At 71.4% G+C, this 54,555-nt stretch carries 57 protein-coding genes; 22 read left to right on the top strand and 35 right to left on the bottom strand.

Annotated features, from left to right (window positions below; all coding sequences use genetic code 11):
* Positions 1-237 precede the first annotated feature (237 nt).
* From WFI16_RS09085 to WFI16_RS09075, 3 genes are all read left to right on the top strand, one after another.
* A complete protein-coding gene (locus WFI16_RS09085; protein ID WP_419897504.1) occupies positions 238-444 on the top strand; it encodes a cold-shock protein in 207 nt (68 codons plus the stop codon).
* Positions 445-530: 86 nt separating this feature from the next.
* Entirely contained in the window at positions 531-743 is a 213-nt protein-coding gene (locus WFI16_RS09080; RefSeq protein WP_419897503.1) for a hypothetical protein, read from the top strand.
* Between the two features lie 90 nt (positions 744-833).
* The gene (locus WFI16_RS09075) at positions 834-1,025 is read left to right on the top strand and encodes a hypothetical protein (protein WP_419897502.1); all 192 of its coding nucleotides are present in this window, start codon (positions 834-836) and stop codon (positions 1,023-1,025) included.
* An 8-nt stretch (positions 1,026-1,033) separates the two neighbouring features.
* Here WFI16_RS09075 and WFI16_RS09070 read toward each other — a convergent pair whose 3' ends face one another.
* The 4 genes from WFI16_RS09070 to WFI16_RS09055 all read right to left on the bottom strand — a co-directional run bounded on the left by WFI16_RS09070 (position 1,034) and on the right by WFI16_RS09055 (position 5,303).
* Complete coding sequence (locus tag WFI16_RS09070; RefSeq protein ID WP_419897501.1) at positions 1,034-2,311, bottom strand: aminotransferase class III-fold pyridoxal phosphate-dependent enzyme; 1,278 nt, start codon at positions 2,309-2,311, stop codon at positions 1,034-1,036.
* A gap of 65 nt (positions 2,312-2,376) precedes the next feature.
* Positions 2,377-3,648: an ATP-binding protein gene (locus WFI16_RS09065; protein ID WP_442970664.1), complete on the bottom strand. Its 1,272-nt coding sequence runs from the start codon at positions 3,646-3,648 to the stop codon at positions 2,377-2,379.
* 49 nt (positions 3,649-3,697) lie between these two features.
* Positions 3,698-4,408: a response regulator gene (locus tag WFI16_RS09060; RefSeq protein ID WP_419897499.1), complete on the bottom strand. Its 711-nt coding sequence runs from the start codon at positions 4,406-4,408 to the stop codon at positions 3,698-3,700.
* A gap of 94 nt (positions 4,409-4,502) precedes the next feature.
* Entirely contained in the window at positions 4,503-5,303 is an 801-nt protein-coding gene (locus WFI16_RS09055; protein ID WP_419897498.1) for an SDR family NAD(P)-dependent oxidoreductase, read from the bottom strand.
* A 97-nt stretch (positions 5,304-5,400) separates the two neighbouring features.
* Between WFI16_RS09055 and WFI16_RS09050 the strand changes: the two genes are divergently transcribed.
* Genes WFI16_RS09050 through WFI16_RS09030 form a run of 5 tightly spaced genes read left to right on the top strand, consistent with a single transcriptional unit; the run spans position 5,401 to position 9,197 of the window.
* Positions 5,401-6,213, top strand: a complete 813-nt coding sequence (locus tag WFI16_RS09050) for an IclR family transcriptional regulator (protein WP_419897497.1) — start codon at positions 5,401-5,403, stop codon at positions 6,211-6,213.
* Complete coding sequence (locus WFI16_RS09045) at positions 6,213-6,770, top strand: carboxymuconolactone decarboxylase family protein (RefSeq protein ID WP_419897496.1); 558 nt, start codon at positions 6,213-6,215, stop codon at positions 6,768-6,770. Before WFI16_RS09050 ends, WFI16_RS09045 begins: the two co-directional genes overlap by 1 nt.
* The gene (locus WFI16_RS09040) at positions 6,770-7,717 is read left to right on the top strand and encodes an SMP-30/gluconolactonase/LRE family protein (protein WP_419897495.1); all 948 of its coding nucleotides are present in this window, start codon (positions 6,770-6,772) and stop codon (positions 7,715-7,717) included. The genes WFI16_RS09045 and WFI16_RS09040 overlap by 1 nt, the downstream gene beginning before the upstream one ends.
* A gap of 50 nt (positions 7,718-7,767) precedes the next feature.
* Complete coding sequence (locus WFI16_RS09035) at positions 7,768-8,751, top strand: Bug family tripartite tricarboxylate transporter substrate binding protein (RefSeq protein ID WP_419897494.1); 984 nt, start codon at positions 7,768-7,770, stop codon at positions 8,749-8,751.
* Positions 8,751-9,197, top strand: coding sequence for a hypothetical protein (locus WFI16_RS09030; protein WP_419897493.1), 447 nt, complete (start codon positions 8,751-8,753; stop codon positions 9,195-9,197). Before WFI16_RS09035 ends, WFI16_RS09030 begins: the two co-directional genes overlap by 1 nt.
* A gap of 168 nt (positions 9,198-9,365) precedes the next feature.
* Here the strand turns inward: WFI16_RS09030 and modD are convergent, their stop codons facing one another.
* Complete coding sequence (modD, locus tag WFI16_RS09025) at positions 9,366-10,214, bottom strand: ModD protein (RefSeq protein ID WP_419897492.1); 849 nt, start codon at positions 10,212-10,214, stop codon at positions 9,366-9,368.
* Between the two features lie 184 nt (positions 10,215-10,398).
* On the opposite strand from modD, the gene WFI16_RS09020 reads away from it, so the two are divergent.
* A complete protein-coding gene (locus tag WFI16_RS09020; protein WP_419897491.1) occupies positions 10,399-10,980 on the top strand; it encodes a sigma-70 family RNA polymerase sigma factor in 582 nt (193 codons plus the stop codon).
* Positions 10,964-11,743 (top strand): hypothetical protein, encoded by a 780-nt coding sequence (locus WFI16_RS09015; RefSeq protein ID WP_419897490.1) that lies wholly within the window; start codon positions 10,964-10,966, stop codon positions 11,741-11,743. The genes WFI16_RS09020 and WFI16_RS09015 overlap by 17 nt, the downstream gene beginning before the upstream one ends.
* Positions 11,744-11,873: 130 nt before the next feature.
* Here WFI16_RS09015 and WFI16_RS09010 read toward each other — a convergent pair whose 3' ends face one another.
* The 16 genes from WFI16_RS09010 to WFI16_RS08935 all read right to left on the bottom strand — a co-directional run bounded on the left by WFI16_RS09010 (position 11,874) and on the right by WFI16_RS08935 (position 30,914).
* Positions 11,874-13,376: a tripartite tricarboxylate transporter permease gene (locus WFI16_RS09010; protein WP_419897489.1), complete on the bottom strand. Its 1,503-nt coding sequence runs from the start codon at positions 13,374-13,376 to the stop codon at positions 11,874-11,876.
* A 16-nt stretch (positions 13,377-13,392) separates the two neighbouring features.
* On the bottom strand, positions 13,393-13,986 hold the full coding sequence (locus WFI16_RS09005; protein ID WP_419897488.1) for a hypothetical protein: 594 nt from the start codon (positions 13,984-13,986) through the stop codon (positions 13,393-13,395).
* Positions 13,987-14,150: 164 nt separating this feature from the next.
* Entirely contained in the window at positions 14,151-14,522 is a 372-nt protein-coding gene (locus tag WFI16_RS09000) for a nuclear transport factor 2 family protein (protein WP_419897487.1), read from the bottom strand.
* Entirely contained in the window at positions 14,519-15,826 is a 1,308-nt protein-coding gene (locus WFI16_RS08995; protein WP_419897486.1) for an aminotransferase class III-fold pyridoxal phosphate-dependent enzyme, read from the bottom strand. Before WFI16_RS08995 ends, WFI16_RS09000 begins: the two co-directional genes overlap by 4 nt.
* A 20-nt stretch (positions 15,827-15,846) precedes the next feature.
* The gene (gene pdxR, locus WFI16_RS08990; protein ID WP_419897485.1) at positions 15,847-17,298 is read right to left on the bottom strand and encodes a MocR-like pyridoxine biosynthesis transcription factor PdxR; all 1,452 of its coding nucleotides are present in this window, start codon (positions 17,296-17,298) and stop codon (positions 15,847-15,849) included.
* A gap of 4 nt (positions 17,299-17,302) precedes the next feature.
* Positions 17,303-18,880: a hydantoinase B/oxoprolinase family protein gene (locus tag WFI16_RS08985; protein ID WP_419897484.1), complete on the bottom strand. Its 1,578-nt coding sequence runs from the start codon at positions 18,878-18,880 to the stop codon at positions 17,303-17,305.
* The gene (locus WFI16_RS08980) at positions 18,877-20,883 is read right to left on the bottom strand and encodes a hydantoinase/oxoprolinase family protein (RefSeq protein ID WP_419897483.1); all 2,007 of its coding nucleotides are present in this window, start codon (positions 20,881-20,883) and stop codon (positions 18,877-18,879) included. Before WFI16_RS08980 ends, WFI16_RS08985 begins: the two co-directional genes overlap by 4 nt.
* Before the next feature lie 100 nt (positions 20,884-20,983).
* Entirely contained in the window at positions 20,984-22,423 is a 1,440-nt protein-coding gene (locus WFI16_RS08975; RefSeq protein ID WP_419897482.1) for an FAD-binding oxidoreductase, read from the bottom strand.
* A complete protein-coding gene (locus tag WFI16_RS08970; RefSeq protein ID WP_419897481.1) occupies positions 22,416-23,321 on the bottom strand; it encodes a dihydrodipicolinate synthase family protein in 906 nt (301 codons plus the stop codon). Before WFI16_RS08970 ends, WFI16_RS08975 begins: the two co-directional genes overlap by 8 nt.
* The gene (locus WFI16_RS08965; protein ID WP_419897480.1) at positions 23,311-24,078 is read right to left on the bottom strand and encodes a FadR/GntR family transcriptional regulator; all 768 of its coding nucleotides are present in this window, start codon (positions 24,076-24,078) and stop codon (positions 23,311-23,313) included. Before WFI16_RS08965 ends, WFI16_RS08970 begins: the two co-directional genes overlap by 11 nt.
* Positions 24,079-24,248: 170 nt before the next feature.
* A complete protein-coding gene (locus WFI16_RS08960) occupies positions 24,249-25,631 on the bottom strand; it encodes an FAD-binding oxidoreductase (protein WP_419897479.1) in 1,383 nt (460 codons plus the stop codon).
* A complete protein-coding gene (locus WFI16_RS08955; protein WP_419897478.1) occupies positions 25,631-26,407 on the bottom strand; it encodes an HpcH/HpaI aldolase family protein in 777 nt (258 codons plus the stop codon). Before WFI16_RS08955 ends, WFI16_RS08960 begins: the two co-directional genes overlap by 1 nt.
* A gap of 58 nt (positions 26,408-26,465) precedes the next feature.
* The gene (locus tag WFI16_RS08950; RefSeq protein WP_419897477.1) at positions 26,466-27,347 is read right to left on the bottom strand and encodes a carbohydrate ABC transporter permease; all 882 of its coding nucleotides are present in this window, start codon (positions 27,345-27,347) and stop codon (positions 26,466-26,468) included.
* Complete coding sequence (locus tag WFI16_RS08945; protein ID WP_419897476.1) at positions 27,340-28,329, bottom strand: carbohydrate ABC transporter permease; 990 nt, start codon at positions 28,327-28,329, stop codon at positions 27,340-27,342. Before WFI16_RS08945 ends, WFI16_RS08950 begins: the two co-directional genes overlap by 8 nt.
* Before the next feature lie 83 nt (positions 28,330-28,412).
* Positions 28,413-29,741, bottom strand: coding sequence for an ABC transporter substrate-binding protein (locus tag WFI16_RS08940; RefSeq protein ID WP_419897475.1), 1,329 nt, complete (start codon positions 29,739-29,741; stop codon positions 28,413-28,415).
* Positions 29,742-29,849: 108 nt separating this feature from the next.
* A complete protein-coding gene (locus tag WFI16_RS08935; protein WP_419897474.1) occupies positions 29,850-30,914 on the bottom strand; it encodes an ABC transporter ATP-binding protein in 1,065 nt (354 codons plus the stop codon).
* 282 nt (positions 30,915-31,196) lie between these two features.
* Between WFI16_RS08935 and WFI16_RS08930 the strand changes: the two genes are divergently transcribed.
* Positions 31,197-32,093, top strand: coding sequence for a hypothetical protein (locus WFI16_RS08930; protein ID WP_419897473.1), 897 nt, complete (start codon positions 31,197-31,199; stop codon positions 32,091-32,093).
* A 112-nt stretch (positions 32,094-32,205) separates the two neighbouring features.
* A complete protein-coding gene (locus tag WFI16_RS08925) occupies positions 32,206-33,099 on the top strand; it encodes a hypothetical protein (protein WP_419897472.1) in 894 nt (297 codons plus the stop codon).
* Positions 33,100-33,129: 30 nt separating this feature from the next.
* On the opposite strand, the gene WFI16_RS08920 is transcribed toward WFI16_RS08925, so the two are convergent.
* The 5 genes from WFI16_RS08920 to WFI16_RS08900 form a co-directional block, all read right to left on the bottom strand.
* Positions 33,130-33,369 carry a zinc-ribbon domain-containing protein gene (locus tag WFI16_RS08920; protein ID WP_419897471.1) on the bottom strand — a complete coding sequence of 80 codons (240 nt, stop codon included), beginning with the start codon at positions 33,367-33,369 and terminating at the stop codon, positions 33,130-33,132.
* A gap of 19 nt (positions 33,370-33,388) precedes the next feature.
* Positions 33,389-34,042: an OmpA family protein gene (locus WFI16_RS08915; protein ID WP_419897470.1), complete on the bottom strand. Its 654-nt coding sequence runs from the start codon at positions 34,040-34,042 to the stop codon at positions 33,389-33,391.
* Positions 34,039-34,581, bottom strand: coding sequence for a hypothetical protein (locus WFI16_RS08910; RefSeq protein WP_419897469.1), 543 nt, complete (start codon positions 34,579-34,581; stop codon positions 34,039-34,041). The genes WFI16_RS08915 and WFI16_RS08910 overlap by 4 nt, the downstream gene beginning before the upstream one ends.
* A gap of 144 nt (positions 34,582-34,725) precedes the next feature.
* Complete coding sequence (locus WFI16_RS08905; protein ID WP_419897468.1) at positions 34,726-36,306, bottom strand: methyl-accepting chemotaxis protein; 1,581 nt, start codon at positions 36,304-36,306, stop codon at positions 34,726-34,728.
* A 237-nt stretch (positions 36,307-36,543) separates the two neighbouring features.
* Positions 36,544-37,509, bottom strand: coding sequence for a 2-hydroxyacid dehydrogenase (locus tag WFI16_RS08900; RefSeq protein WP_419897467.1), 966 nt, complete (start codon positions 37,507-37,509; stop codon positions 36,544-36,546).
* A 187-nt stretch (positions 37,510-37,696) separates the two neighbouring features.
* Here WFI16_RS08900 and WFI16_RS08895 point away from each other — a divergent pair, with 187 nt between their 5' ends.
* The 7 genes from WFI16_RS08895 to WFI16_RS08865 all read left to right on the top strand — a co-directional run bounded on the left by WFI16_RS08895 (position 37,697) and on the right by WFI16_RS08865 (position 44,091).
* A complete protein-coding gene (locus tag WFI16_RS08895; RefSeq protein WP_419897466.1) occupies positions 37,697-38,746 on the top strand; it encodes an extracellular solute-binding protein in 1,050 nt (349 codons plus the stop codon).
* A complete protein-coding gene (locus WFI16_RS08890; RefSeq protein WP_419897465.1) occupies positions 38,743-39,840 on the top strand; it encodes an ABC transporter ATP-binding protein in 1,098 nt (365 codons plus the stop codon). The genes WFI16_RS08895 and WFI16_RS08890 overlap by 4 nt, the downstream gene beginning before the upstream one ends.
* Positions 39,837-40,688: an ABC transporter permease gene (locus WFI16_RS08885; RefSeq protein ID WP_419897464.1), complete on the top strand. Its 852-nt coding sequence runs from the start codon at positions 39,837-39,839 to the stop codon at positions 40,686-40,688. Before WFI16_RS08890 ends, WFI16_RS08885 begins: the two co-directional genes overlap by 4 nt.
* On the top strand, positions 40,685-41,473 hold the full coding sequence (locus WFI16_RS08880; protein WP_419897463.1) for an ABC transporter permease: 789 nt from the start codon (positions 40,685-40,687) through the stop codon (positions 41,471-41,473). Before WFI16_RS08885 ends, WFI16_RS08880 begins: the two co-directional genes overlap by 4 nt.
* Positions 41,473-42,138 carry an RraA family protein gene (locus WFI16_RS08875; RefSeq protein WP_419897462.1) on the top strand — a complete coding sequence of 222 codons (666 nt, stop codon included), beginning with the start codon at positions 41,473-41,475 and terminating at the stop codon, positions 42,136-42,138. The genes WFI16_RS08880 and WFI16_RS08875 overlap by 1 nt, the downstream gene beginning before the upstream one ends.
* Positions 42,139-42,277: 139 nt before the next feature.
* The gene (locus WFI16_RS08870) at positions 42,278-43,183 is read left to right on the top strand and encodes a transglutaminase family protein (RefSeq protein ID WP_419897461.1); all 906 of its coding nucleotides are present in this window, start codon (positions 42,278-42,280) and stop codon (positions 43,181-43,183) included.
* Between the two features lie 95 nt (positions 43,184-43,278).
* Complete coding sequence (locus WFI16_RS08865; RefSeq protein ID WP_419897460.1) at positions 43,279-44,091, top strand: transglutaminase-like domain-containing protein; 813 nt, start codon at positions 43,279-43,281, stop codon at positions 44,089-44,091.
* Positions 44,092-44,137: 46 nt separating this feature from the next.
* On the opposite strand, the gene WFI16_RS08860 is transcribed toward WFI16_RS08865, so the two are convergent.
* Positions 44,138-44,824 (bottom strand): fumarylacetoacetate hydrolase family protein, encoded by a 687-nt coding sequence (locus WFI16_RS08860; RefSeq protein ID WP_419897459.1) that lies wholly within the window; start codon positions 44,822-44,824, stop codon positions 44,138-44,140.
* 120 nt (positions 44,825-44,944) lie between these two features.
* Here WFI16_RS08860 and WFI16_RS08855 point away from each other — a divergent pair, with 120 nt between their 5' ends.
* Complete coding sequence (locus WFI16_RS08855; protein WP_419897458.1) at positions 44,945-45,616, top strand: FadR/GntR family transcriptional regulator; 672 nt, start codon at positions 44,945-44,947, stop codon at positions 45,614-45,616.
* A gap of 63 nt (positions 45,617-45,679) precedes the next feature.
* On the opposite strand, the gene WFI16_RS08850 is transcribed toward WFI16_RS08855, so the two are convergent.
* The 3 genes from WFI16_RS08850 to WFI16_RS08840 all read right to left on the bottom strand — a co-directional run bounded on the left by WFI16_RS08850 (position 45,680) and on the right by WFI16_RS08840 (position 48,744).
* Positions 45,680-46,399, bottom strand: a complete 720-nt coding sequence (locus WFI16_RS08850) for a haloacid dehalogenase type II (RefSeq protein WP_419897457.1) — start codon at positions 46,397-46,399, stop codon at positions 45,680-45,682.
* Positions 46,400-46,510: 111 nt separating this feature from the next.
* Entirely contained in the window at positions 46,511-48,058 is a 1,548-nt protein-coding gene (locus tag WFI16_RS08845) for a sensor histidine kinase (protein ID WP_419897456.1), read from the bottom strand.
* A 2-nt stretch (positions 48,059-48,060) separates the two neighbouring features.
* A complete protein-coding gene (locus tag WFI16_RS08840; RefSeq protein WP_419897455.1) occupies positions 48,061-48,744 on the bottom strand; it encodes a response regulator transcription factor in 684 nt (227 codons plus the stop codon).
* Between the two features lie 145 nt (positions 48,745-48,889).
* Between WFI16_RS08840 and creD the strand changes: the two genes are divergently transcribed.
* Positions 48,890-50,242, top strand: coding sequence for a cell envelope integrity protein CreD (gene creD, locus WFI16_RS08835; protein WP_419897454.1), 1,353 nt, complete (start codon positions 48,890-48,892; stop codon positions 50,240-50,242).
* Positions 50,239-50,802 carry a hypothetical protein gene (locus WFI16_RS08830; RefSeq protein ID WP_419897453.1) on the top strand — a complete coding sequence of 188 codons (564 nt, stop codon included), beginning with the start codon at positions 50,239-50,241 and terminating at the stop codon, positions 50,800-50,802. The genes creD and WFI16_RS08830 overlap by 4 nt, the downstream gene beginning before the upstream one ends.
* A gap of 25 nt (positions 50,803-50,827) precedes the next feature.
* On the opposite strand, the gene WFI16_RS08825 is transcribed toward WFI16_RS08830, so the two are convergent.
* The 5 genes from WFI16_RS08825 to WFI16_RS08805 all read right to left on the bottom strand — a co-directional run bounded on the left by WFI16_RS08825 (position 50,828) and on the right by WFI16_RS08805 (position 54,375).
* Positions 50,828-51,643: a transporter substrate-binding domain-containing protein gene (locus WFI16_RS08825; protein WP_419897452.1), complete on the bottom strand. Its 816-nt coding sequence runs from the start codon at positions 51,641-51,643 to the stop codon at positions 50,828-50,830.
* A gap of 37 nt (positions 51,644-51,680) precedes the next feature.
* The gene (locus WFI16_RS08820; RefSeq protein ID WP_419897451.1) at positions 51,681-52,337 is read right to left on the bottom strand and encodes an amino acid ABC transporter permease; all 657 of its coding nucleotides are present in this window, start codon (positions 52,335-52,337) and stop codon (positions 51,681-51,683) included.
* A 9-nt stretch (positions 52,338-52,346) separates the two neighbouring features.
* The gene (locus tag WFI16_RS08815; protein ID WP_419897450.1) at positions 52,347-53,018 is read right to left on the bottom strand and encodes an amino acid ABC transporter permease; all 672 of its coding nucleotides are present in this window, start codon (positions 53,016-53,018) and stop codon (positions 52,347-52,349) included.
* A gap of 188 nt (positions 53,019-53,206) precedes the next feature.
* Positions 53,207-53,716, bottom strand: coding sequence for a hypothetical protein (locus WFI16_RS08810; protein WP_419897449.1), 510 nt, complete (start codon positions 53,714-53,716; stop codon positions 53,207-53,209).
* Positions 53,704-54,375, bottom strand: coding sequence for an NlpC/P60 family protein (locus WFI16_RS08805; protein ID WP_419897448.1), 672 nt, complete (start codon positions 54,373-54,375; stop codon positions 53,704-53,706). Before WFI16_RS08805 ends, WFI16_RS08810 begins: the two co-directional genes overlap by 13 nt.
* Positions 54,376-54,555 lie beyond the last annotated feature (180 nt).

Genomic DNA, 54,555 nt, shown 5'->3' with positions numbered 1-54,555 from the left:
GAGATCTTTCTGAATGCGTGGGAAAAAGCGCAGATAGATTCTGCAGTTTCTTCGACGATTTCGATGATGAAGCTTGCCATACGGCGCCAACAGGCCCATGTTGGCCTTGTCAGCTCGTTTGGTTCGGCCTGCTCTCCTAGCTCACGCTTGAGTGCCGAGCCCGGTGTCCGTCTCCCGCGATGTTCGATCCACCCTGCCATCCCGCGGGGTGGCCTCTTGTTGTGAGCATATCCGATCATGGCTACCGGCACCGTTAAGTGGTTCAACGCGACCAAGGGCTTCGGCTTCATTCAGCCCGAGGACGGCTCCAAGGACGTCTTCCTGCACATCTCCGACGTGCAGCGCGCCGGCATGTCCGAGCCGCGCGAAGGCGAGCGTCTGCAGTATGACCTGCAGCAGGGCCAGCAGGGCAAGGTTTCGGCCGGCAATCTGCGCAAGGCCTGAAGCGAAGCGGCGCGGCTTCGGTCGGGTCGGCTTCTCGGCAGGGCGCGGCTTCGGCCGCGCCTGACACCGTCTCGCGGAGGTTCAGCATGCGACCCCACGGCTTCATCGTCGGCCAGATCGTCGAACTCCAGGCCGGCAAGTACGAAGGCCACGTGCCCAACGGCACCTACACGGTGACGCGGCTGCTGCCGAATGACGGCACCGATCGCGAATACCGCGTGCGCAGCCAGAAGGACGGGCATGAGCGCGTCGTGCGCGAGAGCCAGCTGCGCAAGGGCGCCGAAGCGCCGATTTTCTGACCGCGCCCCCTCCGGGCGCGGGAGCCGCGTGCCGCCCTGCTGCCAGCGAGCGCCACGCCATTCGCCCGCCATGGCGGGCAGGAGACGATCATGCAGGTCAAGGACAGCAAGCCGGCGGCAGCGCCGGTGGAGAGCGATGCCGCGCTCGACGCGGAAGTCGACTACCTGGCGCGCCGCCATCGCGTCTCGCCGGCGGTGGTGCGTGAAATCATCCGCCGCACCGGCTCCGCCGAACGCTCCTCGGTCGAGCGCGAGATCCGCAAGGGCATGATGCGCCGCTGAGCCAAGGCTCAGGCCGGCAGCGGCACCATGCTGCCGACCCGGGCGAGCGCCCGGCCGAAGCGCTGCACCACCTCGGCGATTAGTGGCGCCGTCATGACGGTGGTGGTGGTCATGGCGCAGCGCGGCAGCGGGAACAGCCCTTCCAGCAGCATCGCCAGGTGCAGTTCCTGGGTGAAGGCAGCATCGGGCCGGGTGGCAGTGGCCACCGCCCCCGCCCCGGGATCGTAGAAGAACAGCCCCAGCATCGAGCCGACCCGCCGGGTGAAGAGCGGCACCGAGCGCGCCGCCGCCTCGGCCTGCAGCCCGGCCTCCAGCAGCTGGGCCAGCCGGTCGATATGCGCGATCGCGCCAGGGGTCAGCGCCTGCACCGAGGCGAGGCCGGCCGCCATGGTCACCGGATTGCCACTAAAGGTGCCGGAGGCGAGCGCCCGCGGCGCCGCCGGATCGACCACCGCCAGCAGCTCGGCCCGGCCGCCAACGCCGCCGACCGGGAAGCCGCCGCCGATCACCTTGCCCAGCATCACCAGGTCAGGCGTGAAGTCGAGCCGTGACTGCGCCCCGCCCGGCGCCAGGCGGAAGCTGATGACCTCGTCCAGCACGAAGACGATCCCCTTCCGCCCGCAGGCGGCATGGACCTCGCGCAGGAAGCCTGGCGGCGGCAGCGCGAAGCCGCCCGAGCCGAGCACCGGCTCCAGGAACACTGCCGCGATCTCCTCGCCATGCTGCTCGATCAGCGACAGGAAGGCGGCGGTGTCGCCATAGGGCGCCGCGAGGTGCACCGGCCCCGGCGCGCCGCGGCCGCCGAGATTGGTGTCCCACATCGTGCCGTGATAGCCGCCCTGCGCCATCAGGAAGCGGTGCCGCCCGGTCTGGCCGCGGGCGATGTTCAGCGCCAGCGAAAAGGCCTCGGTGCCGGAATTGCAGAACAGCACCCGCTCCACGGCGGGCAGCCGGGCGACCAGGGTCTCGGCCAGCTCGATCTGCGCCGTGTTGTTGGCCGGCCAGGCGCTGCCGCGGGCCAGCTGCGCCGCCGCCGCCTGCACGATCGGCGGGAAGGCATTGCCATGCACCAGGCTGTACATGTTGCTGGCCAGGTCGATGTAGCGCGCGCCATCGGCATCCCAGAGGAAGGACCCCTCGGCGCGGGTCACGGTCAGCGGATAGGGATCGTGGAAGGCGATGGCGCGGGAGCTGGCGATCGGCATCACCGCCCGGCCGCGTGCCTCCCAGGCGGCGGAGGCGCTGCTCGCCTCGCGGAAATCCTGCTGCAGGCTGGCATTGCGCATCGGCGGCCCCCTTCTCGCTGGTGCCCCCATTCAGGACCGGCGCGGCGCAGAAATCCAGCCCCGGCTCAGCCGCCGCGCAACAGAATCTCGGCGCGCAGCCCGCCGCCGCCGGCGCGGTTGCGCAGCGCCAGGGTCCAGCCGCCTTGGCGCAGCGCCAGCTCGGTGATCGCCAGCCCCAGCCCGCTGCCGGTCGGGCTCTTGTGGCGGCCGCGGAAGAAGCGCTGGGTCACCAGCGGCAGCTCCTCGGCCGGGATGCCGGGCCCCTCATCCTCGACGAAGAGACGCGCGTCACCCTCGATCCCCCAGCGCACCAGCCCGCCCGCCGGCATGTGCTGGACCGCGTTCTCGTGCAGGTTCCGCAGGGCCAGGGCCAGCAGGGCCCGGTTGCCGCGCAGCCGCAGGCCGCGCAACGCCGGGTCGATCTCGACCCGGCCGGCGCCGGTCCGCGGCGGCTCGGCCACCTCGGCCAGCAGCGCCGCCAGGTCGATCTCCTCCAGCCGCTCGGCCTCGCTGCCGGCATCGAGCTTGGCCATGCTGAGCAGCTGCCGGACCAGCCGCGTGGTGCGGTCGACGGCGACCAGGATCTGGCGCAGCGCGCCCTCCCGCACCGCCGCATCGCCGCGGGCGGCAATGGCGATCTGCGCCTGCGCCTTCAGCCCGGCCAGCGGCGTGCGCAGCTCATGCGCGGCGAAGGCGGTGACCGCCCGCTCCTGCCGCCGCGCCGCCTCGACCTTGGCGAAGAGGTCGTTCAGCGCCTGCACCACCGGGCGGATTTCCGCCGGCGCGTCGGGCGTCGCCTCGATCGGCCGCATATCCTCTTCCGACCGGCGGTTGAGCTCCCCGGTCAGCGCGCGCAGCGGCCGGAAGCCGCGCGCCAGGCAGGCCCAGATCAGCAGGCCGAGCAGCGGCAGGATCAGCAGGCCCGGCACCAGCAGGCTCTTGATCAGCTCGGCCAGCAGCGCCTGGCGCTCCGCCAGCCGGTCGCCGACCAGGATGCGCAGGCCGCGCGCCGCATCCTCGACCACATAGACGCGCCAGGCCTCGCCGCCGACCTCCTGGTCGGCCAGGCCCGGCGGCTGGTCCGACAGTCTTGCCAGGGGCGCGCCGTCCGACCGGGCGACCAGGCGGCCATCCAGCGACCAGACCTGGCAGGAGAGCGGCCGGCCGGCCCCTTCCAGCGAAGGCAGCCGCGCCGCGCCGGGACTGGCCGCCACCAGGTTGCCGTCGGTGATCAGCGAGGCGACCATATGCGCCGAAGCCTGCAGCCGGCTGTCCAGCACCTGCTGCAGCCGATGGGTGGCGCCGGCATGGATCCAGGCCGCGGCGCAGAGCCACAGCAGCCCGGTCCGGCCAGCAGGATGGCGAACAGCCTGCCCTGGATCGACCTCATGGCGGCAGATCCCTTGGCAGATCCCGCTGGGGCGCCCGCATCCGGTAGCCGACGCCGCGCACCGTCTCGATCACCTCGCGGCCCAGCTTGGCGCGCAAATTGTGGATATAGACCTCGACGGCGTTGCTCTCGATCTCGTCCTGCCAGCCATAGAGGCGGGTCTCGATGTCGGCGCGCGACTTGATGACGCCCGGCCGCTCCATCAGCGCGGCGAGGACAGAGAATTCGCGCCGCGACAGCTCGACCGCGCGGCCGGCGAGCGTCACCCGCTGCGCCGCCGGATCGAGAAGAAGATCGCCGAGCTGCAGCAGCGCCGTCGCCCGGCCCGCCCCGCGCCGGGCGATGGCGCGGACCCGGGCGGCCAGCTCATCCAGGTCGAAGGGCTTGCCGAGGTGGTCGTCGGCGCCGCTGTCGAGGCCGCGGATGCGGTCGGCCACCTCGTCCAGCGCGGTCAGCAGCAGCACGGGCGTGCGGTCACCGCCGCGCCGCCAGAGCGCGAGAAGGTCGAGGCCGGAGCCATCCGGCAGCATGACGTCCAGCACCACCGCGTCGAAGCCGCCGGTGGCCAGCGCCGCCCGGGCATCGGCGCAGCTGGTGACGCCGTCCACCGTGGCGCCGGCCAGGCCCAGCCCGACGCGCACGGCATCGAGCAGCACCGCATCATCCTCCACCACCAGCACCCGCATGCCGCCGCCCAGGGCCCCCATCGCTGCTGCCGCCGTGTTGCCCGGCCGGCTTAAGGCGGCCTTAAGGCTAGCGCCCCGGCGCGGGGGATGGCAGCCCGTCGCGTGCCATCACGCCCTAGCCGCAGCGCACCGACATGCCGCCATCGACCACCAGCTCGGTGCCGGTGATGAAGCGCGCCTCGTCGGAGGCCAGGAACAGCACGGCATGGGCGGTGTCGCGCCCGTCGCCGGCGAAGCCCAGCGGGATGCGCGCCAGCCGCTGGGCCAGCAGCGCCTGGGCATCGCCGCCCGCCCGCTGGCCGGCCAGGCGCGTCTCGACCATCGGCGTGTGCATCTGGCCCGGCACCACGGTGTTCACCCGGATGCCGCGGGCCGCGTATTGCACGGCGACGACCTTGCCGAACTGGATGACGCCGGCCTTGCAGGCGGCATAGGCGACCTGGGCCGCGCCGGTCCAGCGGAGGCCCGAGGTCGAGGCCAGGTTGACGATGGCGCCCGCGCCTTGCGCCTCCATCAGCGGCAGCACGTGCTTGCAGGTCAGGAAGACGCTCTTCAGGTTGAAATCGACCTGGGCGTCCCAGACCTCCTCGGCCATCTCGACCGGACCGCCGGGGGCCGAGCCGCCGACATTGTTGACCAGCACGTCGATCCGGCCCTGCGCCGCCTGCACCGTCTGCACCATGGCGCGCACCGCGGCGCTGTCGGTGACGTCGCAGGCCAGCGGCGTGAAGCTGCCGCCGGCCTCGGCGATGCGGGCGGCGGTCTCCTCCATCGCGGCCAGGTCGCGGTCGACGCCGAAGACCCGCGCGCCCTCGGCGGCGAAGAGCACCGCCGCCGCCCGGCCATTGCCCCAGCCCGGCCCCACCGAGCCGGCGCCGGTGACGATCACCACCCTGTCCTGGAATCGCGGACCCATGGCTGCCTGCCTCCCTGTCTGGGCGGCAGGCTAGGCGGCACTTCCACCCTGCGCAACACACTTCCGAAAGCTGGCGAGGCTTGCTAGCCTCGGCGGCGTGAGCAAACCGTCCGAGTCACGCAACGCCGTGCCGACCCCCGCCCCCCGGCCGCGCCGCGCCGCCGCTGCCGACCGTCCCGGCACGCCGGCGGCCGAGGCCGAGGGCAGCGTCCGCGCCGTCGACCGCGCGCTGGCCCTGCTGACCGCCTTCCGCGAGGAGGACGGGCCGCTGGGCCTGGCCGAGCTGTCGCGCCGCGTCGGCCTCAGCATGACCACGGCGCTGCGGCTGCTGCAGACGCTGGAGGGGCCGGGCTTCATCCGGCGCCTCGCCAGCGGCGGCTATGTCCTGGGCCCGACGCTGATGCTGCTCGGCGACCGCTGCCGGCGCTCGCTGCGGCTCGAGGACCATGTGCCGCCGGCGCTCGAGCGGCTGCGCGGCGAGAGCAGCGAGAGCGCCACCTTCTTCATGCGCGACGGGCACCAGCGGCGCTGCGCCTTCCGGCTCGACAGCCCGCAGATCGTCCGCGACTACGCCCGCGTGGGCGAGGTGCAGCCGCTCGGCCGCGGCGCGCATGGCCGGGCGATCATCCTGTTCGATGCGGGCGGGCTGCCGGGCCCTGTGCTGCCCTTCGTCACGCTGGGAGAACGCCACCCGGATCTCGCCGCCATCGCCGCGCCGGTGCTCGATGCGCAGGGCGAGGTGCCGGGCTCGATCGGCATTTCCGTCCCCCTCTACCGCTTCACCCCGGCGGTCGAGGCGCTGTGCCGCCGCCTGGTGCTGCGCGAGGCGCTGGCGATCACCGCGGCGCTGGGCGGCGATGTCGCGCGGCTGCAGGCCGCCACCGCCGATGACCTGAAGGAGCCTGCCTGATGGCCCGCTTGGCCCTCCCCGCCGAAGCAACCCGGACCGAGGCGCAGCGCCTGGCCATCGCCGAGGCGACGTCCGGCCGCCGCGGCCGCGTCCCCGCGCCGATGATCGCCTGGCTGCAGAGCCCGGAGCTCGCCCGCCGTGGCCAGCACCTGGGCGAGATGCTGCGCTACGAGACGACGCTGGAGCCGAGCCTGTCCGAGCTCGCCATCCTGGTCACCGCGCGGCACTGGACGGCGCATTACGAATGGGTGGTGCACAAGCGCGAAGGGCTGAAGGCCGGCATGGACCCCGAGGTCATCGCCGCCATCGCGGCGCGGCGCCCGCCGGTCTTCCGCGACGCGCGCGAGCGCGCCGTCTTCGCCGTCTCGACCTCGCTGCTGGAGACGCGCGGCGTGCCCGACGCGCTCTATGCGGAAGCCGTGGCGGCGCTGGGCGAGCGCGGCATGGTCGAGCTGATCGGCATCCTCGGCTATTACGCGCTGGTCTCGATGACGCTGAACACCTTCGAGATCGGCCTGCCGGAAAGCTTCGCGCCCGAGCTGGCGGAGACCGCCTGATGCCAGACCGGGACCCGATGCCGCGCTACCCCGACCCGGCCATCCGCGCGCTGCACCCGTCGTTCGAGAAGTATCACCTGCCGCTGGCGGCGGTGGAGCGGCTGGCCACCGGCTGCCGCTGGGCCGAGGGCCCGGTCTGGTTCGGCGATGCCCGCCACCTGCTGTGGAGCGACGTGCCGAACGACCGCATCCTGAAATGGGAGGCGGAAAGCGGCAGCGTCAGCCTCTATCGCGGCGGCGCCGGCCACTTCGCCAATGGCAATACCCGCGACCGGCAGGGGCGGCTGGTCACCTGCGAACATGGCACCCGCCGCGTCACCCGCACCGAGCATGATGGCAGCGTCACCGTGCTGCTCGACCGCTTCGAGGGCAGGCGGCTGAATTCTCCCAATGACGTGGTGGTCAAGTCGGACGGCTCGATCTGGTTCACCGACCCGCCCTTCGGCATCATCGGCAACTACCAGGGCTTCGCCGCCGAGCAGGAGTTGCCGGCGAACATCTACCGCATCGACGGCCTGACCGGCGCCGCGCGGATCGTGGCGGAGGGCGTCGCCGGGCCCAACGGCCTGGCCTTCTCGCCCGATGAGTCGCTGCTCTATGTCATCGAATCCCGCGCCCGGCCGCGCAACATCCTGGCCTTCGACGTCACCGGCGAGGGCACCACGCTCGGCGCGCTGCGTGTGCTGATCGGCGCCGGCGAGGGCACGCCCGACGGCTTCCGCGTCGATGTCGACGGCAATCTCTGGTGCGGCTGGGGCATGGGCAGCGCCGAGCTCGACGGCGTGCGCGTCTTCAACCCGGCAGGCGAGCCGATCGGCCACATCTCGCTGCCCGAGCGCTGCGCCAATCTCTGCTTCGGCGGGCCGCGACGGAACCGGCTGTTCATGGCCGCCTGCCGCTCGGTCTACGCCCTCTATGTCAACACCCAGGGGGTGGCCGGCGGCTGAGCGCCGCACCACCGCTCCTGGCCCCTGCCCAAGACCAACAAGGAATGTCCATGCTCTCCCGCCGTTCCCTGGCCGGGCTCGGCGCCGGCCTGCCGCTGCTGCCCCCCCTCGCCCGCCCGGCCCTGGCCCAGGCGACCCTGCCCGAGACGCCGATCCGGCTGATCGTCCCCTTCCCGCCGGGTGGCCCGAACGATCTGCTGGCCCGGCTGCTGGCGCAGAAGATCGGCCCGCTGATCAAGCGCAACGTGGTGATCGAGAACCGCTCCGGCGCCGGCGGCGTGGTCGGCACCGATGCCGCCGCCAAGGCCGCGCCGGACGGCACGACCATGGTGCTGACCAGCGCCGGCGCCATCGCCATCTCGCCGACGCTGATGCCCGCCATGCCCTTCGACGTCACCCGCGACCTGGCGCCGCTGACCCTGGTCGCGCTTATGCCGGAGCTGCTGGCGGTCAATCCGAAGCTGCCGGTGAAGACGCTGGCCGAGCTGGTCGCCTATGCCAAGGCGCGCCCGGGCGAGGTCAATTTCGCCTCCAGCGGCAATGGCAGCATGCCGCATCTGGCCGGTGAATCGCTGCGCTTCGCCGCGGGCATCGACATCATCCACATCCCCTATCGCGGCGCCGCGCCGGCGGTGACCGACCTGATGGCCGGCCAGGTGCACATGATGTTCGCCGACATGCCGGCGCTGCTGTCGCAGGTGCAGGCCGGCGCGCTGCGGCCGATCGCGCTGGCCGGCGACAGCCGCTCGCCGCTGCTGCCCGAGGTGCCGACCCTGGCCGAGGCGGGGCAGCCCAGCGTCGCGCCGGTCAACTGGTACGGGCTGGTGGTGGCGGCGAAGACCCCGGCGCCGATCCAGACCCTGCTGCAGGAGGCCGCCACCCAGGCGCTGCGCGATCCCGAGCTGGTCGCCGCCTATGCCGGCCAGGGCGCCAAGGCGGCCCCCGGCAGCGCCGAGGAATTCCGCCGCTTCATCGCCGACGAGACCCAGCGCTGGGGCGACATCGGCAAGCGCGCCGGGGCGAAGATCGACTGATGGCCGACCTGCTGATCAGCGCCGCGGGCCCCGGCCCGCGCTTCGCCGCGGTGGACGACCCGGCCGATGTCATCGCCTGGCAGGAGCCGGCGACCGAGGCGCCGGGCGACCGCTACCGCCTGATGCAGGCGATCGGCGATGCCGGGGTCGAGGCGCCGTTCCTCTATATCGTCGAGCAGGACGTCGAGGCCGCCGACGAGGCCGAGCTGAACCGCTGGTATTTCGAGGAGCACCTGCCGCGCCTCGGCGGCGTGCCGGGGGTGATTTCCGCCCGGCGCTATGCCCTGGTGGAAGGATCGGCGCGCCAGTACCTGGCGGCCTACCGGCTGGAGCGGCAGGAGGTCTTCGAGGGCCCCGTGTGGATGGTGGCGCGGCAGACGCCCTGGACGGCCACGGCGCGCCTGCTGTTCAGGAATCCTCGGCGGAGGATGAGGATGAAGCTTTAGAAACAGAAGGTTCGGGGAATGAACTTCCCCCGCGTCGAGATTGGCGTCTCGCCGGACTGCCCTGGCATCGCCGCAGCGGGGTCCTGGTCCCTGAACGGCCGGTGACAGAAAAAAGAATGGGGTCTGGGGAAATTCATTTCCCCAGCCTTTTCTTATAAAAACCTGTCCCTAAAGCTTTTCCATCACCACCGACACGTCGAGCGGCGCTGCCGAATAGGCTGCCGAGGTCACCAGCAGGTCGGCGCCGGCGCGGGCGTAGTCGGCGGCATTGCCCTCATGGATATTGCCGGTGGCCGCGATCAGCGGCCGGTTCGGATGGCTGCCCAACGCGCGGAGCACCTCGGCCATCTGGTCCGGCGTCATCCTGTCGCACTGGACCATGTCGACGCCGGCATGGGCCATCTGCACGGCCTCGTCGACGCTCGCGGCCTCGACCGCGATCTTGCGCTCGGGCTGTGCGGCGCGCAGGCGGGAGACCCAGAGATGGGGTGGCTCGCGGCCGAGGAAGGCGCGGTGCTGGGCGAAGACCAGGATGCTGTCCGACAGGCCCAGCCGGTGCGGCACGCAGCCGCCGGCGGTCAGCGCGCGCAGCGAGAGGTCCTTGGCGCCAGGCAGGTGCTTGCGGGTGCCCGCCACCACCACCCCCGGCCGGCCGAGCTGCGCCGCGGCGCGGATCCGGCTGGCGCGGGTGGCGAAGCCGGAGGCGATCTCGACCAGGGTCTGCGCCACCTTCGAGGCGGCGTGCAGCGCGCCGGCCGGTCCTTCCGCGATCAGCACCGGGCTGCCGGGTTCGAGCAGCGCGCCGGAGGTCGCCAGCCGCCGCACCTCGCGCGCGCCGGCCAGCTGGAACAGGATCGCGGCCTCCTCGGCGCAGCAGAGGGTCATCGGGGCGGCAGCGGCCAGGGTGGCGCGGCCCGGGGCTTCGGCGATGCCCAGGCCCTGGGTGGTCGGGTCCCCATAGGGGACATCCTCGCGCAGCATGGCCTCCAACCGGGCCATGGACAGGGTGAAGCTCATGACGTTTCCCAACAGCGGTACAGGACTGCCCTGTCACCAAGACACGCGGCCCGGCGCTTGTGAAGGGCTGAGCACAGGGGCCACCCATGCGCCGGCCGGGGTTCCCGGCGGCGCGGGCGCAGGAAATCATGCGACAGGCGGAAAAGGCCGGGAATAAATCCCGTGCCGGCGGCGTAATCGGGTCATGATCTTCGGATGGCGACAATTCGACGTGGTGGCGCATCTGGTGCCGCTGCGACGCTATGCCCGCTCGCTGACCCGCCATCCCGAGGATGCCGAGGATCTGGTGCAGAGCGCCCTGCTGCGCGCCTATGACCGCCGCGGCAGCTTCCGCGCCGGCGAGGACCTGCGCACCTGGCTGCTGGTGGTGCTGCATTCGACCTTCGTCGATGGCTGGCGGCGGCAGGCGGCCGAGCGCGCCCGCATCCAGGCGGTGAGCGAGGCGGCGCCGAGCCATGCCGAGCCGGCGCAGGACCATGCGCTGCAGCTCGGCCAGGTCTGGCGCGCCTATCAGGTGCTGCCGGACGAGCAGCGCGCGGCCTTCCACCTGGTGGCGCTGGAAGGCCTGTCCTACCAGCAGGCGGCCGAGGTGCTGGACGTGCCGATCGGCACCGTCATGTCGCGGCTGGCGCGGGCGCGTGATATGCTGCGGCGGCTCGACAACCCCGCTGCCGCGGCCGGCAGCCCGGCGGGCCGCCCGGGGTCGCGCGGCGCCACCCTCCCTTCCCTGCGCGTCGTCGGAGGCTCGCATGACCCGGATGCCTGAGACGGTCACCGATCTCGAGATCGACGCCTATCTGAACGAACAGCTGGACCTGCAGGGCCGCATCGCAGTGGAGAGCGCGCTGGCCGCCAATCCGGCGCTGGCCGCCCAGGTGATGGCCGATCTGCGGGTGCGCGACACGCTGCGCGCGGCCACCGCGGCGCCGGCGGCCGGGCCGGGTGCCGCCGGGGGGGACGCCGTCGACCTGGCGGCGCGCCGGCTGCAGCGCGGGCTGGGACGGCAGCAGCTGCGGCGCTCGGTCGGGCGCGGTGCCTTCGCGGCGGCCTGCGTGGCGCTCGGCTGGCTGGTGCACTGGCAGGTCAGTTCCTTCGGCGGGCTGCCCAGCGAGGCTGCCGCCCCGCCGCCGCGCTTCGTCACCGAGGCGGTGCAGGCGCATCGCACCTCGCTGCTGCGGGCCAGGATGGAATCGCAGCTGGAGGCGCCGGAATTCGACCGCCGGGAGATCCTGCACAGCACGGCGATCGCGCTGCCGCAGTTCCCGAGCGACTGGCGCGTGCTCGACGTGCAGGTCTATCCGGCGGCGCTGGGCTCCAGCGTGGTGGTGATGTTCCGCACCGCCGATGCCGGCCCCTTCTCGCTCTACATGGCGCATCTGGGCAGCGAGCGCAGCGTCGCCCTGCGCATGGCGCGCCAGGGCGAGAAGCAGGTGGCCTATTGGCGCGAGGGCAAGCTCGGCATGGCGCTGACCGGCCAGGCCAGCGCGGTAAAGCTGCGCCGCATCGCCACCCTGCTGGCGGCGATCTGATACCTAGCCCTGCCTGACGGCGGACGGCAAAAAGGGGCCGGGGCATCGCTGCCCCGGCCCCTTTCGCGTCGGGCGGGAGGGCGGGAGGGGCCGGCCCCTTCCCGCCCGATTTCTGGTGGCGCCGCGGGCGTCAGCCCGCCATCGCCGCTTCCTTCTTCTTGCGCAGGCCCGGCAGCAGCATCATCGCCAGGGTCAGCAGGGCGATGCCGAGCAGCACGGCGCTGATCGGGCGCTGGAAGAAGATCAGCGCGTCGCCACGCGACAGCAGCATGGCGCGGCGCAGATGCTCCTCCATCATCGGGCCAAGGACGAAGCCGACCAGCAGCGGCGCCGGCTCCATCTTGATCTTGGCGAAGACGTAGCCGAGGACCGCGAAGAACACCGTCTGGTAGACGTCGAAGACGCTGTTGTTGATCGAGTAGACGCCGATCGCGCAGAACACCAGGATCGCCGGGTACATGAAGCGGTACGGCACCTGCAGCAGCTTCACCCACATGCCGATCATCGGCAGGTTGATGACCAGCAGCATGACGTTGCCGATCCACATGGAGCAGATCAGGCCCCAGAACAGGTCGGGCTGGGCTTCCACCATGCGCGGGCCCGGCTGGATGCCCTGGATGATCAGCGCACCGACCATCAGCGCCATCACGGCGTTGGAGGGGATGCCGAGCGTCAGCAGCGGGATGAAGCTGGTCTGGGCGGCCGCGTTGTTGGCGGCCTCCGGACCGGCCACGCCCTCGATGGCGCCGCTGCCGAACTGGTCGCGCCCCTTCGAGATCTTGCGCTCCATCATGTAGGAGCCGAAGGAGGCCAGCGCTGCGCCGCCGCCTGGCAGGATGCCGAGGACGGAGCCGATGACGGTGCCGCGCAGCACCGACGGGGTGGCGCGCTTCCACTCCTCCTTGGTCAGGAACAGCGAGCCCACCTTGGTCGAGAGCACGCTGCGGACCTCGGGGTTCTCGAGGTTCAGGATGATCTCGGAGATGCCGAAGACGCCCATGGCGATGGCGGCGAAGTTCAGCCCGTCGGACAGTTCGGGGATGCCGAAGGTGAAGCGCTGCTGGCCGGTCTGCACATCGGTGCCGACCAGGCCGAGCGCCACGCCCAGCACCACCATGCCGACCGACTTGATCACCGAGCCCTGCGCCAGCACGGCCGAGATGATCAGGCCAAGCAGCATCAGCGAGAAGTAGTCGGCGGGTCCGAAGGACAGCGCGACTTCGGTCAGCAGCGGGCCGGAAGCGGCGACCAGCACCGTCGAGACCGAGCCGGCGAAGAAGGAGCCAAGGGCGGAAATGGTCAGCGCCGCGCCGGCGCGGCCGTTGCGCGCCATCTTGTAGCCTTCGAGCGTCGTCACCACCGAGGAGACCTCGCCCGGCAGGTTCAGCAGGATGGCCGTCGTCGAGCCGCCATACTGCGCACCGTAATAGATGCCGGCGAGCATGATGATGGCGGTGGTCGCCGGCTGCCCGAAGGTGATGGGCAGCAGGAGGGAGATGGTGGCGACCGGGCCGATGCCCGGCAGCACGCCGATGGCGGTGCCGATCAGCGCGCCGAGCAGGGCGAAGAGCAGATTGTCGAAGCTCATCGCCACATGGAAGCCATGGGCGAGATTGGCGAGCAGGAGTTCCATGCTGGTTATCTCCTGCTCAGAAGGCCGGCCAGACGTTGACGCGGATATCCAGCTCGTAGATGAACATCCACCAGCACAGCGCGATCAGGAAGACCACGCAGCCGGCGACGCCGAGCGGCCGGTGCGTCGGGTCGGCGAGTGCGGCGATCACCACCATGGCGGCCACCGCCAGCACCAGCCCGCCCTGCTCCAGCAGGATGCCGAAGACGGTCATGCCGATCAGCACGAAGGCGATCTGCCGCCAGCCGGGGCTGACCGCCATCACGCCCATGCAGATGGTCAGCGCGATGCCCATCGGATACCAGTTGACCGACAGCGCCGGCACGCTCGCCGCCAGCGGATAGGCGACCAGCCCGGCACCGATGCCGATGGCCAGGGTGACGAAGTCGAGCTTCGTCCACTTCTCCAGCGGATCCTCGCCGGCGCGGAAGGCCAGCGCCACGACGATGACGCCGAGCAGCAGCTCCAGCCAGAAGACCAGCATCGGCATGTAGCCCGGGCCCATGCGCCGCGCCGAGCCCAATGTGTGCTCGCCGTTCAGCCAGAGGCCGACCAGCGCCAGCACCAGCAGGACCACCCCGGAGGCGAGGTCCTTTGCATTCACTCTCATTGCATCCCCTCTTGGACCCCACATGCCGTCCGGCCACCAGGCCGGCACGCATGCGCCCCTCGATGAGGCGCCTACGAGGCCGGAGGGGGAATTATTCCAGTCAGGGGCGGGAATTTCTTCGCGACCGGGGCGCCGCGCGCGCCCGGGTCGCGAAGATGGCAGTCCTAGCCTTGAGAATCGTAGGCCCAGGCCTTGCAGACGATCTTCCAACCTTGCGGATATTTAATCAGCAGGAGCTCATCAATGAAGCGGTGGGCGCCCAGCGCGTCGCGCACGCGGACATGCGCGGTGGTGGCGCTGGGCTGGGCCAGCGACACCACCTCATCGACGCGGGCATCGTTGGTCGCGGCCGGCGCCGGGCGGTTGGCCACGCGCTCCAGCCAGGCATCCAGGCCGAGCGCCGCGGTCACCGCATTCTCTGCCGAGAAGAGCTGCGCCTCGGGGTGGAAGGCCTGGCGGAAGGCGGCGACGTCACCGTCATAGAGGGCGTCGAAATACTGCTGCACCACGGCGCGGATGGCGGCCTCGTCACTCATCGGATCGTCTCCTGCTGGTTGTGCGCCCGGTCGGCGAGATCCAGGCTCTGGTCGAGGATGGCGAGCAGCCGCTCGGCATCCTGCGGTGAAATGATCAGCGGCGGCGCCAGGAACAGCGAGGTCTGCTCGCCGCTGGTGCCGATGACGGCGCCGAGCGCCAGGGCCTCGGCCGCCACCCGCGAGGCGATGGGCGCCTCGACGGTGTCGGCCAGCCAGTCCTGCCAGGCCGGGCCGTGCAGCTCGATGGTCCAGTGCAGCCCCTGGCCGGCGATGCGCGCGACACTCGGATGCCGGCGCCCGATTTCCGCCAGCCGCGCGGCGAACAGCGTCTCCAGCGCCGCGACGCGGTCGAGCAGCGCCTCCTCCTCCAGAATGCGCAGATAGGCGCTGACGGCGGCCATGGCCATCGGATGGCCGCGCAGCGTGCCGTAGTTCTGCCAGGCGCTGCCCCGCATCCGCTCGACCATCTCGGCCGAGAAGAGCACGGCGGCGACCGGCACCATGCCGCCACCCAGCCCCTTGCCCAGCGTCACAATGTCGGGCCGCGACGCGCCGCCCTGGAAGGCGAAGCGGCGCCCGGCGCGGCCCAGGCCGGTTACCACCTCGTCGGCGATCCACAGGCAGCCGGCCGCGCGCGCCATGCCGGCCAGCGCGTCCTGATAGGCGCCGTCGTGATAGAAGCCGCCCTGGCTGTAGTCGAGGATCATCGCCGCCGATTGTGCCAGCATCCCCGGCACCGCAGCCAGGCGCTCTGCCAGGGGCGCCGGCGCCACGTCGTCGCTGCGGTACAGCGCGCCCTCGGGCGGCGGCAGGATGTGTACCGGCGCGCCGGCGAAGGGGCGGCGCGTGGCACCGGGGGCGGCCAGCCCGCCATGCCAGTGCGGCTGCACGGTGACGTCGCGCGACAGCCCGACCAGCCCGTGATAGGCGCGTGCCCGCGTCGCGATCGCCGGCCGCCCGCTGATCGCCTGCGCCAGGCTGAGGGCGATGTCATTGGCCTCGCTGCCGCTCAGGCAGAAGCGGATGGCGCCGGCCCAGTCCTCGCCGGGCAGCGCCACCCGGAAGAAATCCTCGGCCGCCTGATCGCGGCCGGACCAGTTCCAGCCCTCGTTGACCATGGGCAGGCTGGCGGCCTCGCGCAGCGCCGCGATCATCGCCGGATGGGCATGGCCGAGCGGGCCGCCGGTGTTGCTGCCATCGAGCACGCGCCGCCCGTCGGCCAGGATGAAGAAAGCGCCCTCGCCGCCGGTGACGCGCGGCGCCTCCGTGCCGGCATTCAGCCCAGTTCGCAGCAGCCTGCCCATGCCTCGTCCTTTTTCGATTGTCACTGGCGCAGTGCCGCCGCGACGGCGGCGAGGCGCGGATGCGCCTCCTCCGCGCGCAGCCGGCCATAGCCGATCACCAGCCCCTGCCGGTCGGGCGGGCCGAGATAGCATTGCGACAGCGGCTGGATGGAGTTCCCCGCGGCCCGGCTGCGCGCCGAGGCCTCGCGGTCGGTCAGGCGCGCGGCCAGGGCGGGGGTGAAGAGCGCGGTCAGGTGCAGCCCGGCGGCGGTCGGCGTCACCTCCAGCAGGTCGGGCATCAGCTCGCCGATCGCCGCCAGCACCGCCTGCTGCCGCGCCGCGTAGCGCTTGCGCATCCGCCGCAGGTGGCGCAGCAGATGGCCTTCGGCGAGGAAGGCGGCCAGCGCCGGCTGCGCGGTGCCGGCGGAATGCACGTCGATGCGGGCGCGGCCGCGGCCGAAGGCCTCGACGAAGCCCGGATGCGCCACCAGGTAGCCGAGCCGCAGGCTGGGCAGCATCACCTTGGAGAAGGTGCCGAGATAGATCACCCGGCCACTGCGATCGAGCGACTTCAGGGCGGCGGCCATGCTCTCGCGATGGCGGAACTCGGAATCATAATCGTCCTCGATGATCCAGCTTTCCTGGCGCCGTGCCCAGTCCAGCAGCTCCAGCCGCCGGTCCAGCGCCATGGCGATGCCGAGCGGGAACTGGTGCGAGGGCGTCACCACCGCCAGCCGCGCCTTCGGCGCCCGGCGGATGCCCTCGGCGACGACCAGCCCCTTGGCGTCGACCGGCACCGGCACCAGCTTGGCACCGGCCGCCAGCAGGCTGCTGCGCGCCTCGATGAAGCCGGGTTCCTCGACCCAGACCTCGTCGCCGGGATCGAGCAGCATGCGGCAGCACAGATCCAGCGCGCCGGCGCTGGCCGGGGTGATGACCACCTCCTCCGGCCGGCAGAGCAGCCCGCGCACCGCGCCGAGATACTCGGCCGTGGCGGCACGCAGCGGCGGCCAGCCCAGCGGCGACATGGCGCGGCAGAGATCGGCCGGCGGCCGCTGCCAGGAATGCCGCAGCAGCCGGGCCCAGAGCTCGAAGGGGAATTCCTCCAGATCCGGCGTGCCACTGGAGAAGGGCGAGGCGAGGTCGGAGACGTAGTCGATCTCGCTCACCGCCCGCCAGCGTTCGGAGAGGCGGGGCGATGGCTGCTCGCCGGCCGCGGGCGCGGCCCCCTTGGCCACCGGCGCCACCCGCACCCCGCCGCGCGGCGTCGACTGCAGATAGCCCTCGGCATAGAGCAGGTCGCAGGCGGCCTGGACGATGGCGCGCGAGCAGCCGAGCTCGGCCGCCATGGCGCGCGACCCCGGCAGCCGCGTGCCCGCCGCCAGGCTGCCATCCAGGATGCGCGGCCGGAGCGCCGCGGCCAGCTGCTGGTAGAGCGGCAGCTCCGCCCGCCGGTCCAGCGGCAGCCCGGCCAGCGACAATCGGCTGCGCATCGCTTCAGCCGGCGCGGCCGAAGCCGCCGCCGCCGCAGCTTTCCATCGTCACCAGGTCGCCGCGCCGCAGCAGCATGTTTTTCTTGCCCGGGATTTCTTCCGAGACGCCGTCCCGCGTGAGGGTGATGCGGAACGGCTTGCCGGCCGCGCCGCCTTTCAAGCCGTAAGGCGCAATCCTGCAGCGCTCGACGCAGCTGGTCAGCCACATGCTCTCGGCCAGCACGCGGTAGCTGCGCACCACGCCGTCACCGCCGCGATGCTGTCCGGCCCCGCCGGAGCCGCGGCGGATCGACTGTTCCTCCACGCGGATGGCGTAATTCGCCTCGATCACCTCGGCCGGGGTGTTGGAGGTATTGGTCAGGTGGACCCGCGTCGCCGGCGAGCCGTCGCGGTCGTGCCGCGCCCCCTCGCCGCCGCCATGCACCTCGTAGAGCATGCGCCAGGACTGGTCCGGCATCGGCTCGGCAAAGGCCAGCAGGCCGGAGGTCGCAGGCCCCCCGGCGGAGAGCCGCTCGGGGATGACATGCTCCATGGCGCGGAACATGGCGTCGACGATGCGCATCGAGGTCTCGTGGTTGCCAGCGGCGACGGCGGCGTTCCAGCCCGGCTCCAGGATCGAGCCCGGCCGCGTCACGATGGTCAGCGGCCGCAGCGCGCCGGCATTCTGCTGCATCTCCCGCCCGCTCAGGATGCGCGCGGCATAGGCCACCGCCGAGCGGGCGATGAAGGGCGTGGTGTTGCAGAAATTGGCGACGCGGTCGGCGCTGCCGGAGAGGTCGACATGCGCCTCCTCGCCGCGGATGGCGATGCGGACATGGATGCGCGCCGGTGCGCCGTCCGGGCCGCCATCATCGAGGAAATCCTCGCCTTCATAGTCGCCGTCGGGCAGTTCCGCGATGGCGGCGCGCATCTCTGCTTCGGACAGGTCGTGCAGGCGGGCCATCACGGCGACGAAGACATCCGTCCCGTGCCGGGCGCAGAGCTCGCGGATGCGGCGCTCGGCGGCCTCGGTGGCGGCGATCTGGGCCAGCAGGTCGCCCTCGCAGGCGACGGGGTCGCGCACATTGGCCAGGATGAAATCCAGCACCGGGCGATTCAGCGCGCCCTGCTGCAGGATCGGCATCGGCGGGATGCGCATCGCCTCCTGGAAAGTGTCCACCGCCTCGGCCAGGTAGCTGCCGGGCCAGGTGCCGCCGACATCCGGCCAATGCGCGAGACTGAGCGCGAAGGCGACCAGCCGGCCGTCGACGAAGACCGGCCGCGCCACCTTGACGTCGTTCAGATGGTTGCCGCCCAGCGCGCCCAGATTGTAGATCAGCGCATCGCCGTCGCGCAGCGTCTCCGCCGGGCAGCGCTTCAGCAGCTCGCGCACCGTATAGGCCATGGCGCCCAGGTGGATCGGGATGTCGCGCCCCTGCCCGACCAGCCCGCCCTCGGCATCGGTGATGGCAGAGGACAGGTCGCCGGCCTCGCGCAGCAGCGGCGAGCGGGCGGAGCGGGTCATCACCAGGCTCATTTCCTCCGCCGCGGCGGAGAGGCCGTGGCGGATGACCTCGACCAGGAAGGGGTCCAGCGCGCTCATGCCGCATCGCTCCGCGTCAGAAGAAGATTTCCCTCTGGATCGGGCGCGGCCTGCCAGCCGGGCGGCAGCACCACGGTCGACCAGGCATCCTCGATGATGGCCGGTCCCCGCACGGGGTCCTGCAGGCCCTCGCGCGCCAGGATCGCCGTCGGCACGCGGCCATGCCCCGGGAAGATGCAGTCGCGCGACCGCGGCGGTCGCGGCGCGGCGGGCGCCTCGGCCCGGCTCGGTGCCAGCTCCGTCGGGCGGCGGGCCTCGACGCGCAGCGCCTCGATGACGCAGGCCTCGCCGGTGGCATAGCCGAACAGCGCATGGTGCCGGCGGTGGAATTCGGCGGCCAGCGCCTCGGGCGACAAGGGCGGCGCGAAGGGCACCGGCAGGGAATCGCTCTGCGCGGCATAGCGCATCAGGGCGACGCGCTCGATGCCGATGTCTGCCGGCGCAATGCCATTGGCCAGCAGCGGGGCGGTGGCCTCGGCTTCCAGCTCCGCCAGGCGCGCGGCGAAAACCGTGGCGTCGAAACCCTCCAGCGGCAGGCGCAGGGTCCGCTGCTGCAGGAAGCTGACATCGGCGGCGAGACAGCCCAGCGCGGAAAAGGCGCTGGAGGCGGCAGGCACGATGATCTCCGACAGGCCATAGGTCTCGGCCAGGCCCACCGCATGCATCGGCCCGCCACCGCCGAAGGCCAGCAGGCTGCAATCCCGGCCATCGACGCCGCGCTCGACGGTGACGCGGCGCAAGGCCCGGGCCATGGCGGCATTGGCCACCTGGACGATGCCCAGCGCGGCCTCCTCGATGCCCATCGACAGCGCCGCGGCGATCGGCGCGATGACGGCGCGGGCGGCGTCGAGGTCGAGCCGGATGGCGTCGCCGAGCCGCGCCGCCGGGTCGAGGTAGCCGAGCACGGCATTGGCGTCGGTGATGGTCGGCAGCGTCCCGCCGCGGCCGTAGCAGGCCGGGCCGGGCTCCGAGCCGGCGCTTTCCGGTCCGACGCTCAACCCGCCGGGGCCGAGGCGGACCAGCGAGCCGCCGCCGGCGCCGATCGAATGCACCGCCAGCATCGGCTGGCGCAGCGGGCGGCCGCCGATCATGCGGGTATCGGCCATGCCGGCGACGCCGTCGACGATCAGGCAGACATCGGTGGTGGTGCCGCCCATGTCGAAGGTCAGCACCCGCGGCCGGTCCAGGCGCCGGGCGATGCGGACCGAGGCAGCGACGCCGGCGGCCGGACCCGACATGGCCATGACCAGCGGCCGGCGCTTCACCGCCGGCACCGGCACCATGGCGCCGGCCGAGTGGAAGACCTGCAGCCCCGCGCCGATCGGCAGTTTCTCTTCCAGCTCCGACAGGTATTCCACCGCGATGGGCATGGCGGCGGCGTTGAAGGCGGTGGAGGACGCCCGCTCGTATTCGCGGGCCTCCGGATTGACCTCGTGCGACAGCGAGAGATGCGGCACCAGCCCGGCCAGGCGCTCGGCCAGCAGCCGCTCATGCGCCGGGTTGGCGTAGGAGTGCAGCAGGCAGACGGCCAGGCTCTGCACGCCGCGGCCGGCCAGCCAGGCGGCCAGGCGGTCGATCTCCGCCTCCTCCAGCGCCTGTTGCACGGCGCCATCGGCACCGATGCGCTCGCGCAGGCCGAAGCAGAGCTCAGGGGGGACCAGCGGCGGCGCCTTGGGCGGCACGTCCAGCCGGTAGAGCTCCTGGCGGCGGTAGCGGCCGATTTCCAGCACATCCTCGAAGCCGGCGGTGACCACCAGCGCGGTGCGCGGCAGCCGGCCTTCCACCAGGGCATTGGTCACCCGGGTGGTGCCATGCACGAAGCGGCGGACATCCGGCTCGGCCAGGCCGACAGCGGCCAGCGCCTCCAGCATGGCGCGGACCGGGGCCTCGGGGCGGGAGGGCACCTTGGCCAGGCGGCGCTCGGCGGTCACCCGGTGCAGCGCGACGATATCGGTGAAGGTGCCGCCGATATCGGTGCCGATATCCCAGTCCCGTTGCGCCACTGCTCTACCCCGCTGTCCCGAGGGCCCGGTCAGGCCGGGCCGTCGCGACAGGGAAGCCGAAGCCGCTGGCCTGGAAAAGGGCCAGATTCCGGTCGATGTCCTAGGCCAGAATCTTGCCCGGATTCATGATGCCGCGTGGATCGACGGCCTGCTTGACCGCCCGCATCAGCCGCAGCTCGGCGGGCGGCGCGTAATGCGCCAGCTCGGCCCGCTTCAGCTGGCCGATGCCATGCTCGGCGCTGATGCTGCCGCCCAGCGAGGCGACCACGTCGTGCACCGCCCGGTAGACCGCCTTCGAGCCGGCCAGGAAGGCCTCCGCCGTCATCCCGGCGGCGGGCTGCGCCAGGTTGAAGTGGATATTGCCGTCGCCGACATGGCCGAAGGCCAGCAGCCGGGCGGTCGGCATGACCGCGAGCGCCGCAGCGCCCGCCTTCTCCAGGAATTCCGGCACGCGCGAGATCGGCACGGCGATGTCGTGCTTGATGCTGGCGCCCTCGTATTGCTGGGTGTCGACCAGCGCCTCGCGCAGGTGCCAGAGGCCGGCGGCCTGGGCGCCGCTCTCGGCGATGGTGCCGTCGAGTACCAGCCCCTGCTCCATCGCCTGCTCCAGCAGCGTCTCCAGCGTGGCGCGTAGCGCGCCATCGGCGGCGCCCGACATCTCCAGCAGGACATACCAGGGCGCGGGCGCGGCCAGCGGATCGACCCCGCCGCCATGCCGGCAGGAGATCTCGACGCCGAAGCGCTGGATCAGCTCGAAGGCGGAGAGCGTGCCGCCCGACAGCCGCTGCGCCAGGGCATAGAGGCCGATGGCGGCCTTCGCGTCCGGCAGGCCGAGGAAGGCGGTCTGCACCTCCTCCGGCTTCGGGAAGAGGCGCAGCACGGCGGCGGTGACGATGCCCAGCGTCCCCTCGGCGCCGATGAACAGCTGCTTCATGTCGTAGCCGGTATTGTCCTTGCGCAGGGCGCGCAGCCCGTCCCAGACCTCGCCATCCGGCAGCACCACCTCCAGCCCCAGCACCAGGTCGCGCGTGTTGCCGTAGCGCAGCACCTGGATGCCGCCGGCATTGGTCGCGATATTGCCGCCGATCATGCAGCTGCCGCGGGCGCCGAGATTGATCGGGAAGAGCAGCCCTTCGGCCTCGGCGGCGCGGTGGATGTTTTCCAGGATGCAGCCGGCCTCGACCGTCATGGTCATGGCCTGGGCATCGACCGCGAGGATGCGGTTCAGCCGCTCCAGGCTGATCAGCACCGGGGGCGGGCCTTCCTGGCTGGTGGTGCCGCCGACCAGGCCGGTGCGGCCGCCCAGCGGGATGACCGGCAGCCGTGCCGCGTGGCAGAGCCGCAGCACGCCGGCCAGCTGGTCTCGATCGGCCGGGCGCGTCACCAGGGCGGCGCGGCCGGGGAACAGCTTTCGCGGCTCTTCCAGGTAGGGGGCCTGGTCGAGGGCGTCCTCCACCACGCCGCGCGGCCCGAGCAGCGCGCGGATGGCGGCCAGGGCTTCCTCCGCCGGCAGGGCGGCCTCGATCACGGGGTCAGCCACGGGCGGCCACCGCGCGCTCGACGCGGCGCACCAGCAGGTCGAGCTCGGCCTGATGGCGGGCGGTCAGCCTGGGCCCCGGCTGGCGCATGGTGGCGTGCCGGATGGCGCCACGCCGGCGCAGCACCTCCTTGCGCGCCGCCACCCCCCAGAAGCCCTGCGCCTCGTAGTTCAGCAGGGGGAGATAGCAGTCGAACAGGTCATGCGCCGCCTCGACCTCGCCCTGGCGGTGCAGCTGCCAGACGCCGGAGAGCATCTCGGGATGGGAGAAGCCGGCCATCGGCCCGTCGATGCCGCGGCCCAGCTCCTGCGGCAGATAGAGGCCGTTGTTGCCGGTGAGGATGGCGACCCGCCGGCCCTCGCCGGCGCGCAGCCGGGAGATCTTCTCCAGGCTGGGCAGGTCCTCCTGCTTGACCACCTGGATCTGCGGATGCGCCTCGATCAGCTTCAGGATCGAGGGCACCGACATCCAGACCCCGGTCGAGCCCGGGAAATCCTGCAGCACCACCGGCACGTCGCCGATCATCGCGAAGACGGTGGCGAAATACGACAGAAGCTCCTCTTCCGTCCGCAGCCCGCCGGGCGGCGCGATCATCACGCCGGCGGCGCCGAGATCCATCGCCTGGGCGGTCAGCTGCGCCAGCTGCGCGGTGCCGGGATTGCTGACGCCGACGATCACCGGCTTGCCGCCGCTGCCGGCGATGAAGCGGCGGGTGACCAGCTCGGCCTCGGCGGCGGTCAGCTTGCCGCCCTCGCCGCTGACGCCGCCGACGACGAAACCGTCGGCGCCATGCTTCAGGTAAAAGGCGACCAGGCTGTCGATGCTGGCCGCATCCACCGCGCCGCGGTCGTCGAAGGGCGTCTGCGCGATGATGTAGCTGCCCTGGATCTCATGAAGCATGCGACGCGGTTTCCTCGGGATCGGGTTCGCCTGACAAAGGGGGCAGCAGGGCGCCGCCGACATCCTCGCCCAGCACGCTCCGCAGATGCTCGAGGTTGCAGGCGATCAGGCGCTGCACCGCGGCGGCGGCGGCGGCACCGTCGCGGCGCTCCAGGCAGAGCAGCAGCGTCTCGTGATGCGGCAGCGTCGAGGCCGCGGCATTGGGATGGCGCGAGGAGAGGGAGAAGCCCAGCTTCAGCAGCTGCTGCAGCGCCGCGCGCAGCTGGCAGAGGAACTGGTTGTGCGAGGCCAGCAGCACCGCGGTGTGGAAGCCGGCATCGGCCAGGACATACTCCGCCTCATGGCCCAGCGCCGCCTCCATGCGGCGATAGGCCAGGCGGATATTGGCCAAATCCTCGGCCGTCGCGCGGCTGGCGGCCAGCCGCGCCGCCTCGGGCTCGATGATCCGGCGCAATTCCACCAGATCGGCGATGGTCGCGCGGTTCAGGTCGCTGCCGGCGTGCCATTCCAGCACCTGCGGGTCGAGCAGCGCCCAGTTGTCGCGCGGCAGCACCCGCGTGCCAATGCTGGGACCGACCGAGACCATGCCCTTGGCCGCCAGCGCCTTGATGGCTTCCCGCAATACCACCCGGCTGACGCCGCAGCGCTCGGCCAGCAGCGGCTCGCTGGGCATCGGGCCGACCGGCAGCTGGCCGGTGGCGATCTGCCGCCCCAGCGTGTCCACTACCTGGCCATAGAGGTTCTTGAACCGCGCCACGCCGTTGCCCCGCCTTCGGCTGTAGGTATGATGATAAGACAGGGCTGGCAATAGGCAGGCAAAACGCCCGTGGCACGGCCCTTCCGGCCGCGCGCCGGACGGCTCGCACCCGGCGGCAGCGCGGCCGGCCGGCATGGTGGAACCATTCCCGGCCGGCGGCAAGAGCGGCGCTAGATGACCTTGCCGGGGTTGATCAGCCCCTGCGGGTCGAGCGCCGCCTTGAGGCGCTGCATCAGGGCGATCTCGGCCGGGCTGCGGACATAGCCGAGATAGGGCTTCTTGGTCAGGCCGATGCCATGCTCGGCCGAGACCGTGCCGCCGAACTGCCTGACGACGTCATAGACGATCCCGACGATCACCTCACGCGGCTGCGGCACCGCGCCGGGCAGGCAGGCGACGATATGCAAGTTGCCGTCGCCGATATGGCCGTAGAACAGCGCCACCACCCCGGGCAGCGCCGCCTCCAGCGCCGCCTTGCAGCGGATGACGTAGTCATCCATGGCACCGACCGGCAGGCCGATATCGAAGGGCTCGTGCGGGCCCAGCACCTGGGGGAATTCGGCGCAGGCGTCGCGCACCCCCCAGAAGGCCTTCACATCGGCGATCGACTGGGCGACCGCGGCATCGACCACCACCCCGGCCTCGGCCTGGCCCTCCAGCCAGGCCTGGAAGCGCGGCGCATCGATCGCCTCCTCCATGCCCTGGGCCTCGACCAGCACGTAGAAGCCGTGGCCGGCGCCGACCGGGCTGCGCACGCCCGGCACCTGGCGGGTCACCACCTCCCAGTAGTCGGGCCACATCACCTCGAAGGCGGAGAGCAGAGGCCCCAGCCCGCGCCGGGCGCCGGCCAGCAGGTCGAGCACCTGGTCGTAGCGGTCCAGCGCGCAGAGCGCCGCCATGGTGCAGCCGGGCTTCGGGAACAGCCGCAGCACGACGCGGGTGATGATGCCGAGCGTGCCCTCGGCGCCGATGAACAGGTGCTTCAGGTCATAGCCGGCATTGTTCTTCAGCATCTTGTTCAGGTTGCCGACCACCGTGCCATCGGCCAGCACCGCCTCCAGTCCCAGCACCATCTCGCGCGCCATGCCGTAGCGGATGACGCGGTTGCCGCCGGCATTGGTCGAGAGATTGCCACCGATGGCGCAGGAGCCGCGGGCGCCGAGGTCGAGCGGGATGAAGAAGCCGGCCTCGTCCGCCGCCTGCTGGATCGCCTGCAGGGGGGTGCCGGCCAGGACCGTCATGCTGGCGGCCGCCGGGTCGATCTCCAGGATGCCGGACATGCGCTCCAGCGAGAGGGCAATGCCGCCCTCCTCCGGCCGGGCGCCGCCGCAGAGGCCGGTCAGCCCGCCCTGCGGCACCAGCGCGCGGCCATGCTCGCTGCACAGGCGCATCGCGGTCGCGACACCGTCCGTGTCGGTCGGGCGGATCACCAGCGCCGGGCGCTGCGGCGGCAGGGTGGACCAGTCCTTCTCGTTGCGGGCGGGGACATCGGCCCCCGCCAGCACGGCGGCCGGGCCCAGCGCCGCGCGCAGGGCCTCGACCAGCGCCTGCATCAGCGGCCCGCCTTGAAGGATTGGTACTCCGCCCAGGCGTTGCGCGCGGAATCGCGCAGCATGGCGCCGTCATGCGGCCCGACCACCAGCTTGTAGCCGCGCTGGAACAGGCTGCGCCAATCGGCGCCGGCATTCGGCACCGTGCCCATCGGCTTGCCGGAGGCGAGGATGACATCCTCCAGCCGGGTGACCACCTTGCGCACCTCCGGATGGTCCAGCTGCTCCATGTAGCCGAGCGAGCAGGCCAGGTCGTTGACGCCGATGAAGACCACGTCGATGCCGTCGATGGCGCAGATCTGCTCCGCCTGCTCGGCCGCGGCGCCGCTCTCGATCTGCAGGATGACCAGGGTCTCGTCCTTGGCGGCATGGGCATAGCCGGGCTCGAGCCCGTACTTGGCGCCACGCACCACGGTCGCCGCATAGCCGCGAGTGCCGTGCGGCGGATAGCGGCAGGCGCGGACGGCGGCCAGCGCCTCCTCGGCCGTCTCGATCGAGGGGATCATGATGGAATTCCCCCCGGCATCGAGGATGCGCTTCAGCCAGACCGGGTCGTTCCAGGGGGCGCGGACGATGCAGGGCGTGCCGCCGGCTTCCGCCACGCGCAGCGAGTCCACCGCCTGGCTCAGCTCGCCGAGCCCGTGCTCGTGGTCGATGACCAGGAAGTCATAGCCGATATGGCCCATGATCTCGGCATTGACCGTGGCGCCGGTGCCGACCCAGGCGCCATAGACCTGCTCGCCCGCCGCCAGGCGAGCCTTCAGCGTATTCTTGGGCAACTTTTTTTCTCCAGGGCGTGGCCAGGGTATGACGGCGGGACGAATCCCGCCGCGCGTTTCATTCCTTCACTGCGCCAGTCAGCGAAGAAACATAGTAGTCGACGAAGAACGAATAGAAGATCGCGACCGGCAGCGAGCCGAGCAGCGAGCCCGCCATCAGCGCGCCCCACTGGTAGACGTCGCCCTGCACCAGCTCCGTCAGGATGGCCACCGGCACCGTCTTGTTCTCGGACGAGGAAATGAACGCTAGCGCGTAGATGAACTCGTTCCAGGAGAGCGTGAAGGAGAAAATGCCGGCGCTGATCAGGCCGGGGACGGCCAGCGGCAGGGTGATCTGCCGCAGGATCTGCAGCCGGGTGGCGCCGTCGATCAGCGCGCATTCCTCCAGCTCATAGGGGATCGACTTGAAGTAGCCGATCAGCAGCCAGGTGCAGAAGGGAATCAGGAAGGTCGGATAGGTCAGGATCAGCGCCATCGGGCTGTCGAACAGCCCGAGCTGGAAGACCATGGTCGCCAGCGGGATGAACAGGATCGAGGGCGGCACCAGATAGGCGATGTAGATCGCCAGCCCGACATAGGCCGAGCCCTTGAAGCGCAGCCGCTGAATCGCATAGGCCGCCAGCACCGAGGAGACCAGCGACAGCACCGTCGAGCAGACCGCCACCAGCATGGTGGTGAACAGCCAGTGCGGATAGCTGGTCTCGAACAGCAGCTTCTTGACGTTGGCCAGCGTCGGCGCGGCGACCCAGAACGGATTGAAGTTCTTGTAGTCGTAGAGCTCGGCGTTCGGCTTGAACGTCGTGATCGTCATCCAATAGAACGGGAACAACAGGATGAAGACGAAGATGAGAAGCGGGACATAGACGGTCACCACCCGACGCTGGCGCGATTGCCAGGAAAGCAGGGCGCTGCCGTCATCCGCGGTCGCGGCCTTAGTCATTGGCTTCTCCCTGCTGCCACTTGCGGCGGGCCAGCGCGAAATAGCTGAAGAGGGTGGCGAGGATCAGGAAGGGGATCATCGAGACCGCGATGGCAGCGCCCTCGCCCAGCTGCCCGCCCGGAATGCCACGCTGGAAGGCCAGCGTCGCCATCAGATGCGTCGAGTTGATCGGCCCGCCGCGGGTGATGGCATAGACCAGCTGGAAATCGGTGAAGGTGAACAGCACCGAGAAGGTCAGCACCACCGCCAGGATCGGCATCAGCAGCGGTGCCGTGATCCGGGTGAAGCGCTGCCAGCTCGAGGCGCCATCCAGCAGCGCCGCCTCGTAGAGCGAGGGCGAGATGGTCTGCAGCCCGGCCAGCAGGCTGATGGCGACGAAGGGAATGCCGCGCCAGACATTGGCGAAGACCAGCGACCAGCGGGCGTGCCAGGGCGTCCCCAGGAAGTCGATATAGGTGTCGCGCCAGCCAAGGACATCGACCAGAATATAGGAGATGATCGAGAACTGGGCGTCGAAGATCCACCAGAAGGCGATGGCGGAGAGCACCGTCGGCACGATCCAGGGCAGCAGGATGATGGCGCGCAGCAGCGACTTGAACGGGACATTCTCGTTCAGCAGCAGCGCCAGCCACAATCCCAGGCCGAATTTCAGCACCGTGGCGACCGTGGTGTAGAAGACCGTGTAGAACACCGCCCCCCAGAAGACCCGGTCATACCAGAGGGATTCGAAATTCTCGAAGCCCACAAAGCCGCCGCCACGGCCGATATGCGTGTCCGTGAAGGCCAGCCAGATGCCCAGGCCCAGCGGATAGGTCAGGAAGACCATCAGCAGGCCGAGCGCCGGCGTCAGGCAGGCGATGATCAGGAAGGTCTTGGAATCCAGCAGCCGCGCCAGCCAGCCCTGGTTGATCTGCGGCCGCCGCCAGTTGGTCGCCGGCGGCAGGTCCTGGCCGCGCGGGGCCGAGGATGAGCTTGCGGACATTCAGCCAGTCTCCCGGACCGACAGCTTCGGGCAAGCCGGCCGCGGGGTCTCCCCCGCGGCGGCGTCACGCTGCGCCATGCGGCTCAGCGATAGTAGCGGCGGGCGCGGCGCTCGGCCTCGCGCACCGCTTCCTCGGGCGTCGCCTGGCCGGAGGAGGCGGCAGCGAACATCTGCACCACGACGTAATCCGCCGCGACCGAGCCGGAGGCCTGGCTGATCGGCCCCTTGTAGCCCGACCAGAACTCCACCGTGTTGGTGTCGCGATAGACGGCGATTTTCGGATCGCCCTTCCACACCTGGCTCTCGGCATAGGCGGCCAGCGGATGCGACCAGTAGCCGCCGCAGCCGGTCAGCCAGGTGTCGTACTGCTCGGCCTCCATCATGAAGCGCAGGTATTCTTTGGCGGCATTGGGGAAGCGGGTGTGCTTGAACACCATGGCGTTCAGCAGCAGCACGTTCTCGGCCATCTTGCCGCCCGGCGCGAAGGGCATGCGCGCCATGCCGGTATCCTCGGCGATGGCGGCGGTCTTCGGGTCGTTCTTCAGCGCGAAGTACATCGAGACGCCGTTCTGCGTCAGCCCGATCTCGCCCGCCGCATAGGCGCGGTTGTTGTTGATGTCGCCCCAGGACAGCGTGCCGGGGATGAAGGTCTGGTACAGCTCCTTGGCGTAGCGCAGCGCATTGATGGTCTGCGGGCTGTTGATGGCGACCTTGCCGGCCTCGTCCACCACCATGCCGCCATGGCTCCACAGCAGCCAGTTGCAATAGGCATTGCCGTCGCCCACCGCATTGCCCAGCGCGAAGCCGGCCGGGTGGCCGTTCTTCTTCAGCGCCTGACAGGCCTTGAGGAAGTTCTCGTGGTCGGTCGGCAGGCTGTCATAGCCGGCCTCCTTCAGCCAGGAGATGCGATAGACGCAGGGACCGCCCGAGCCGCCCATCGGCAGCGCCACCCACTGCTCGGTGCCCCACTTCTTGCCGAAGCGCTGCGGCAACGCCAGCCAGCCGCCATATTTCTGGCCGAGATAGCCGGCCAGCTCGCTGAGATCGAGCACCTTGTCGGCATAGATATGCGGATCATCGGCCCAGGCCACCACCACGTCGGGGCCGGCACCGGTATTGGCGGCGACCGCGGTCTGCGGCCGCAGATCCTCCCAGCCGGCAAAGTCCACGCGCACCTGCACGCCCGTCTGCGCGGTGAACTTGGCGGTGTTCTCGCGGAACACCGTCTCGTCGGCATCGACGAACTTGGTCGGGCGCAGCACGCGCAGCGTGGCGCCACTCTCGATCGGCTGCCGCGGCGCGGTGGCATTGCCCATGGGAATGGCAGCGCGGGCGCGGCCCGGTACCGCCAGCCCGGCAGCCAGGGCGCCGGCACCAAGCCCCAGGGCGCCACGACGGGTCAGGTCATGCATTCTCGTCGTCCTCCAGACGGGCGGCACCGTTCAATCGGTGTCTCGCCTAAATTCAAGAAAGGCTGGGGGAAAGGTATTTCCCCCAGACCCCCCATCTATTGCTGTCAGTCAGGCAGCGTTCAGGCGCTGACCCGTGTCGCCATGGAACAGGTGGGCCAGGGCGGGGTCGGGCAGCACGTGGATCGTCTCGCCCACCCGGGCGGTGATCCGCTCGCGGAAGGCACCCGTCACCTGCGCGCCACCGGCCTTGCCGCTCACCTGCGTCTCGGAACCGGTCGGCTCGATCAAGGTCACGACAAGCGGAATGCCCTCGGCGACGAGAGACAGATGCTCCGGGCGGAAGCCATAGGTGGCGCGCTGGCCCTCGCTGGCCCGCGCATCCGGCGGCAAGGGCCAGGCCGGGCCGCCGCCATCCGGCTGGAAGGCGCCGCCCGTCACCACGCCGGGCAGCAGGTTCATCGCCGGCGAGCCGATGAAGCCCGCGACGAAGACATTGGCCGGCCGGTCATACAGCTCCAGCGGCGCGCCGATCTGCTCGACATGGCCCCCATGCATGACGACGATCTTGTCGGCCATGGTCATGGCCTCGATCTGGTCATGCGTCACATAGATGGTCGTGGTCTTCAGCCGCTGGTGCAGGTCCTTGATCTCGGCCCGCATCTGCACGCGCAGCTTGGCGTCCAGGTTGGACAGCGGCTCATCGAAAAGAAAAACCTGCGGGTGGCGGACGATGGCGCGGCCCATGGCGACGCGCTGCCGCTGCCCGCCCGAGAGCTGCCGCGGATAGCGGTCGAGCAGCGCCTCAAGGCCGAGAATGCGGGCGGCGCGCTTGACCTCGCTGTCCATGACATCGGCCGGCGCCTTGGCCAGCTTCATCGAGAAGGCCATGTTGTCGCGCACCGTCATGTGCGGGTAGAGCGCGTAGTTCTGGAACACCATGGCGATGTCCCGGTCCTTCGGCGGGACATTGTTGACCACGCGGCCGCCGATCGCGACCTCGCCGCCCGAAATATTCTCCAGGCCCGCGATCATCCGCAGCAGGGTGGACTTGCCGCAGCCGGACGGGCCCACCAGGACGACGAACTCGCCATCCGCGATGTCCACGTTGACGCCATGCAGGATGGCGGTGCTGCCGAAATTCTTGCGAACGTCCCGGATATCGACCGTCGCCATCGCTCAGCGGTCGCCCGCGGCGCGGCGTGGAGCAGGCATGACGAAGCCCTGCCCGTTTGCGCTATGGCGCATCAGCATCTCCCTCGGAATCCCTCTGACCAGAAGCTCTGTCGGCCTGGCTCGTGGAAAGCTTAGGATTAACCCGTGGCCGATTGCAACACGCGCCGCCGGCCACGCTGCGGCGCAGCAGAATGGCGCTGGCCGCCCTGCCGCCCGACGGGTTACAGAGGCATGACGCCGGCCTGTCGCCGCCGTCATCCGAGCGGAGACCCGCGGCGCGTGATGCCCGATGCCCTGCCCCACTCCACGCCGCCCCTGATCGGCGGCGCCGCCATGCCGCGCTACCGCCCGGTCGCCGACGGCCAGGACTGGCGCGCCAGGACGCTGCGGCCGCTGGCCCGGCAGTGGTCGATCGCCACCGCCCCCCTGCTGGGCCGGGCACCGCTCTTCCCCTGGCAGCTGGACCGGAGCGCCAGGCAGCTGGCGGCCGGGCGGCCGGCCATGCTGCCGCTCGCCCATGCCGAGCGTTTCTTCGGCGCCGCCCTGCGGCTGGAGCTCGATCCCGCCCGGCTGCGCTGGCAGCTGATGGATACGGTCACCGACGGCCGCCGCCGGCTGCGGCTGGCGCAGCGCTTCCTCGATGGCGGCGATTGGGCCGCGGCGCGCGAGCCGCTGGAGGGCAGCGTCGTGCAGCAGGAGATGGCGGCGCTGCTCGACACGGCGCGCCCGCTGCAGGACAGCCCGATCTACCGCTACATGCTATCCCGCATGGCCGAGGGCCGGCCGGAACAGCGCAATGCCGTCCGCCTCGCCACGCCGGCGCTGATCGACGCCTATTTTGCCCACTACCGCCTCCTGGCCGAGCGCATCCGCGACGAGGGCTTCCTGGCGCGCGAGGCGCTGGACCGCCGCGTCGCCGCCAGCCCGCTGCGCAGCGCCGCCATCGAGCGGCGCGAAGGCGAGGTCGGCATCGCCATCGGCCCCGATGGCGAGATCCTGCGCCTGCTGGGCGGCCGGCACCGCACGGCGCTGGCGCAATTGCTGCGCCTGCCGCGCATGCCGGTGCGGGTCCGCCTGGTGCATGCCCGCTGGCTGCTGGCGGAGATGGCGCGCCGCAACCTGCCGGCGGCGCGGGCGCTGCCGGCGGGGCTGCGGCGCCTGGCGGCGTCGGCCCCTTGAGCTTGCCGCCCATAGCCAGCGGGCCTCCCCGAACAGAAGCCACGCCCGAGATGGCACAGCGCCTGCCAGTGCGAAGGGGCAGCGATCCCGGTGCGCTGCTGGCCGCCGCGCCATGACACCCCCGGACCGGCCCTGGCAGCTCGCCACCGCGGACCACATGCTGCGCTTCCAGCCGGGCGGCCGCCTCCTGCAGGTGACCTTCGACCACCTGAAGCCGCATCGCGGCCGCGACGGCCTGCCGGAGCCCTGGGGCTGGCGCTTCGCCCTCCAGAACGGCTGGTCGATCCTGGGCATCGCCTCGCTGCGCCCGCTCTGGTTCCGCGAGGCCGCGCTGCACCAGGCGCTGCTGCGTCTGCGCGACGCGGGCTTCTTCCGCGGCTTCGACCGCGTGGTCTTCGCCGGCAGCTCGAAGGGTGGCTTCGGCGCCCTGGTTTTCTCTTCATTGTCGCCGGGCGCGACGGTCATCGCCATCGACCCGCAATCGACGCTGGACCGCGCGCTGGTGCCCTGGGAGACGCGCTATCCGCTCGGCGACTGGGCGCCGCCCTTCCGCGATGCGGCCGAGGAGCTGGCGACGGCCGCCCGCATCTGGCTGCTGCACGATCCGCATTTCGACCCCGACCGCCGCCATGCCGACCGGCTGGCCGCACCGGGATTGACGCTGCTGCGCTGCCGCCATCTCGGCCATGGCCTGGCCGAAAGCCTGCAGAAGGCCGAGATCCTGGCGCCGGTGATGCGCGGCTTCACCGAAGGCACGCTGGACGAGGCCGGCTTCTGGGCGCTCTACCGCGCCCGGCGGAAGCTGGTGCGCTATCCCCGCGCGCTCTTCGCCCAGGCGCTCGCCCGCGGCCATTTCCGCCTGGCCGAGCGGATGGCCCGCGCCCTGGCCGAGCAGCGCGAGGACGGCCACTGGTTCCTCGCCCGCGCCGCGCTGTTCGAGGCCGCCGCCGGCGACCTAGCCGCCTTCCTGCGCGGCCTGGCGCTGATGCAGCGGGCCGACCGCTAGACGCCCGGCCCCTGCCGCGCGCGGCGCTGCCTAGCGGTTGACCAGGATCAGCGTGATCAGCACCGCCGCGATGCCGCCGAAGAAGACGATGGCGATGACGATGTTCTCCAGCGCCGAGACCGAAAGCCAGGTGCCGGCGACGCGCCCGACGACATGGGCCACGCCGTGGCGCGGCGCACCATCGCCGGCAATGGGATAGCCGCAGGAGGGGCAGGCCAGCGCCTTGTCGGAGACGCGGTGGCTGCATTCGGGACAGGTCATCGGGGCCATCGGCGGCGTCCTTTCGCGTCTATCCCGGCGGGGCTGGGTGGATGATGAACTCGACCCGGCGGTTGCGCTGCCGGCCGGCCGGGTCGTCGCGGCCATCCGCCTGCTGGTTGGGCGCGACGGGGCGGCTTTCGCCATGGCCGATGGTGCGCAGCCGCGCGGCGGCGACGCCCTGGCGCTGCAGCCAGGCCTGCACCGAGGCGGCACGGCGCTCCGACAGCGCCTGGTTGTAGGCGTCGCTGCCGCGGGAATCGGTGTGGCCCTGGATCTCCACGGGCGAGCGCGCATAGGCGCGCAGCACCTCGGCCAGCTGCGCCAGGACCGGCCGGGCATCGGCGCGGATCTCGCTGCGGTCGAAGTCGAAGAGGACATCGCCGGGCAACGCGATGCGGATGCTGTCACCCGTGGCCTCGGCGCCGAGCGTGCCCAGCAGCTGCTCGGTGCGCGGGCGCAGGCGGCTTTCCACCTCGCGGAGGCGGAAGCTGGACTCCGCTGGCGCCGGCGCCAGCCGGCTTTCCGCGGCGCGCGGGGCGAAGCGGCTTTCGGGCAGCGCATGCGACCGCCAGGCTGGCAAAGGCAACGGCGTCTCGCGGAAGATCGTCGGCCGCTCCGCCAGCGGCTGCGCCACGGCGACGGCCGGCAGCAGCAGCAGGGCGGCCAGGCGGAACAGGCTCACGGCGCGGCGGGCAGCGGGATCCGCAGCGACAGGCCGGGGGCCGAGATGTCGCTGGCATCCTGCCCGTCATTGAAGACCAGCGTCACCTCGCGCGTCTCCGGCGGCAGGAAGCCGGGGAAGACCAGCTGGCCTTCCATGCTCTGGCCGTTGCGGATGCGCAGGTCGCGGTTGTCCGCCGGCTGGCGCAGCGACAGGCGCTGGTCCTCGCCGAAGCGGAGGAAGGTGGGCTCGTTGGCCAGCATCACCGAATTGGTCTGCCGGCTGTCGAAGGAGGCGATGACGGTGACCACCACCGCATCCTCGCCGCGCTCGATCGACCGGGCGACGATCGTGACGCCAAGCGGGATGCTGGCCTGGGCCCGCACCGGCACCGCGGCCGAGGTGGCCGCCGCCGGCGCCTGGACGGGGGCGGAAGGCTGGACGGGGGAAGGCTGAGTGGGTGAAGGCTGGGCGGGGGCCGGCCCCTGGGCGGCGGCCGGAAGGCCGGACAGCAGGCCGCAGAGGGCCAGCGCCGTTCCAAGGACGATCGGTCGTGTCACTGCATTCTCTCCCATCGCGACGGCGTGGCGCGGCCGTCACCGTCCAGAGAAAGCAGCGTCGCGCCGGGCTGGCCAGGGGTCCGGCCCGGCTTCTCGCGCGCTTGTCATGCCGGCGGGCCGGTCTTGCGGGAATGTGACGGGAGCCTATCCGCGGCGGCGGCCGGCGACATCCTCGACGGCGCTGCGGGTGTCGGCGGCCAGCCGGGCGAGATCGATCATGGTGACGGTGATCTCCTCGGCGGCGGTGGCATTGGACTGGCCGATGCGGGTCAGCACCGCGACACGCTGGTTGATCTGCGCGACCATGGCCTGCTGCTGCTCCATGGCGATCGCCGTGGCGCCGGACAGGCGGGCGCTGTCATTGACCAGCGTCTCCAGCTCGTCCATCGCGGCGCCGACCGCGGCGGCCGTGCCGCTGCCCTGGCGGGAGCGGCGGCCGGCCAGCAGCACCACCTCGGAAATCTCCTGCGCCAGCCCCTCGCTGCTGACGGCGAGGCTGCGCACCTCCTCGGCGACCACGGCCAGGCCGCGGCCGTGCTCGCCGGCACGCGCCGCTTCGATCGCCGCGTTGATCGCCAGGATATTGGTCTGGGTCGCCAGCTTGCCGATGGTGCCGGCGATGCGGGTGACGCGCTCGGTGTCGTCGCTGACGGCATCGACCAGCATGATCAGGTTCTGCACCTTCTCCAGGCTCTCGGCCAGCAGCGCCTTGGCGCGCTCCATCCGGTCATGGCTGTCCTGGATGGCGCCGTTCACCTCGCCGATGGCGCCGGTGCTCTGCGACAGGGCCTCGGCCACCTGCTGCAGCTCGCCGAGCTGGGTCATGCTGCCTTCGGAGACCTGGCCGATGGCGCCCGAGGCCTGCTCGGTCGAGACGGCGGTGCGCCGGGCCCCCTCCAGCGCCTGCTCGACCAGCCGCATGGTGCCGCGCAGATTGTCGCGGAACACCAGCACGGCGCGCGCCATCTCGCCCACCTGGTCGGCGCGGGCGGCGTCGGGGACGGGGGTCTCGACCTCGCCGCGCGCCAGCCGCTCCATCGCGGCGGCGACGCGGCCGAGCGGCCGGGCGGTGAGCCGGACCAGCACCAGCCAGGTCAGGCCAAGCCCGACCAGGCCGAAGCCGAAGCCCGCCAGCGTCATGCGCTGCGACCAGCCCGAGACGGCGACGGCGCGGGCCAGGTTGCGGTCGGCATCCTGATGGCCGATGCGCCGCGCCTCCGCCGCCAGCCGGTCCAGCGGCACCGACTGGTCGATCCAGGCGGCGTGCAGGGCGATGAAGCGGTCGCGGGCATTCTGCTGCAGCGCGTCATGCACCTGGCGGGCGAAATCCGGCAGCCCCTGCATCACGTCGCGGGCGCCGCCCAGCAGCAGCGGGTCGATCCGCCCGTCATAGACCGCCAGCAGCCGGCCATAGGCTTGTGTCGCGATCTCGCTGTTGCGCAGGATGCGGCGGGCCACGGTCGGCGCCGGGTCGACGCCGGCCACCGCGCTGGCGAAGGCGCCGCCCATGCGGGCCACCACGGTGGCGAATTCGTCCACCGCATCGGTCGCCGCCCGGTCGGACACCGCCAGGTCCTGGATGATGCCATCCTGCTCCCGGTCGATCAGCAGGGCGCCGCCGGCCAGCACCACCAGCACGGTGAACATCAGCGCGACGATCGCCATGGCGCGGGTGCGGATGCGCCCGGTCCAGCCGCGCAGCCCCGCCAGGCGGCGCTGCCTCACCATCCCTGCCCTGCCCGCCGCCGGCGCATCCCCGCATCCCTCCGTGACGGGCCGCAGCATACAGGAGCAGGGCCACGCCGCCAGCGCCGGAAACCCGCCCGAGGCGGGCCAGGGGCGCGAGCGGCAGCGGCGCCGGTCCTGGCGGTGCCTGCCAGGGGGCCGGCGCGCCCGGCGGGTGCAAGGGCCCCTGCTCCGCCAGGCATGGCCTCGGCCCCGGGTGCCGGGCGCCGGCCGGGCTCAGCAGACGAAGTCGTTCTCGGCCACCGGCTCGCCGCGGGCGACACGGGCGATATTGCCCCACATCTGCAGCACGGTGCTCTCGAAATTGTCGGCGGCCATGGCGGCGATATGCGGCGTCGCCACCACATTCTCCATGGTCAGCAGCGGATGGTCGAAGGGCACCGGCTCGGTCTCGTAGACGTCGGTCGCGGCGCCCAGGATCTCCTTCGCGCGCAGCGCCTCCACCAGGTCGCTCTCCACCACCACGCCGCCGCGGGCGACGTTGATCAGCACGGCGCTGCGCTTCATCGACTGCAGCGCGCGGCGGTCGATCATGCCGGCGGTCTGCGGCGTCATCGGGCAATGCAGCGAGACCACGTCGGCCTCGGCCAGCAGGGTGGCGAGATCGGCGAATTCGACGCCCAGCGCCTGCTCCTCGGCCTCCGGCAGGCGGCGGTTCTTGTTGTAGAGGATGCGGCCGCCGAAGGGCCGCAGCAGCCGCGCGACATTCTGGCCGATGGCGCCGAAGCCGACGATGCCGACGGTCTTGCCGCTGAGCATGTAGCTGGGCTTGGGCAGCTGCGTGGTGCGCCACTGGTGGTTCTGCAGCGTGTGGTGGCCCCAGGCCAGGTTGCGCAGCAGGCCGATCATCAGGCCGAGGGTGAATTCGGCGACCGGCACCGCATTGCTGCCGGTGGTGCGCGCCACGATCACGCCCTGGGCGCGGGCGGCGTCGAGATCGAAATTGTCGACGCCGACGCCCCATTTGTGCAGCAGCCGGGCGCGCGGCGCCGCCGCCAGCAGGGCGGCGTCGACGGCGATCTGGCCGGAGACGATGAAATCCGCCTCGGCGACGATCTCCTGCAGATGCGCGGCGTCGCGGTTCTTCGCATGCTCGAGCTGCATGCCCTGCGGCAGCAGCCCGCGCATGCGGGTCGCGGTCTCGGCGGTGATCGGATCGAGCACGACGATCTTGCTGGTCATACCTGCGGTCTGGTCCCGGTTGGTCGTGGCGGTTGCATTTTATGGCACAGGCGGCGCACCGCCGATCGCTGCAGGGTGCTGGCAAATCACGAATTCCGCAAGTCGCTGTCGATGCCGGCAAAAGCGCGGTTGAAGCAGCAGGGCGTCATGGCATGATGCCGCCTGAAAAGACGAAAGGGGCTTCACCATGCGTTCCTGGACAAGCACGCTGCTCGGCATGGCCGGGCTCGTGGCGACCGCCCTGCCCGCGGCCGCCCAATCCGGCGGGCCGATGACGCTGATGGCCTATGCCGGCATCTTCCGCGAGAAATACACGGATGTCGTGGTCAAGCCCTTCCAGGGTGGCGATGCGCCGGTGCAGTATGTCGAGGGCGGCACCTCCGCCCAGATGCTGGGCATGCTGCGCGCGCAGAAGGCGGATCCGCAGATCGATGTCGTCATCATGGATGTCACCACCGCGGCGCTCGCCTGCGCCGAGGGGCTGGTGGAGAAGATGCCAGCGGCCAGCTGGCCGATCCTCGCCCAGCTCGACCCGCAGGCGCGCGCGGCCGGCGGCGAATGCGGCCCCGGCGTGACGTTCGACCACCTGGTCATGGTCTATGACAGCCAGGCGGTGACGCCGGCGCCGCGCCGCCTGATGGCGATGGCCGATGCGGCGCAGCGCGGCGCCGTGGGCCTGGCCGCGCCGCCCAACATCCAGGGCCTGGCGGCGACGGCGATCCTGGCGCATGCGGCCGCGCAGGACTGGCGCAACATCGGCGCCGCGCTGCCCTCGCTCAAGGCCATCGCGGCGAATGTCCAGAGCTTCGATCCGAAGCCGGACGGCTATACGATGATCCTGAACGGGCAGCTGCGCTTCGCCACCGGCTGGAACGCCCGCGCCCAGCTCTACCGCGACCAGTCGCAGGGCCGCATCGGCGTGGTGCTGCCGGAAGAGGGCACGGTGTTCCAGATCAACACCATCAACATCGTCGCCAAGGCCCGGAACCGCGAGCGCGCCGCCGCCTTCGTGAATCATGCGCTGTCGGCCGCCCCTCAGAAAGCCTTCACCGAGCGCATGTTCTACGGCCCGACCAACACCACCGCCCAGGTCTCGCCCGAGGCGATGCAGCGCACCGCCCTCGCCCCGGAATTCCGCAACCGCGTCATCCCGCTCGACTGGGAAGAGATGCTGAAGCTGCGCGACAACTGGAACCAGCGCTGGCGGCGCGAGGTGATCTCGGCGGCGCCGCGGTGACGTCGGCTGCCGCGACCGCTTCGCCGCATCTGCGGCTGGAGCAGCTGAAGCGCCATTATGCCGGGGCACCCGCCCCGGCAGTGGCCTCGATCTCGCTCGACCTGCCGCGCGGCGCGCTGCTGGCGCTGCTCGGCCCCTCGGGCTGCGGCAAGACCACGACCCTGCGCATGATCGCCGGGCTGGAAATCCCGGACGGCGGAAGAATCCTGGTGGGCGGCCGCGACGTCTCGCGCCTGCCGCCGCACAAGCGGCAGATGGGCGTGGTCTTCCAGTCCTATGCGCTGTTCCCGCACATGACCGCGGCCGGCAATGCGGCCTTCGGGCTGGAGATGCAGGGCGTGGCGCGGGCCGAGCGTGCCCGCCGCGCCCAGGCGGCGCTGGAGATGGTGGGCCTCGGCCCGCTCGCCGAGAGAAAGCCGCGGCAATTGTCCGGCGGGCAGCAGCAGCGCGTGGCGCTGGCCCGCGCGCTGGCCATCGAGCCGGAGCTGCTGCTGCTGGACGAGCCGCTCTCGGCGCTGGACGCCAAGCTGCGCGAGGGCGTGCGCGACGAGATCCGTGCGCTGCAGCAGCGGCTCGGCACCACCACGGTCTTCGTCACCCATGACCAGACCGAGGCGCTGGCCATGGCCGACCTGGTGGCCGTGATGCATGGCGGCCGCATCGAGCAGCTCGCGGCTCCCGAAGAAATCTTCGAGCGCCCGGCGACCCGCTTTGTCGCCACCTTCGTCGGGCGCGCCGCGCGCCTCGCGGGCCAGCTGGAGCCCGGCGGCGTGCTGCGCTGCGGCGGCACGGCGATCCGCAGCACCGCGACGCTGTCCGCCGGCCCCGCCGAGGCCTTCCTGCGCCCGCACCGCGTCCGGCTGCTGGAGGACCAGGCCGCCCCGCCCCCCGGCTATGACAACCTGCTGGAGGCGCGGCTGACCCGGCGGATCTATACCGGCGAGACCATCGCGCTGGAGACCGAGACCGCCGCCGGCCCCGTCACCGCCGAGCTGCAGGCCGGGCAGGACGGGCCCTGGCGCGACCTGCCCGCCGGCGCGCCGCTGCGGCTGGCCTTCCGCGCCGCCGATCTCGCGGTGTTTCCGGCACCATGATCGGCTGGCTGCTCGCCGCGCCCGCGCTGGCGGTGCTGGCCCTGGCCTTCCTCTGGCCGATGGCCGGGCTGTTCCGCATCAGCCTGAACCGCACCACAGAGACCGGCGCCATGGAAGTGGCGCTGACCACCGACAGCTACACGCGGCTGATCGAGGATGATTTCACCCGCGAGCTGGTCTGGAACACGGTAACCCTGGCGGCCAGCTCGGCAGCGCTGGCGGTGGCGCTCGCCCTGCCGATCGCGCTGCTGGTGCGCGGCGCCTCGCCGCGCTGGCGCGGGCTGCTGGCGCTGGCCGCCGTCGCCCCCCTGCTGGTCTCCGGCACGGCGCGGCTGGTCGGCTGGATGGCGATCCTCGGCGATCGCGGCATGATCAACGCGCTGCTGACGGGGATGGGGCTCAGCAGCGGGCCGCTGGCGCTGATCAACAACTGGACCGGCGTGCGCATCGGCCTGGTCGAAAGCCTGATGCCCTATGCGGTGCTGGTGCTGCTGGCCGGGCTCGGAAGGCTGGACCCGAAGCTCGAGGAGGCCGCGGCCACGCTGGGGGCCAACCGCTTCCGCACCTTCCTCCGCGTCACCCTGCCGCTGGCCGCGCCCGCCCTGCTGGCGGCCTGGCTGCTGACCCTGGTGCTGGGCATTTCTGCCTTCATCACCCCGCGCCTGATGGGCGGCGGCCGTGTCTTCGTGCTGGCCACCGAGATCTATGACCTGGCGCTGGAAACGGTCGACTGGCCGGGCGCGGCCGCCTTGGCCATGCTGCTGCTGGGCGGGCTGCTGGCGCTGATGATCCTGCGCGGGGTCGTGGCCGCCTTCTTCTCTGCCAGCCGGGCGGAGAAGACGCCATGAAGCCGAGCTGGATGCTGCGCCTCTGTGCCGCGCTGGGCTTCGCCATCCTGCTGCTGCCGGGCGTGCTGGTGCTGATCGTCAGCTTCTCCGCCGGCGAGTTTCTGACCTTTCCGCCGCCCGGCCTGTCGTTCAGGTGGTATGCGGCGCTGCTGTCCAACGCGCAGCTGATGACGGCGCTGGGCACCAGCGCCATCCTGGCCGCCATTGTTTCCGTTGTCTCGCTGCTGCTGGGGGCGCCGGCGGCCTATGCCATCGCGCGGCTCGACTTTCCCGGCCGTGGCGTGCTGGCGGCGATGCTGGCGGCGCCGCTGCTGCTGCCGACTCTGGTGCTGGGCCTCGGCCTGCTGCTGGTGCTGCAGCCGCTGGGGCTCGCCGCCACCTGGCCGGGCCTGGTGCTGGGCCATTGCCTGGTCGCCATCCCCTTTGCCGTGCGCATCATGACCACCGCCTTCGCCGCCGTGCCGAAGGAGCTGGAAGCGGCGGCCTGGACCCTGGGCGCCACCCCCTTTCGGGCGGCCATCCGCATCACCCTGCCCAATGCCGCGCCCGGCGCCATCGCCGCCGCGGTGCTGACCTTCCTGGTCAGCTTCGACGAGACCGTGATCAGCCTCTTCCTGGTCGGGCCGCGCCTGTCGACCCTGCCGGTCGAGATGTTCCGCTACGCCGAGCGCACCGCCGATCCGCTGATCGCCGCACTCGCCATGACGCTGATCGCCTTCGCCCTCCTGATGGTCGTTCTGGTCGAGCGGCTGATCGGGTTCACCCGTGCCATAGGACGTGACTGATGCCGAAATACATCATCGAGGCCATGCCGGCCTCGCTCAGCAGCGAGGTTGTCGGCCTGCTCGAGCAGACCGAGACGGCGACCGTCGGCCATTGGCGCCACTGGGGCTTCGTCGACCGCGGCATCCAGGGCCTGCTGCGCCGCCGCGTCGCCGGCACCGCCGTGACCGTGCAGATCCCGGGCGCCGATTCCACCCTGCTGCACCATGCGCTGGGCCTGCTGCGGCCGGGCGACGTGCTGGTGGTCGACCGGCTGGGCGATGACCGCCATGCCTGCTGGGGCGGCGGCGTCACCGTGGCCGCCAAGGCCGCCGGCGCCAAGGCCGGCGTGGTCGATGGCGCCTGCACCGATATCGAGGAGGTCGAGGGCTCCGACTTCCCGCTCTGGTGCCGCGGCCTCGCACCCATCACCACCCGCGTCTACGACCTGGGCGGCCGCATGAACGTGCCCGTCGCCATCGGCGGCGTGGTGGTCAATCCGGGCGATGCCGTGCTCTGCGACGAGAGCGGCGTGCTGGTCATGCCCCCCGAGGAGGCCGAGGCCGAGGCCCGCGCCGCCATCGCCCGCCAGGAGCGCGGCCTGGCCGTGCAGGCCCGCTGCGCCAAGGGCGAGAAGCTGGGCGATATTTCCGGCGCGACCGCCAAGGTGCTGGCCGGCCTGGTCTGATGGCGTGCGGCGGGGCGGGGGCGATGCCCCCGCCCGCTTCGCTCAGAAACCGTCGCCGGCGCGTGTTTCCGCATCACCTTCCGATTATTCTGCCGCCCTGCCCTGGCCGCGGAGGCAGGACCGGCTCTACCCTGGCTGTATGACCGTTTTCTCGGTACGCCACCTCACCGAATACCGCTACCACCGCCCGGTCGGCTTCGGCGAGCACCGGCTGATGTTCCGGCCGCGCGACAGCTACGACCAGCGCCTGCTCGCCGCCCGGCTGACCACCAGCCCGGCTTCCGGGCAGCGCTGGCTGCATGACGTCTTCGGCAATTGCGTCACCCTGCTGAACTTCCCCGACCGGGCCGATCGCCTGCTGATCGAGACCGAGATCCGCCTGGAGCACACCCCCTTCGCCGGCCCCGATGTCAGCACCGACGAGGCGGCGCTGACCTATCCCTTCGACTATGCCGCCGAGGACCGCGCCGATCTCGGCCGCACCATGGAGCGCCACTACCCCGACCCGGACGGCGCGGTGGCCCGCTGGGCGCGGCAATTCGTGGCCCAGGGTCGGCCGATCCCGACCGGCACCCTGCTGATGACGCTGTGCTACGCCATCCGCGAGAGCTTCACCTATTCCCGCCGGCACGAGCCCGGCACCCAGCCGCCGGCGGTCACCCTGCATCTGCGCCGCGGCACCTGCCGCGACTTCGCGCTGTTCATGATGGAGGCGGTGCGCAGCCTGGGCTTCGCCGCCCGCTTCGTCACCGGCTATGTCTATGTCGCCGACCGGGATGGCGACGCGACGCTGGGCGGCGGCTCGACCCATGCCTGGTGCCAGGTCTATGTGCCCGGCGCCGGCTGGGTCGAGTTCGACCCGACCAATGGCATCGTCGGCAGCCGCGACCTGATCCGCGTCGCCGTGGCGCGCGACCCCGAGCAGGCGGTGCCGCTCTGGGGCAGCTATCACGGCGCCGCCGCCGACGAGCTCGGCATGCGCGTGCAGGTCAACGTCACCACGGAAACGGTCGAGGAAACGCCTGGCGAAGCGCCGCTTGGCTGAGACTTTCCTGCGCAATGCTGCAATAATCCGGACGCCTACTGGAACCCTGGGCGGAGCCGCACGTTTGCCGCCTGACCCTCATCCGCGGAGCACCCATGAAGATCAGCGCCGGCTTCACCCTGGCCTATGATTGCCCCAAGCCGACGCCGATGCTGCTGGTGCTGAACATCCACCCGTCCCGCCGGGCCGACCTGCTGACCGACCAGGTGCTGGAGTTCGACCGGCCGCTGGAGGCCTGGGGTTATCTGGACGGCTTCGGCAATGCCTGCGCCCGCATCATCGCCCCGGAGGGCCGCACCACCATCTCGACCGCCTTTACCCTGTATGATGGCGGCCTGCCCGACGTGGTGGTGCCCGACGCCCCGCAGCACGATATCCGCGACCTGCCGGACGAGGTGCTGGTCTTCCTGCTGGGCAGCCGCTACTGCGACACCGACCGGCTGGCCGACCTGGCCTGGTCGCTGTTCGGCCACACGCCGCCGGGCTGGGGCCGGGTGCAGGCGATCTGCGATTATGTCCATGCCCGCATCGCCTTCAACTACCAGAAGGCCGATGCCACCCGTTCTGCCGCCGGCGCGAATGTCGAGCAGACCGGCGTCTGCCGCGACTTCGCGCATCTGGCGATCACGCTGTGCCGCTGCATGAACATCCCGGCGCGCTACTGCACCGGCTATCTCGGCGATATCGGCGTGCCGCCGGTCGATGATCCGATGGATTTCAGCGCCTGGTTCGAGGTCTATCTCGGCGGCCACTGGTACACCTTCGACGCCCGGCACAACCGGCCGCGCATCGGCCGCATCCTGATGGCGGTGGGCCGCGACGCCACCGACGTCGCGCTGTCGACCAATTTCGGGGCCTCGACGCTGGCGCGCTTCGAAGTGGTGACCGAGGAGGTCACCACCGCCTGACCACCCCCGCCCCCGGCAAGCCCCGGGGGCGGAGATTCCCTGGGCCTCAGCCCTGGTAGGTGACGGTGACCTCGCCGACGCCCTCGCAGGTGCCGTGCATGGTGTCGCCCGGCTTCACCGCCGAGACGCCCGCCGGGGTGCCGGTCATGATCAGGTCGCCCGGCAGCAGCGCGACATAGCGCGACAGGAAGGCGATCGCCTCCGGCACCGACCAGATCATCTGGTTCATGTCGCCGGTCTGCTGCACCTTGCCGTTCACCGAGACCTCGATCTTGCCCTGCGTCGGATGGCCGATCTTCGCCGCCGGCACGATCGGGCTGATCGGGCAGGATTCATCGAAGCCCTTGGCCAATTCCCAGGGGCGGCCGGCCTTCTTGAAGCCCGCCTGCAGGTCGCGCCGCGTCATGTCCAGGCCGATGGCATAGCCATAGACATGATCCAGCGCGCTCGCCTGGTCGATGTCCTTGCCACCCTTGCCGATCGCCACCACCAGCTCGACCTCGTGGTGCAGATCCTCGGTCTGGCCGGGGAAGGGCAGCGTGCCGCCCGGCACCGCGGCATTGGCGGGCTTGGAGAAGAAGAAGGGCGGCTCGCGGTCCGGGTCATGCCCCATCTCGCGCGCATGGTCGGCATAGTTGCGGCCGACGCACCAGATGCGGCCGACCGGGAAGACCCCTTCCTCGCCGGCGACCGGCACGGTGGTCTGGGGGGCAGGCTCGATGACGTAGGACATGGGCGTCGACCTCGTTCAACCAATTGCGCCGATTGGTTACGCCTGGCCCGCCACCCCGTCAAGCGACCCGTCAACGGCCCCCTTGGCGACAGCCGCCCGCAGCCCCTATGGCATTCCGCCATGGACACCGACCGCGGCGGCACGCCGGTGCTGACCCTGCTGCAGGCCTATCTGGCGACCACCCCGCTGCCCGCCTCCGGCCGGCTGCCGCCCGAGCGCGGGCTGGCCGAGGCGCTGGGCGTCTCCCGCGCCGAGCTGCGCAAGGCGCTGGCCGCGCTGGAGGCGGAAGGCCAGCTTTGGCGCCACGTCGGCAAGGGCACCTTCCTCGGCGCCCGACCGCTCGCCGCCATCACCGGCGTTGCCGAGCTCGCCCGCGCCACCACCGCCCCGGAAGTGCTGCGCGCCCGGCTGGTGCTCGAGCCGCAACTGGCCGGCCTCGCCGCCCGCCACGCCACGCCGGTGCAGCGGGCGGCCATGCGGGAGGCCATCGACGCCTCCCGCCGCCCGGGCCTCTCCTGGCGCGCCTATGAAGGTCAGGACGCCCGGCTGCACCGCGCCATCGCCGCGGCAGCCGGCAATGCGCCGCTGCTGCACCTGTTCGACGAGCTCGCCGCCATCCGACGGGTGCTGACCTGGGACCGCGCGCGCACCCGGCCGGACGGGCCGCCGGCGGATCATCCCTCCTTCGCCGAGCATGACGCGATCGTTGACGCCATCGCGGGCAAGGACACCGAACAGGCGACGAGGGCCATGCACGACCATATCGCGGCGGTGCACAGGCTCATCCCGTAGCGAAGAAGCAAGCGCCGGGGGGAGGTATCCCCCCGGGCCCCCTTCTATTTCTGTCAGACAGAATCAGAGACCGAGGCGGGCAGCCAGGTCGGTGAAGTCGCTGGCGACCACCTCCCACTCCTGCTCGGGCACCAGGTCGATCGTCTGGCCAGGGCCATGCTCGGTGGGCCGCGCCACGAAGGCGGTGCGCAGTCCGCAGCGCCGCGCCGCCGCCAGGTCGCCGTTGTGCGCGGCCACCAGGCAGACCTGCTCGGGGCGCAGGCCCAGCACCTCGGCGGTGCGCAGATAGGCCTGCGGCGAAGGCTTGTAGGCCTGCGCCACCTCGGCGCCCAGGATGGCGTCCCAGGGCAGGCCGGCCCGCTTGGCCATGTCCAGCATCAGCCGGATATTGCCGTTGGACAGCGGCGCGATGATGTAGCCCGCCTTCAGCCGCTGCAGCCCCGCCACCGAATCCGGCCAGGGGTCCAGCCGGTGCCAGGCGAGGTTCAGCGCCTCCAGCTCGCCGGGCGCGACGGCGGCGATGTCGATGCCGAACTCCGGCAGGATGTCCTCCAGATTCTCCCGGTGCAGCACGTCGAGCCGGGTGAAGGGCCGCCGCCCGCTGCGCACCTCCTCCATCGCCGGCGAATAGCGCCGCCGCCAGGCCGCCGCGAAATCGGTGGCGCTCGCCGCCGGCGCGTGCCGGGCGAGGAAGGGCGCGGCCTCGCGCGCGATGCCGCTGCGCCAGTCGACGACGGTCCCGAAGACGTCGAAGACCAGCGCCTCTACCCCGTTCAGCGTCATGATATGGTTCCTTCCTGGCGTTCCCGTCCGGAGCAGACCAAAAGACCGCGACGAAAAGAAGGGGGGGGCCGGGGAAATTCCCCCCTACCCCCCGCGAAAGCAGGCTTGCCGTCAGGCCAGCGGCAGGGTCAGCAGGAAGCGGGCGCCCGGCCCCTCGGGCAGCAGGCGGATCTCGCCGCCGGCCGCCTCCAGCCGGCTACGCACGATCGGCAGGCCGAGCCCGGTGCCACCGGCCTTGCGCGCGGTGGTGAAGAAGCGGTCGAAGATCCGCCCCGCATTGCCGCTGGTGACGCCGCGGCCATCATCGGCGACGAGGACGCCGATGCGGCCCGGCCCGGCCTCCAGCCCCCATTCGATGCGGCATCGGGCGCCCGGCCCGGCATGCTGGCGGACATTGTCCAGCAGGTTGGCTAGCACCTCGCGCAGCATGTCGCGGCCGATGCCCACCGTGACCTCCGGCCCCTCCAGCGTCACCGCCAGCCCCGCCTCGGCATAGGGTGCGACGATTTCGGCGATGCCGGCGCGCAGCGCGCAGCGGGCCGGGGCGCGCGGCTGCGGCGCCTCGGCCCGCGCCAGCTCCAGCAGGCGGCGCACCAGCCGGTCGAGCCGCAGCACGTCGCCCATCGCCTGCGCCAGGAAGCGCTCGCGCTCCGCCTCGCTCATGCTGGCGCCGTGCTCCTGCAGCAGTTCGAGCCCGCCGCGCAGCGCCGCCAGCGGCGTCTTGAATTCGTGGCTGACCTCGGCAGCGAAGGCGCCGATATAATCGGCCCGCCGCTCCAGCGTCGTTGCCATGGCGGTGATCGCCGCCCAGAGCTCGTCGGCCTCGCGCACCGCGCTGCGCCGGGGGCGCTCCATCGGCACCCGGGCGCCGCCGGCGACGGCGCGCGCCTGCAGCGTCACCGCCTGGATCGGCCGGCCGACGGTATAGGCGATGAAGGCCGCCAGCGCGCCGGCCGCCAGCAGCACCGCCAGCACCAGCCCGCCGATCTCGAAGCGCTTGCCCCAGAGGATCTGGTCCAGCGTCGCCGGCGTGCGCGACAGCAGCACGGCGCCGATCACCACGCCCTGTTCCAGCACCGGCTGCACCACGAAGACGCGCAGCGCTGCGCCCCGGCTGATCGAGCTGGCATTGGTCGGCGCCGAGCGCGTCGGCACCCGCGCCCGCAGCGCCGCCGCCGGCTGCCCGGCCAGGGCGAGCGCCACCTCCTGCTGTGCCGCCAGCGACAGGCCGAGCTCCTCGCGGCTGCTGGCCACCACGGTGCCGTGGCGGTCCATGACGCGCATGGCCGCCAGCGTCACCAGCTGCGTCTCGGCCAGCACGCTCTGCAGCAGGGCACCGGCCTGCAGCGCCCGGGGCTCGGGCGGCTGCATCGGCGGCAGCGCCTCGGGCGGGGGCGGCAGCACCGGGTCGCGCGCCAGGTCGAGCGAGGCACCGCGCGGCGTCCAGTCGCGCACCTCCGGCAGCGGCGGCGCCGGCAGGCCGCGCCAGGCGGCGCGGTAGGCGGCGGCGATGACGGCGCCCTGCGCCACCAGCTCGCTCTCGGTCTGGCGCACCAGCGCGCTCTCATACAGGCGCAGCATCCAGAGCCCGCCCAGCGGCAGGGCCAGGAGCAGCAGATTGGCGGCCAGCAGCAGGCTGCGGATGCGCGGCTTGCGCATCCTCATCCGGCCTGGAAGCGGTAGCCGAGCCCATGCACCGTGCCGATCGGCTCCGCGCCAAGCGCCGCGAACTTGCCGCGGATATGGCGCACATGGCTGTCGATGGTGCGGTCGCTGACCACGCGCCGGTCGGGATAGGCGACCGTCATCAGCGCGTCGCGGGTGAAGACCTTGCCGGGGGCCGCCGCCATGGCGCGCAGGATGGCGAATTCGGTGACGGTCAGCACCACCGGCGCCGCGCCCCAGAAGACCTCGAGCCGGTCGGGGATCAGGCGCAGCGCGCCGCGCTGCACCACCGGATCGGCCGGCGCCTCGGGCTCCGGTGGCTGCAGCCGGCGGAGAACGGCGCGGACGCGCGCCACCACCTCGCGCGGGCTGAACGGCTTGGTGACATAGTCGTCGCCGCCCAGCTCCAATCCCAGGATGCGGTCGACCTCGTCGTCGCGCGACGACAGGAAGATGACCGGCACGTCGCTGGTCCGGCGCAGGCGGCGGCAGACCTCGGTGCCATCCATCTCCGGCATCAGCACGTCGAGCAGCAGCAGGTCCGGCGCCGCCTCGGCGAAGCGCGCCAGGGCCTCGAGCCCGTCGGCGGCCTCCACGGTCTGGAAGCCGTCACGGCCGAGGGCGAAGCAGAGGACGCTGCGGATATGCGGGTCGTCATCGACGACCAGAACCTTGGGCATGGACAGTCCGGCCAGTGAGGCAGCCGCCCGTGCCGGGCCCTGCACGGCATTTGCACCAAAAATCAGCCGCGGCTGCAAGGCGCCTCCCTCGGCACTGCATCGGCGGGCGCCAGGCTCGGGGCCTCACTCTTGCTGGAGCCGCGCCATGATCCCGCCCCTGCCCACGCCCGCCGAAGAGCCCGTCCCGTCCGCCACCCCGGCCGCTGGCACGCCGCCGCGCCCGGCGCTCGGGCCGCTGCCGCGCAAGCTGATCGGGCTGCTCACCCTCGGCCTGCTGCTGCTGGTGCCGCATTTCCTGATCGACGAGGTCATCGGCGAGCGGCAGAACCGCCAGCAGGAGGTCGAGGAGGAAATCGGCCGCAGCTGGGGCCGCCCGCAGAACGTGCTGGGGCCGGTGCTGGTGCTGCCCTATGTCGGCACGCTGCCCTCCTCCGGCAGCCAGACGGAGAAGCGCGGCCGCGGCGAGATCATGCTGCTGCCGACCCAGCTCAACGCCCGCGCCGTGCTGGCGCCCGAGACCCGCCGGCGCGGCGTCTTCGAGACCACGGTCTATACCGCGCAGCTTTCCCTGGAGGGCAGCCTGACCCTGCCGCCGATCGCCGTGCCGGGCGTGGCGGATGCCGAGCTGCTGTGGCGCGAGGCCTATCTGCTGACCGGCGCCACCGAGCTGCGCTCCGGCGGCGGGCGGCTGACCGTCGATGGCACGGCGCTGGCGGGCAGCGACATGCCGAGCGATCCCGGCCTCTGCGGGCCGGGCGAGACGCAGCGCTGGCCGCTGCGGCTGGAGGCGGCGCCCGAGGCCGGGCGCGAGCTGCGCTTCGCCCAGATGCTGGAGCTGCGCGGCACCAGCCGGCTGCACCTGCTGCCGCTGGCCGGACAGACCCGGCTGCATCTGGAGGCGCCCTGGCCGAGCCCGAGCTTCGGCGGCGCCGCCCTGCCGCAGAGCGCTGATGTCACCACCGCCGGCTTCACCGCCGACTGGTCGATGCGCGGCCGCGGCCTGCTGCTGCGGCAGAACCTGCGCGCCTGCGGCGAACCCGACGGCATCGGCGTCACCCTGCTGGAAAGCGTGCCGACGCACCGCATGGTCAGCCGCGCCTCGAAATACGCGATGCTGTTCCTGTCGCTGGCCTTCGTCACCTATCTCTGCTTCGAGCTGGTGGCGCGCTGCCGCATCCACCTGGTGCAATACGGGCTGATGGGCTGCTCGGTGCTGCTCTTCCCGCTGCTGCTGCTGGCGATCGGCGAGCCGCTGGGCTTCGGCGCCGCCTATCTGATCTCGGCCCTGGCCGTGCTGCTGCAGGCTTCCGCCCATACCGCGGCGGTGACGCGGCGGCCGGGCATGGCGGCCGTCTTCGCCGCCGTCATCGGCCTGCTGTTCGGCTTCCTCTATGTCGTGCTCAGCCTGGAGAGCTACGCCCTGCTGGTCGGCGCCCTCGCCCTGTTCGGCGCGCTCTCGGCGGTGATGGCGGTGACCCGCAAGGTGGACTGGCAGTGACGCGGCGGCGGCGGGTGGTGCTCGGCACCGCCCTCCTGGCCGGCGGGGTGCTGCTGGGCTCGCTGGTGGCCCGCGCCATGGACCGGCTGGTGCTGCCGCAGCTGCCGACCTACACGGCGACGGCGACCTTGCCGGATGCCGCGCCACGGGTGACGCTGGATGTCTATCCGCGGCCGGAGGCGCAGGGCGAATACAGCCGCCGCCTGCGCTTCGCCGGGCCGGCGGGCAGCGTCACCCGGACCCTGGCCGCCGATCATGGCGGCCAAAGCCGCGTCAGCCTGTACCGCACGCCGCAGGGCAGCCTCGCCGCGATCACCCCGTCCGGCGAGGCTTTCTTCTACGATGCGACGGCAGGGACCGTCCGCAGCCTGCGCGGTGATGTCGAGGGCGAGCGGGGGGACGGACCCTTCACCTATCTCGGCGCCTTCGACTTCGTCGAGACGGCGGGCCGCCAGGGAGTGCATTTCCGCCTGATCCCCGCCGAGGAGCAGGCGGAATGCAATCCGGCCAGAAGCGGCGTGCCCACCTGCCCCCGGCTGCGCGCGGCGCGGCGCGAGTAACGCGCCGCGCCAAATGCCAGAAAGATCAGAACTGCGGCATCGGCGGCAGCGGGTCCATCGGCGCCTTGAACCAGCGCTGGTGGATGGCGGCGAGTTCGCCATTGCCGGCGATCGTCTTGATGAAGTCGTTGCACCAGTCGCGCAGCGCCTCGTCCTGCTTGCGGAAGGCCATGCCATTGGCCTGGGCGCGAAGCGTGAATTTCGGCTCGATCTGCAGGTTGGGATAGTTGGCGGTCAGCTGGGCCAGGACCGTGTTGCTGGCGCCGATCGCCTGGGTCTGGCCGGAGATGATCGACTGGGTGGTGGTGGCGTCGTCGTCGAAGCGCATGATGCGCGCCTCGCGCGGGGCGATGGCGGAGACGGCGGTGTCCTGGGTGCTGGCCCGCGCCACGCCGACGCGCACGCCCTTCAGATCCTCGGCATTGCGGATCTGCGTGCCCTTGGGCGCCAGGATATAGGTGGTCAGCGCGCTGTAGGGGTTGGAGAACAGCACCTGCTTCGAGCGCTCCTCGGTGATCCCGAAGGTCGCCACCAGCATGTCGACCTTGTTGGTCAACAGGAAGGGGATGCGGTTGGGGCCGGTGACGGGCACCAGCTGCAGCTCGACGCCCATCGCCTTGGCCAGCAGGTTGGCGACATCGACGTCGTAGCCGGCCGGGTTCTGCTTGTCGTCGGTGCCGCCGAAGGGCGGATAGTCGGTCAGCGTGCCGATCTGGATGCGGCCGCGCTTCTTGATGTCGTCCGGCGTCGCGGCCAGCGCCAGGCGCGGCAGCAGCGCGGCGCCGGCAGCGCCGAGCGCCAGGGCGCCAAACCCGCGGCGGGTGGGGGTGAAGACATTCATCCTGGAATCTCCCTGTGTTCTTCTGGGTGCCCGGCGATCAGGCGCGCGCGCTGGCCTCGGCCAGGCGCCGCTCCATCCGCCGGCTATAGGCCGAGAGCGGCCAACAGATGATGAAATAGGTCAGCCCCACCAGACCGAAGATGGTGAAGGGCTGGAAGGTGGCGTTGTTGATCACCTGCGCCGCGCGGGTCAGCTCGACGAAGCCGATGATCGAGGCCAGCGAGGTCGCCTTGATCAACTGGACCAGAAAACCGACGCTGGGCGGGAGGGCGATGCGGATCGCCTGCGGCGCGATGACCAGCCGCATTTGCGCCCAGTAGCGCAGGCCGAGCGCGCCCGAGGCCTCCCATTGCCCGCGCGGCACCACCTCGATGGCGCCGCGCCAGATCTCGCCCAGGAAGGCGCTGGCATGCAGCGACAGGCCGATGGCCGCGGCCGCCCAAGGGTCGACATCGAGGCCGAAGATGCCGGGGATGAAGAAGGCGAGGACCAGCTGCATCAGCAGCGGCGTGCCCTGGAAGATCTTGATATAGGCGAAGGCGATCCAGCGCAGCGCGCGGATGCTGCCGGCGCGCATCAGGGCGATGATGACGCCGCCCAGGCTGCCGCCGGCGAAGGCGACGATCGACAGCAGCAGCGTCCAGCGGACGGCTGCCAGAATGTAGAAGACCTCGTTGGGGCCGAAGCTGCGCATCGCTGGCCCCTACCGCACGGCCGGCTGGCGCAGGAAGGCGCGCTCGATGACGGCGAAGATGCCCCAGAACAGCAGGGACATGGCGAAATAGATGCCGGTAACGACGAAATAGACCTCGAAGCTGCGGAAGTTGCGGGCCTGGATGTCGTTGGCGGCGGCGGTCAGCTCGGCCGCCGCGATCGCCGAGCAGACGCTGGAGTTCAGCATCAGCAGGATGAACTGGCTGGTCAGCGACGGGTAGATCGCCTGGATCGCCGGCTTCAGCACGACCAGGCGGAAGATCTGCAGCGGCTTCAGGCCGAGGGCGCGGCCGGCCTCGATCTGGCCGTGATGGATGCTCTCGATGCCGGCGCGGATGATCTCGATGCCATAGGCGCCGACATTGATCACCATGGCCAGCAACGCCGCCTGGTCGGCTTCCAGCCGGATGCCGATGGCGGGCAGGCCGAAGAAGACGATGAAGATCTGCACCAGGAAGGGGGTGTTGCGGATCAGCTCGATATAGGCGTCGATGACGAAGCGCAGCGCGCGCGGCCCGTTGTTCTTGCCCAGCGCGCCCAGCACGGCGACGACCATCCCGATCGCCATGGAGGCGGCCGAGAGCCAGAGCGTGCGCAGCGCGCCATAGGCGAGCTCATCCCAGGCAGCGAAGACCTGGGAGAATTCGAAGGTGTAGTTCATGCCGCCCGGCGGCCCGCTTCGGGCATGGGCCTGCTCCCCCTGCTGGTGGCGGGCCTGGGGCCGTCGCCGGTTCGTTCCTGGACAGCGGAAGGCTGACCCGGATCGCGCCCCGGTGCAAGGGAGATGATGAAAGAATAAGAATAGAAGGGGGATTCGGGGGAATACTTTCCCCCGATCTTTCTTACTTCTTACTCATCTTCCAGATAGACCCGCGTCAGCTTCCATTGGCTGCCGATGCGCGAGAAGACCAGCGCGCCGACCCTTGCCTGGTCGCCGGCGACGGTCGGCTTGCGCGGATCCTGGCTGAGGCTCTGGGTCTGCTGCACCAGGTCGCGGTTGGTCTGCGGCTGGCGCGGCGAGAGCCCGCTGTCCTGGTTCAGCACTTTCGCCAGCGTGGCGGCGAAGCGATCCTGACCGATGCGCTGGACGCCGCTGTCATCGAGGGTCCCGGCAACCTCGAGCGGAAACCGCGTCATGCCGGCGAGCGCCGCGTTGTCGCCTGCCAGCGCCGCCGTGCGGAAGGCCTGCCACTGCGTCTGCAGCGCCGCCGGAATGCCGCTGGTGCTGGTCCCCGCCGCCGCGCGCGGCGCCGGGGCCGCGGTCTGGGCCGCGCAGCCCGAGGCCAGCAGCGGGCAGGCCAGCAGCAGCGCCGCCAGCAGCGGCGCGCGCATCGAGGAGGAGCGCGTCACCGCGGCCACCGCTGCGCCTCGATGTCGTAGCTGGCGAGGTTGAAGTTGGAGAGCTTCACCATGTTCCCCTGGTTGCCGCCGAGCAGCGTGATCCGCCCGGCGCTCTGCTGGGTCATGAAGCCGACGTGATAGCCGGAGGAGGAGCCGGTCGCGGCGTCATGCCCGCTGCGCCGGCGCCGCAGCACCGTGATCGCGCCATAGCGCGGGCCGCAGGCCGAGCCATAGCCCTTCCAGCTCTTGGCGGCGGCGCTGTTGGTGCCGCTGTAGCCGGCCTGGCGCATCACCCAGTTGACGAAGCTGGCGCACCAGGCGACCTCGTCGCTCTGCGCCTGCAGGCCGGTGGTCATGTGATACTCGATGATGCGCGGATTGTGGCGGCGGCCGGGGATCTCGGTCACGCCCAGCTCATCCTCGGCAATCGCCATCCAGGGCGCGCTGCCGTCATCGGCAGCGGCGGCGGCGTGCTGCGGCGCCGGATTGGCGACCGCCATGCCGCGCGGCTCGGCGGCATGGCCGGGGATGCTCGACTGCGCGCTCTGGTAGGCGCGCAGGGCGGCGCGGGTCTTCGGGCCGATGATGCCATCGACGGCCAGATGCGGCGGCGGGCGCAGCTTGGCGTTCAGCATGGCCTGGAGGTGGCGGACCTCATCGGATCGTGCAAGCGGCATCGGATCTCTCTGGCTTGTGGGCGCGAAGGATCGCACCTGATGCAGCGCGGCTCTTGAGCACCGCGTGGGCCGCAGGCTAGATGCCGCCTGCCGCCTGGTCCATGCGGCGGCGGCCATGCCGCAGGTCACAAATCCGGGGGTCCGCTGCGCGTGAAGACTGGACGCCGCCATCGCCGCGCC

The sequence above is a fragment of the Roseomonas sp. USHLN139 genome (assembly GCF_037145735.1).
Taxonomy (GTDB): domain Bacteria; phylum Pseudomonadota; class Alphaproteobacteria; order Acetobacterales; family Acetobacteraceae; genus Pseudoroseomonas.
Note: the sequence above shows the minus strand (reverse complement) of the source record. Positions and strands in the feature narration are given on the sequence as shown.

What these genes read in the sequence shown, in the direction of transcription:
- WFI16_RS09085 (WP_419897504.1), top strand. Translation starts at nt 238, where the DNA reads ATGGCTACCGGCACCGTTAAGTGGTTCAACGCGACCAAGGGCTTCGGC.
- WFI16_RS09080 (WP_419897503.1), top strand. Translation starts at nt 531, where the DNA reads ATGCGACCCCACGGCTTCATCGTCGGCCAGATCGTCGAACTCCAGGCC.
- WFI16_RS09075 (WP_419897502.1), top strand. Translation starts at nt 834, where the DNA reads ATGCAGGTCAAGGACAGCAAGCCGGCGGCAGCGCCGGTGGAGAGCGAT.
- WFI16_RS09070 (WP_419897501.1), bottom strand. Translation starts at nt 2,311, where the DNA reads ATGCGCAATGCCAGCCTGCAGCAGGATTTCCGCGAGGCGAGCAGCGCC.
- WFI16_RS09060 (WP_419897499.1), bottom strand. Translation starts at nt 4,408, where the DNA reads ATGGGGGCCCTGGGCGGCGGCATGCGGGTGCTGGTGGTGGAGGATGAT.
- WFI16_RS09055 (WP_419897498.1), bottom strand. Translation starts at nt 5,303, where the DNA reads ATGGGTCCGCGATTCCAGGACAGGGTGGTGATCGTCACCGGCGCCGGC.
- WFI16_RS09045 (WP_419897496.1), top strand. Translation starts at nt 6,213, where the DNA reads ATGGCCCGCTTGGCCCTCCCCGCCGAAGCAACCCGGACCGAGGCGCAG.
- WFI16_RS09040 (WP_419897495.1), top strand. Translation starts at nt 6,770, where the DNA reads ATGCCAGACCGGGACCCGATGCCGCGCTACCCCGACCCGGCCATCCGC.
- WFI16_RS09035 (WP_419897494.1), top strand. Translation starts at nt 7,768, where the DNA reads ATGCTCTCCCGCCGTTCCCTGGCCGGGCTCGGCGCCGGCCTGCCGCTG.
- WFI16_RS09030 (WP_419897493.1), top strand. Translation starts at nt 8,751, where the DNA reads ATGGCCGACCTGCTGATCAGCGCCGCGGGCCCCGGCCCGCGCTTCGCC.
- modD (WP_419897492.1), bottom strand. Translation starts at nt 10,214, where the DNA reads ATGAGCTTCACCCTGTCCATGGCCCGGTTGGAGGCCATGCTGCGCGAG.
- WFI16_RS09020 (WP_419897491.1), top strand. Translation starts at nt 10,399, where the DNA reads ATGATCTTCGGATGGCGACAATTCGACGTGGTGGCGCATCTGGTGCCG.
- WFI16_RS09015 (WP_419897490.1), top strand. Translation starts at nt 10,964, where the DNA reads ATGACCCGGATGCCTGAGACGGTCACCGATCTCGAGATCGACGCCTAT.
- WFI16_RS09010 (WP_419897489.1), bottom strand. Translation starts at nt 13,376, where the DNA reads ATGGAACTCCTGCTCGCCAATCTCGCCCATGGCTTCCATGTGGCGATG.
- WFI16_RS09005 (WP_419897488.1), bottom strand. Translation starts at nt 13,986, where the DNA reads ATGAGAGTGAATGCAAAGGACCTCGCCTCCGGGGTGGTCCTGCTGGTG.
- WFI16_RS09000 (WP_419897487.1), bottom strand. Translation starts at nt 14,522, where the DNA reads ATGAGTGACGAGGCCGCCATCCGCGCCGTGGTGCAGCAGTATTTCGAC.
- WFI16_RS08995 (WP_419897486.1), bottom strand. Translation starts at nt 15,826, where the DNA reads ATGGGCAGGCTGCTGCGAACTGGGCTGAATGCCGGCACGGAGGCGCCG.
- pdxR (WP_419897485.1), bottom strand. Translation starts at nt 17,298, where the DNA reads ATGCGCAGCCGATTGTCGCTGGCCGGGCTGCCGCTGGACCGGCGGGCG.
- WFI16_RS08985 (WP_419897484.1), bottom strand. Translation starts at nt 18,880, where the DNA reads ATGAGCGCGCTGGACCCCTTCCTGGTCGAGGTCATCCGCCACGGCCTC.
- WFI16_RS08970 (WP_419897481.1), bottom strand. Translation starts at nt 23,321, where the DNA reads ATGCTTCATGAGATCCAGGGCAGCTACATCATCGCGCAGACGCCCTTC.
- WFI16_RS08960 (WP_419897479.1), bottom strand. Translation starts at nt 25,631, where the DNA reads ATGCAGGCGCTGGTCGAGGCCCTGCGCGCGGCGCTGGGCCCGGCCGCC.
- WFI16_RS08950 (WP_419897477.1), bottom strand. Translation starts at nt 27,347, where the DNA reads ATGACTAAGGCCGCGACCGCGGATGACGGCAGCGCCCTGCTTTCCTGG.
- WFI16_RS08945 (WP_419897476.1), bottom strand. Translation starts at nt 28,329, where the DNA reads ATGTCCGCAAGCTCATCCTCGGCCCCGCGCGGCCAGGACCTGCCGCCG.
- WFI16_RS08940 (WP_419897475.1), bottom strand. Translation starts at nt 29,741, where the DNA reads ATGCATGACCTGACCCGTCGTGGCGCCCTGGGGCTTGGTGCCGGCGCC.
- WFI16_RS08935 (WP_419897474.1), bottom strand. Translation starts at nt 30,914, where the DNA reads ATGGCGACGGTCGATATCCGGGACGTTCGCAAGAATTTCGGCAGCACC.
- WFI16_RS08930 (WP_419897473.1), top strand. Translation starts at nt 31,197, where the DNA reads ATGCCCGATGCCCTGCCCCACTCCACGCCGCCCCTGATCGGCGGCGCC.
- WFI16_RS08925 (WP_419897472.1), top strand. Translation starts at nt 32,206, where the DNA reads ATGACACCCCCGGACCGGCCCTGGCAGCTCGCCACCGCGGACCACATG.
- WFI16_RS08920 (WP_419897471.1), bottom strand. Translation starts at nt 33,369, where the DNA reads ATGGCCCCGATGACCTGTCCCGAATGCAGCCACCGCGTCTCCGACAAG.
- WFI16_RS08900 (WP_419897467.1), bottom strand. Translation starts at nt 37,509, where the DNA reads ATGACCAGCAAGATCGTCGTGCTCGATCCGATCACCGCCGAGACCGCG.
- WFI16_RS08895 (WP_419897466.1), top strand. Translation starts at nt 37,697, where the DNA reads ATGCGTTCCTGGACAAGCACGCTGCTCGGCATGGCCGGGCTCGTGGCG.
- WFI16_RS08885 (WP_419897464.1), top strand. Translation starts at nt 39,837, where the DNA reads ATGATCGGCTGGCTGCTCGCCGCGCCCGCGCTGGCGGTGCTGGCCCTG.
- WFI16_RS08880 (WP_419897463.1), top strand. Translation starts at nt 40,685, where the DNA reads ATGAAGCCGAGCTGGATGCTGCGCCTCTGTGCCGCGCTGGGCTTCGCC.
- WFI16_RS08875 (WP_419897462.1), top strand. Translation starts at nt 41,473, where the DNA reads ATGCCGAAATACATCATCGAGGCCATGCCGGCCTCGCTCAGCAGCGAG.
- WFI16_RS08870 (WP_419897461.1), top strand. Translation starts at nt 42,278, where the DNA reads ATGACCGTTTTCTCGGTACGCCACCTCACCGAATACCGCTACCACCGC.
- WFI16_RS08865 (WP_419897460.1), top strand. Translation starts at nt 43,279, where the DNA reads ATGAAGATCAGCGCCGGCTTCACCCTGGCCTATGATTGCCCCAAGCCG.
- WFI16_RS08860 (WP_419897459.1), bottom strand. Translation starts at nt 44,824, where the DNA reads ATGTCCTACGTCATCGAGCCTGCCCCCCAGACCACCGTGCCGGTCGCC.
- WFI16_RS08855 (WP_419897458.1), top strand. Translation starts at nt 44,945, where the DNA reads ATGGACACCGACCGCGGCGGCACGCCGGTGCTGACCCTGCTGCAGGCC.
- WFI16_RS08850 (WP_419897457.1), bottom strand. Translation starts at nt 46,399, where the DNA reads ATGACGCTGAACGGGGTAGAGGCGCTGGTCTTCGACGTCTTCGGGACC.
- WFI16_RS08845 (WP_419897456.1), bottom strand. Translation starts at nt 48,058, where the DNA reads ATGCGCAAGCCGCGCATCCGCAGCCTGCTGCTGGCCGCCAATCTGCTG.
- WFI16_RS08840 (WP_419897455.1), bottom strand. Translation starts at nt 48,744, where the DNA reads ATGCCCAAGGTTCTGGTCGTCGATGACGACCCGCATATCCGCAGCGTC.
- creD (WP_419897454.1), top strand. Translation starts at nt 48,890, where the DNA reads ATGATCCCGCCCCTGCCCACGCCCGCCGAAGAGCCCGTCCCGTCCGCC.
- WFI16_RS08825 (WP_419897452.1), bottom strand. Translation starts at nt 51,643, where the DNA reads ATGAATGTCTTCACCCCCACCCGCCGCGGGTTTGGCGCCCTGGCGCTC.
- WFI16_RS08820 (WP_419897451.1), bottom strand. Translation starts at nt 52,337, where the DNA reads ATGCGCAGCTTCGGCCCCAACGAGGTCTTCTACATTCTGGCAGCCGTC.
- WFI16_RS08815 (WP_419897450.1), bottom strand. Translation starts at nt 53,018, where the DNA reads ATGAACTACACCTTCGAATTCTCCCAGGTCTTCGCTGCCTGGGATGAG.
- WFI16_RS08805 (WP_419897448.1), bottom strand. Translation starts at nt 54,375, where the DNA reads ATGCCGCTTGCACGATCCGATGAGGTCCGCCACCTCCAGGCCATGCTG.